Below are 57671 nucleotides of genomic sequence, written 5' to 3' on the forward strand. Positions count from 1 at the left end.
GCCCCACACCGCCGCGACCGCCGTGAGCCCCCACCACCACACGATGGACACCACCACCGCGGTGAGGAACTTCGCCGTGGCCTGGATGTCCAGCTCCGCGCGCCGCGCCGCCATCCGGGGCAGCGGATACGGGATGCAGAACAGCGCCAGCCCCAGCGCGAACAACGGCAGCCCGAACACCAGCCGCAACAGCGTCTTCACCGCGAACGGCACCACGTTGCCCGGGCGGTACTCCACGGACAGCTCCTCCGGCCGCGTGGCCTGCACCAGCGACATCCGGTGGCCGAACGAGGACAGGTGCTGCCGCAGGCGTTCGTAGCGCTCCGGCTCCTGCGTGCGGAACAGCCGCACCCCGCGCGCCCACAGCCGCAGCCGCTCCGCGTCCAGCGCGCCGCCTTGACGGAAGGCGTAGAGCTGTTCCGCCACCTGCACCACCGGCAGGTCCGCCCACTGGTCCAGGTTCAGCGTCACCGCGCGCAGGCCCTCCGCCACCCGCTCCGTCAGCGCGCGCACCGCGTCCTGCTCCCCTGCCGCGTCCTTCGGCAGGAAGGCCTGCACGTCGATGGGCGCTCCCTGGTCGATGAGCACCTCGCTGCGGAAGACGTTCTTCTCCGCGTAGGTGAGCCCCACCGGGACGATGCGCACCGGAGCGCCCTCGCGCGCGGCGTTGAGCGCGATGCGCGCCGCGCCCGTCTTCAGCTCCGCGAGCGCCGGCTCCGAGTGGCTCTTGCCCTCCGGAAAGATGGTGATGGCGCGCCCCTGCACGAGCGCCCCCTTCGCCGCATCCAGCGTGCCCTCGTTGCGCCCCATCTGCGTCGGGTCGTCCTGCTTGCGATACACCGGCAGCGCGTTCAGCCCCTTCAGCAGCCAGCCGATGACGGGCAGCTTGAACAGCGGCGCCTTGGCCATGAACGTCACCTGGCGCCGCGTGAGGATGAACACCAACGCCGGGTCGATGAGCCCGTTCGGATGATTGCCCACGAAGAGCACCGGCCCGGAGGGCGCTTCACCCGGGGCATTCACCTTCACCCGGTAGAAGAGCCGCAGCGCCAGCGCCACCACCGCCCGCACACACGCGTAGAACACGGGGCGGACTGTATACCGGCGCCCTACCCCCGGCCCCTCCGCGCTCCGGACACTGTCACCGCCAGGGGCCGGAAAGACCCTCTTCCCCGACAGCCCTCCGGATTCAGTCAGTACAGAACAATCCGGTGGGACGGCGATCCACGCGGAACCTCCCGAGACACAGCTTTTTTGCGCGCGGACCTTGGAAAGCCGCCGCACACCTGGGGAGAGCACCACATGAAGCGTTTGATGTCGCTGGGTTGGGCCGCCGCCACCGCCGCCGTCCTGGGATGTGGTGGAAGCCCCTCGCAGGAAGACGGCTCGAAGGCGGAGGCGCAGCCCGACGTCACGTCGTCCTCGCGGTCCATCGTCACGGCCACGGCCGCGACTCCCAGTGCCTGCAACGCGCTCTATGCGTCCAGCGCGGCGCAGGCGGCGCTCACCCAGGCGGTGGTGGATCCGGCGCTGCACACGGACGGCTCGGTCCGCACGCTCATCCTCTCCTTCAACACCGCCAACGCGACGGGCGGGGTGCTGAATCTGAACGCGGTCATGGGCGGCCTGACGCGCACGCTGGGCGGGCTGACGCAGGGCCTGGGCCTGGGCAACGTGCTGGCGCTCAAGTCGCTGCCCATGGTGGCGCTGAAGGTCCCGGTGACGCCGAAGCTCATCGCCAGCTTGCGCCAGGAGCTCCAGCCGCTGGGCCTGCTCTCCATCTACGAGGACAAGCCGCTCCAGTACTTCCTGGACACCAGCGTGCCGTACATCCACGCGGACACGGCGCGCACCGCGTATGAGACGACGGGCGCGGGCATCGGCGTGGGCGTCATCGACTCCGGCCTGGACGGCACGCACGGCGACTTCCCCAACGTGGCGCGCAACGTGAAGGTCGTGGCCTCGCCGCTGGACCTGGGCGTGGGCGGCACGCTGTACGTGGACACGCCCAACAGCGACCTGACGAGCGGCCACGGCACGCACTGCGCCAGCATCATCGCCGGCTCGGGCGCGCGCTCGGGCGGAGCGCACAAGGGCGTGGCCCCCGGGGCGAAGCTGCTGGGCGTGGGCACCGGCGACGCGCTGAGCATCCTGTTCGCGCTGGAGGGCTTCGACTTCCTGATGGACCCCGACGTGCGCGAGACGCACAACGTGCGCGTCATCTCCAACTCGTGGGGCACCAGCGGCAGCCACTTCGCGCCGTTCGACCCCATCTCCATCGCGACGAAGCGCGCCTACGACCTGGGCATGGTGGTGGTGTTCGCGGCGGGCAACGAGGGCTCCGACCCGGACACGCTCAACCCGTACAGCGCCTCGCCGTGCGCCATCTCCGTCGCGGCCGGCACGTCGCGCGACACCACGGCGGCCACCAACCCGCTGCTCAGCCAGGACAAGCCGGGTGAGCTGGCGGGCTTCTCCAGCCGCGGCATCCCGGGCGACGCGCTCCACCACCCGGACATCACGCTGCCGGGCGTGAACATCGTGGCGGCGCGTGCGCTCACCGGCACCATCGTGCAGCCGTACCTGGGCCTGGACCTGCTGCACCCGGAGCCGTTCTACACGGCCATCTCCGGCACCTCCATGGCCGCGCCGCACATGTCCGGCGTCGCCGCGCTGCTCCTGGAAGTGAACCCCGCGCTCAACATGGACGGCGTGCTCGCGGCGGTGCAGGCCACGGCGCGGCCCATGTACACGACGGACGCGGCGGGCAACACGCGCCAGTTGGAGACGTGGGAGGTGGGCGCGGGCTACGCGGACGTCTACGCGGCGACGAAGCGGGTGAATGACGCCGTGGGCACGCGCTACACCACGCAGACCACCGCCCTGCCCGGCTGGACGGGCACGGTGAAGACGGCCATCAACCTCCCCGTGGTGGACCTGTCCCTGCGGGCCGCGCAGCACGAGCACTCGCTCACCGTGCCCGCGGGCGCCAACGCCCTGCGCATCAAGACGGACTGGGGCAACCCGGCCTACGACCTGGACCTGTATGTCTTTGGCCCCAACGGGGAGCTCGTCGCGACCAGCGCCGAGGGCACCTCCACCGGTGAGGCCGTCACCATCACGAACCCTCCCGCCGGCACCTGGCGCGTTCAGCTCAAGGGCTTCCTGAACGTGTCCACGCAGTACACCGGCACCGCGGAAGTGGACCGCCGCGTCCCGCGTCCGTAGTCACTCACGGACCCCACAAGGCACGGCAGTCCCCGCCCCTCTCCTGTGTTCGCACGGGAGGGGGGTTGTTCGTTGTGGAGAGGAGCGACGGGGAACCGCTCAGCGAGGCGTGAGCGTCACCTGCGTGTCCGCGACGGTGCGGCCCTGCGCGTCCGAGAAGCGCGCGCGCACCGGCACGGGGCCCGTCAGCCACCCGCTCTGCACCGGAGTGCTGAAGGGCAGCGGGACGTCCACGCCCGCGGCGACTTCGGGGGCCGTGCCCTCGCTCGGGAAGAAGCGCAGCGCTTCACCTCCGGCCTGGGGCAGCCCCTCCAGCGACAGGCGCACACGCTCCGGCGCGGTGTAGCTGAACTGCACCGCGTTGCCCTCCGCGCACGCCAGCGTCCCACCGGGCCGGGCCTCCGCCAGCACCGTGCCCGTGGGCGCGATGCAGAAGGCGCGCACGCCCCAGGCCCCCTCGCCCGGAGCGGACGACCGCGCCTGCCACTCCGGCACGCCCTGCTCCCGGCGCTCCAGCGACGGAGCCACGACCAACAGCGCCACGGCCGCCGCGGCGGCGCCCAGCGACAGGGGCATGAGGAGCGGGAACGAAAACCACCGTTTGCGCTCCGCCACCACCACCGGACGCGCGGGGGCAGGTTGCAGCCTCGCGAACAAGGCCTGCTCCAGGAGCGCGCTCCGGGCCTGGGGCAACGCCCGCTGCTCCAGCACGGACTCCACGCGCGACAGCCGTGTGTACGTCTCCTGACACTCGGGGCACGTGGCCAGGTGCGCGCGCAGGCGCTCGAAGCCGTCCGCGTCCAGCCCGTCCCGGCCCTTCTCGAAGAGCGCGGCCATCGCCTGCTTCGCCCGGCGGTCGTCACATCCACTCATCGCGCACCCCGCCGTTTGAAGAAGCTCCAGCCCTGCGTCTCCAGGTCCTCGAGGTACCCCTTCGACTGGAGGAACCCCAGCAGCCTGGACTTCAACCCGAACTCGCGCCGCCGCACCTGGATGCGCGTGAGGCCCAGCGCCGTGGCCGCCTCTTCCTGGGCCACGCCCTCGCCGAAGCGCAGCTCGAACAGCCGGTGTTCTTCACGCGACAGGCCGCCCTTGAACGCCGCGAGCAGCGCCTCCACCTCGCGGTCCTCCAACAGCTCCGCCAGCCCGCCGTCCTCGGGGGAGGACTCGGTGAGTCCTTCGAAGGCCTCGTCCCGGCCCACCAGCTCGCGCTCGCGCGACTGTTCCAGCAGCACGTTGCGCGCGATGCCCATCAGGAAGTGGGCATAGGGACGCGTGCCGTTGTAGGCCGCGCGCGTGCGCGGCTCGAAGGCGCGGGCGAAGGTCTCCAGCAGCGTGTTCTCCAGCTCCATCGCGTTCCTCAGGCGGACAAAGGCTCCCCGCCATGCGGCCGCCTTGAGCAGGCGAGCGAGCGGTTCCGCGTGCGCGCGATACACCTCCGCCAACACCTCCGGGGTGCCTTCGCGAAAACGGCGCAACGTGTCGTCATCCCACTCCATCCCTCAAGGGCTTACCGCGACCGTCGCGGTCCCGTCATCCGCATGTTGTCGCGAGCGGCCTCCGGTGGATTGTCGGACGTGCCTCATGGCATTCTTTCGCACTGCGCACCGCGCAATCCCTGATGCGAACGCCCTCTCACAGGACCCTGGCCCTGGGTGTACTCCTCCTGGCCGGAACCGCTGCGAGCGCCGCGCCGGAGCAGGTGCACTACGCCCTCATCGTGGCCAGCAACACGGGCACCGAGTCCTCCCAGGCCCCCCTGCGCTACGCGGACGACGACGGCGCCCGGTACTACGAGCTGTTCGCGCCCCGCTCGCGCGAGGTGGTCCTGCTGAGCGTGCTGGACGCGGACACGCAGGCCCTGCACCCGGGGCTGGCCGCGAAGACGCGGGCCCCCACGCACGCCGCGCTGTGGGATGCGCTCTCACGCCTGAACGGCCGCATGGCGGCGGACCGGGCGAAGGGCGCGGTGCCGGTGCTGTCGTTCGTCTTCGTGGGCCACGGCAAGCGCGGCGCCGCGGGTGAAGGTTCGGTGAGCCTGCTGGACGGGCCCCTGACGCGGACGGAGCTGTACGCGCGGGTGCTCGCGCCGAGCAAGGCGTCCTTCCTCCAGCTCATCGTGGACGCGTGCGATTCGTACTTCTTCGTGCACTCGCGCGGCGCGCTGCCGGTGGGCCCGGCGTACGCGGACGCGGTGAAGGGGCTGTTGGGCAACCGCGAGCTGGAGCGCTTCCCGCAGGTGGGCGTGGTGCTGTCCACGTCGTCGGAGCAGGAGAGCCACGAGTGGAGCGCCATCCGCTCCGGCGTCTTCAGCCACATGGTGCGCTCGGCGCTGTCGGGCGCGGGGGACGTGAACGGGGACGGCAAGGTGGACTACGCGGAGCTGCGGGCCTTCGTGGCCGCCGCGAGCCAGGGCATGGACGACGTGCGGGGCCAGTCGCGCGTGTTCATCCAGCCGCCCGCGTTGGACCGGGCATTCGCGCTGACGAACCTGGGTGACGCCGCGTCGCTGGGCTACCTGCTGGTGCCCACGGGCCTGGAGGGCCGGCTGTGGGTGGAGGACGCGCGCGGCATCCGCGTGGTGGAGCTGCACAAGGAGCGCGAGCGTCCACTGGTGGTGTCGCTGCCCGTGGGCCGGGGCTACTACCTCCGGACCCGCGGCCGGGAGGCGTCGTTCGCCATCACCCGTGCGTCGGAGGTCGTGGACGCGGGGGGCCTGCGCTGGAATGAGGCCACCGTGGCGGCGCGGGGCGCGGTGCAGGACGCGCTGCGAGACAAGCTCTTCTCCGTGCCCTTCGGGCCGCGCTTCTACCGGGGCTACATGGCGAGCCTCGGCATCACGCCGTCGTCGGACGAAGCCGACGCGGTCCTGGTGCCATGAGCCCTTCCGCGTCCCTGCTGCTCATGCTGCTGCGAGTGTCGGCGCCCTGCGATGCGCAGACGCGCGTGGTGCTCGTGCCCTTCGAAAGGCTGGCCCTGCCCTCCGAGGACGCGCGCGAGCTGGAGGACGCCACGCGGCGCGCGGTGGCCGCGTTGCCGGATGCGTGTCTGGAGTCGCGCGAGGACACGGTGGCGCGGCTGCGGGGGTCGGGCGCGTCGCTGGCGGCGTGCGGCGACGCGGAGTGCCGGAGCGCGCAGGCCTCGGCGCTGGGCGCGCGCAGGCTGGTGCGGGGCGTGGCGCTGGGCGTGGGAGGCAAGCGCAGCGTGGCGCTCACGGTGACGGACGCGAAGGGCACGGAGACGCGAGCGCAGTTCGAGGCCTCCGCGGCCACGACGCCGGGCGAAGCGGACGCGCGAGCACGGCAAGCGCTCCAGCAGGTCTGGTCGCCCCTGGTGACGACGCAGGCGGTGCGGGAGCCCCAGGGGTCGCGCGTGCTGCCCAAGGTGTTGATTGGCGCGGGCGGCGTGGCGCTCATCGCGGGCGTGAGCTTCGGGCTGGCGGCGCGGAGCACGGAGTCGAAGGTGTCGAGGAACGGCGGCGAGTGCGCTGCGGCCGGCGAGGCCTTCGCGGACTGCTTCGCGTCGAGGCTCGATGCGGGCCGCCGTCAGGCGCGCACGTCCAACGTGCTGCTGGGCGTGGGCGCGTTGCTCGGACTCGGGGGTGCGGTGTCCTTCATCTGGGAGCTGCCGTGAGCAGGCATCCGGGGACCCGCGCCGGCCCATCGTTGAAGCGACTCACCCGGCACGGACCGGGCCACGCGGTGACCTTCGTGGGGGCGCGGTCATGAAGAAGCTGTTCGCCATGCTGCTGGGCGCCGTCGTCCTCACGGTGGGGTCGTGCACGTTCGCGCCGGACCTGTCGCGCTTCGCCGCGTGCGATGCGGCCGGGGGCTGCCCCTCTGGCACCTGGTGCCTCACGCCGGAGAATCGCTGTCTGCCGGCCTGTGGTGAAGGCGGGCCCTGCGACAGGCCTGACCCCGTGGATGACACGGACGCGGGCACGGAGGTGGATGCGGGCACGGACGTGGATGCAGGCACCGAGGATGCCGGCGTGACGGACGCGGGCAGCAACGACGCGGGCAGCAACGACGCGGGCCCTTCCGCGCTCTCGCTGGAGTCCAGCCTGCCGGAGGCCGTCGAGACCGTTGCCTATTCGGCGCAAATCCAGGCCCGGGGAGGCACTCCGCCGTACACGTTCAACGCCACCGCCCAGCTGCCCGCGGGCATCGCGCTCGACACAGACGGCCGCGTCACCGGCGCGCCCACGCGCGCGGGGGATCTGGCCCTCCCGGTGGAGGTGACCGACCAGAGCACCCAGCCGAAGCGCGCCAGCGGCAACCTGACCCTGCACGTCCGCCCGCTGCTGCGGGTCGCGGGGCCGGAGCCGCTCGCGGACGCGCCCAACAATCGCGCCTATGCCGAGCGCGTCTCCGCCACCGGAGGCAAGGCCCCATACAGCTTCGCCCTCGCGCCAGAGCAGTCGCTGCCGGCAGGGCTGACGCTCGCCTCGGACGGCCTCATCACCGGCACCACGACGCAGGCGGGCAAGAAGGAGTTCACGGTGGTCGTGACGGACAGCGACACGCCGCCCCAGTCCGTCTCCGCCAGACTCTCCATCACCCTCGTGGCCGCGCCCGGCACCGTCACGCTGATGTCGCGGGCCGTGCCTACCGGACGCGTGGGCTCCGACTACAGCTACACCGTGCGGACCGCCGGCGGCACCGTCTGGAGCGTGAAGGCCGGAGCGCTGCCGCCGGGCATCCTCCTGGACACGAAAGAAGGCACCCTCTCCGGCAAGCCCACCAGCCCGGGCGACTTCACGTTCCAGATCAACGCCGCGGACCTGCTGTTCTCCGACGAGCGGTTCTACACGTTGCACGTCGACTGACGCCGGGCCTCACGGGTAGCGGTCCACCACCTGGATGACGCCGGTGTTGTCCTGCACCACGGAGAAGCCCTTCATGGGGCTGGGGTACGCGATGAGCCCCTCGCCGTCCCGGTCCCAGCGCGTGTCCAGCAGCACGCCGCAGAAGGGCACTGACGTGGCGCCGCTCTCCGGGGTGAAGATGCGGTCATACCGGCCGAACACGCGATGCTTCGTCACGTAGAGGCGCCCGCCGATGCGCGCCCCCGGCAGCCTCGCCTCCCCTTCCGCCTGCGGCAGCGCGATGACGAAGCTGTAATTGTACCGGGCCGGCCCCGGGTGGTCCTGGATGCTGTCCACGATGACCGGGATGCGGTCCCCCACCTTCAGCCCCAGCCGCTCCATCTGCAGCTGCGCGCCGCGAGGACAGCTCCCCTCCGGAGGCATCCACGAGGGCCGCGGCGCCTTCGCGGTCTCATCCGGCCCGTGCTGACACGCGAGCGCGAACAAGCCCAGCAGGGCCTGGCCCCAAGCCACTCCACGGCGCGCACGGTCGGGTCGCATGCGAAGGCCTCCGGTCAGAACGTGCCGATGCTGAAGTGGAACTGCGTGGGCGCCTCGTTGAGCGCTTCGTCGCGGTCCAGGTTGAAGCCCACGTCGAAGGCCAGCGGGCCCACGGGCGTCACGTAGCGCAGGCCCACGCCCGCCGCGTAGCGCAGCACGCCCGGGTCGAACAGCGTTCGGTCCTGCCACAGGTTGCCCGCCTCGAAGAACAGCCCCAGGTCCACCGCTGCGATGGCGGGCACGCGCAGCTCCGCCTTGGCCAGCGTGAAGAGCTCTCCGCCCTGGCTCGCGGGCACCTGACCGGCGAGCACCGCCTTCAGGTCGTCCGGGCAGCCCGCGGGCGAGATGACCGCGCGGCACGCGGCCAGCCGCTGGTGCAGCCCCTCGCGCACGTCTTGCGGCAGCACGCCGTCCTCGCGGAAGCCCCGGAGGCTGGATGAGCCGCCCAGGTAGAACAGCTTGGACCCGATGTTCTGCGACCCCTGCGTCAGCGGCACGATGGTGCCCGCGCGCGCGCTCACCGCCACGCTCGCCCGGCGGCCCAGCGGGGCGTACGCGCTCACGCTGCCAGACAGCTTCACGCCGTCGATGGGGAACTCCGGCACGCGGTTGCCCGCGACGTCCGTGGGGTGGACGCTGATGCCGCGCATGAACTCCGCGCTGCTGCTGAGCACCATGCCGCGCCGCGGGTTCGCCGGGTCGTCGCGGAAGTCCAACGTCATGGACGGGCGCAGCGAGTGCAACGCGAAGTCGCCGTACGGGTAGCGCAGGCGCTCCTGGTCCGCGCGGTTGACCAGCTCCAGCACGCCCGCGCGCGAGCGCAGCCGGTTGTTCTCCAGTTCGTACTGGAGCGACACGTTCACCCACGACGCCAGCGCCCAGTCCGCACCCACCACCGCCGCGAACCGGGTGGACAGGTATGACGGCCGGTGCACGCGCTCGCCAATCAGGTCCAGCCGCGCGCCAATCTCCTGCGGCGCCAGGAAGGACAGCCGGGGCTGGGACAGCGCCAGGTTGCCGCGCCCGCCCAGGCCGCTGAAGCCGTCCAGGTCGGACTGGCACGCCTCGCCGGACAGCTCTCCGGTGGAGCACCCGGCCGGACGCCGCGACGACGACAGCGCCTCCGCGCTCGCGCCCGCGTAGTTCACCTTGCCGCGCGCCAGCAGGTTCAGCCCGCGGCCGTCCAGGTTGCGCCACGCCGTGTCCAGCGTGATGCGCGGACCGTCCACCAGGAAGTAGCCGCCGGACACCTCGCCGTCGATGCGCGGGCGCTCCTGCACCGTCACCAGCACGTCCTTGGAGGCTTCACGGCGGTTGGGGTCCGCCAGCGACACCTCCGCCTGGCGGAACAGCCCCAGCCGGGACAGCCGCCGCTGCGCCTCCGCCAGCGCCTCCACCGACAGCGGCGAGCCGGGCTTCAAGTCCAACTGCGCCAGCACCACGTCCGGATCCGAGCGCGTCAGCCCCTGGAGCAGCACCTGCCCCACCCGCACGCGAGGCCCCGGATCCGTGCGGTAGGTCACCTGCGCGGAGGTGCCGTTCTCCTCCACCGACACCGAGTTGCTCACGTGCGCGAAGAGGTAGCCCTCGCGGCCCAGTCCCCGCTCCAGCGCGGCCTGCGCCTGGTCCACCTTCTCGAAGCTCAGCGGCGTCCCCGTGGGCAAGAGCAGCGTCACCCAGACGGGATCCACCTCCAGCGGGATGCCCAGGAAGATGGGCGCGCGGATCAGCGCCTGGGGCCCCTCCTCCACGTCGAAGTCCGCCTCCGCCGTGTGGTGGACCGCGTCCACCGTGATGCCGCGGAAGGTCACCTGCGCGGACGCGAAGCCCTGCTCGCGGTAGGCCGTCGTCATCGCGTCCGCGGCCTCCAGCCAGGCGTCCTCCATGTAGACCGTGGACGGATCCGGCGGGGACACCCCGCCCGAGTCCTGGCGCCGCTCGCGCCCTTCCATCTCCAGCGGGTCCTCGCGCATGGCCAGGTCCAGCTCCGGCCAGGTCTCCAGCACCGCCACCTGGTTGGTGAGCATGGAGCGCAGCACGGGTGACGACAGCGCTTCGTTGCCGTGGAAGCGCACGTCCGTCACGCGCAGCGGGGCGCCCTCGTCCACCTGGAAGCCCAGCACCGCCGCGTCCCCGTCCGGCCGGAGGACCTCCAGCGACCGCACGCGCGCGTCATGGAAGCCGCGCCGCCGGTAGAACGCCTCCAGCCTCCGGGCGAGCCGCGCCGCCACGGTCTCGTCCATCGCCTCCTCGCCGTCGTAGGCCACCACGCGCGCCAGCAGCGTGCTGGGGAAGCGGCGGTTGCCCGTGAAGCGCAGGTGGAACGCGGGGCCCGCCGACACCGGCACCGCCACGGACGCCTCGCTGTCATCCACGACGACGGTGGGCGTGCCCACGAAGGCCCGCCAGTGCTGGCCCTCGCGCAGCAGCGCCCGCAGCCGCTCCAGGCCACCGTCCAGCTTCGCCCGGTCGAACACCTCTCCGGGCTTCATCCCCAGCGCCTCCACCAGGCGCGGCAGGGGCAGCGCGGGACTGCCGGAGAAGGTCACCTGCCGCACGCGGGTGGGCTTGCCCTCCTCCACCACCAGCGTCACCGCCACGCCACCCGCGGGCACCGGCCGCTCCTCCACCTGGATGCCAACGGCGTCGTAGCCCTTGCGCTGGTAGGCCTCGCGCACGGCCTCCGCCGCGCTGTCCAGCTCCTCCGGATCCAACGGCCCACCCTGGAGCAGCCCGCTCGCGTCCAGCAGTTCCCCGGACGTGAGGACGTGGTTGCCCCGCACCGCCACGTGCGACAGCAGCGGCAGCGGCATGAGCTGGAACACCAGCCGCACCCCACCCGGCACGTCCTGCGTGAGCGCCACCACGTCCGCGAAGCGCCCCGTGGCGAACAGCTGCTCCACGGACTTGCGCACCGCGCCGGGCGTCAGCGCCTGGCCCTTGCGCAGCGTGACGAGCCCCGACAGCCCGTCCGCGGCCATGCCCTCCGGCAGGTGCAGCTCCACGGCCACGACTTCGGGCGCGTCGTCGTCGTGGCCAGCGGGCGCCGCGAAGGCGGGCCACGCGCACACGAGGAGCAGCACCGCGGTCAACGCGGCTACTCGACCTCCCAGCCCAGCTTCAGCTCGAGCCCGAGGTTTCCGAACGACGCCTGGCTGTTCTCGTTGTCCCACTGGGCCTGTGCGGAAAGACGGTCGTCGAAGCGGTACTCAGCGCGTGCCCGGGTGCCTCGCCCACTCACTGGCTGGGTCATCCCGATTTTAAGCTGCTCGGACAGGAACTTCGACTCCAGTTGTGCGGTGGGCTCCGCCTGCCGGGTGGCGTCGTTGTAGGTGGTGGAGATTTGAAGGGACAAGTCCCTGAGGACGGGGTTGCTGGGCAGGAACCGGCGCACCTGCCGGTCCAGTCCTGACACGTTGAAGAGGGCCTCCGCCGCCAGACCGTAGCTCGCCGACGCGGCCGTGTCCTTGTCCGCGCTCGTCACGCCCAGTGTCAGCAGCGACAGGATGTCACCTTCCGTGAGCACCGGCTCCGACGACAGCACGACCAGCGGGTTGGCCGGCCGGCCGAACGCGTGCAGCTTCACCACGAACTCGCGCACCGACGTCTGCGCCTGCACCTCGAACACCGGGTCGATGCCGGACGCGTCGCGGAACTCCAGCTGCCCCTGCTCGATGGTGAAGAGGTTGTTGCGGAAGAACGCCTGGCTGCCCTCGGCCGCCTCCACGCGGCCCAAGAGCCCCGGCTTCACGTCCGTGCCGGTGAGCCGCACGTCGCCCAGAAGCCGCGCCTTCGCCAGGTTGTTGTCCACGCGCACGTCGCCGAAGTGCACGTTGACGTCCCAGGTGAAGAAGGGGTCCCTCGCGCGCTCGCCCCCTCCGCCCACGGTGAGCTGCGGCTTCTTCTGCATCGTCTTGAGCAGCGCTTCGATGTCGAGCGGCTTCTGGTAGCGCAGCTTGGTGATGTCCAACCCGCCCGTGACGGTGGGCCCGGTGGGCGGCCCCACCACCTGCAACAGGCCGGACACCGTGAGCGGCAGGTCCTCCGTCATCCGGTACGGCACCGCATCCAGTTGCAGCGTCAGCGCCAGCCGCTTGGGTACGAAGCGCTCCAGCCGGATGTCGCCGCGCGCGGACACCTGGCCCTCGTTTACCTGGGCCTGCAGGTGCTCCAACAGCACGCGCTGGCCCGTCATCTCCAGGCGCCCGGACATGCCTCGCACGGTGAGCGGCAGGTCGCGCATGGACAGCCGCACGTCGGACAGCTCCGCGGTGCCCACCACCGACGGCGCGTCCAGCGAACCCGTCGCCTCCGCGTCCACGCGCAGCTGGCCGCCCACGCGCTCCATGCCGGGCAAGAGCGGTTCCAGGAGCCGCACGTCCATGCGCCCTTCACGCAGGCTCATGTTCATGGCGCGCTTGCTCATCCACCCGCCCAGCGTGACGTCCACCGACGCGCCGCTGAAGCGGAACGGCTGCACGTCCAGCCGGCCGTTGATGTACGTCAGCACCAGCGGCCCCTGGTTGCGGCCGCGCAGGTCGCCCCGCGCGAGCGACAGCTCCCGCACCGTGGCCGCCACCAGGTAGTCCTCCGGCTGCAACAGCGGGCCCTGCAGTGTCACGCGGCCCGCGAGCATGCCGGTGACGCCCGCGAGCGCCGGCACCTGGGGAAGCAGCGGTTTGATTTCCGGCAACAGCAGGTCGACGGTGGAGTCGAAGAGGTAGGGCTCCTTCACCGTCATGTTCAGGTAGCCCTGCGCGTCGCGGAAGGGGCGCCCGGTGATGCGCAGCTGTTTGCCCTCCTGGTGCAGCGCGAGGTCCATGGCGCCCAGGTCGCGCGACGCGAAGGTGATGCGCGGCCCCTTCAGCGTGGCCTGGATGTCGGGCTTGTCCGCCGAGCCCGCCACCGTGCCCGCGAGCGCGAGCGTCCCCTGGATGCCCATCTCCTCCGCGGTCTCCGGCCCCACGGCCTCCGACAGCGAGAGGTTCTCGCCGCCGAAGCGGTAGTCCAGCGCGCCCGCCGCGAAGCCGAAGGACCCCTCCACCCAGGTGCGCCCCAGCCGGCCGTCCAGCACGGTGCGCTCCAGCACCATCTCCTTGCCGTCCACGAAGCGCAGCCGCGCGGAGCCCGCGCCCAACCGGCGCCCCAGGTACGTGGTGTCGCGCAGGTCGAAGGCCACCAGCCCCTCCAGCTTCTCCAGGGGGCTGTCGATTTCGACGCGTCCGGAAGCCGCGCCGGCGAACTGACCCTGAATCACGGCGATGGACGGACTCAGGCCCGCCACCAGGTCCACCAGGTCCTCGGTGCGGCCCTGCGGCACCGTCACATCCAGGCGCAGGTGCAACAGGCGCGCGAAGGTGAGCGCCGCCTTGCCGAAGTACTGCGTGCGCCCCTTCTGGCCGGTGAGTGACGGGAACGACAGCAACCCATCCGAGTACGACAGCTTCGCCTGCGTCACGCCCAGGCCGAAGCCCCAGAAGGTGAAGTCGCGCAGGGACAGGCTCGCGTCCACCTTCACGTCCGAGTACGGCCCCACGATGGAGTAGTTCGCGGAGCCCTTCCCGGACCACGGCAGCTCCGCGATGTGGCCGAAGTCCGACAGCTCCAATTCGCCGTTGCCCTGGATGTCCAGACCGCGCGCGGTGTCGAAGTAGAGCGTCACGTCGCCGTGCACGCGCGAGCGGCCGGACTCCACCGTGAGGCGGCTGAAGGACACGCGGTCGCCCGACAGCTTCACGGCCGTCTGCGCGCGGCCCCGCTCGAAGGTGAGCAGCGTCTTGCCTGCGCTCGGAGGCGCGTCGAACGCGCGCGTGGCCAGCACGAAGCGGCCGCTGCGCAAGTCCAACGGCCCGGACAGCGAGGGCCGGGGCAGCAATGTTCCGGTGAGGTGCGCGTTCGCCGTCGCGGGGAAGTCCACCCAGGACCCCGCCACGCCCGCGCGCTCCAGGATGCGCCCGAACGACGCGTCCTCCGTCTGGAGCGTCACGTCCACCGGCAGCTCCGGCGTGAGCTGCAGCGAGCCCGACAGCTTCACCTTGCCGGAGCCCAGCGGGGCCTCCAGCGACTCCACGCGCACGCGGTCCCCCGCGTACGACAGGCGCGCGTTGAGGCTCACCGGGCCGTACTGCTCATAGGCCAGGTTGCTCGCGGACAGGTCCGCGCCCACCGCGAGCGCGGAAGGCTTCCCGGTGACGGACAGGCGCGTCCACAGGTGCCCGGTGGCCGGACGCGGCAACAGCTTGGCCTGCGACAGCGTGCGCAGCGGCAGGAACACCTGCGCGTCCAGCGCGAGCACCGGATGGCACAGCGTCTCCACGCGGCCGGACACCGTGGCGGTGATGTCGTCGAGCGTCACCTCCGCGCGCTCCACGTCCAGCAGTCCCTCGTCCGGATCCAACGCGCCGGTGAAGCCCAGGTGGCCCAGCGTCAGCTCGCCGCCGCCCGCGCCCAGGCGCACCAGGCCCCGCCGCGCGCCCACCTCCAGCTCCATCACGCCCCAGTGCTCCACCCACCCCACGTCCAGGTTCTCCACCTCCACGCCCCGCCCGTCCGGCAGCGCGAGGCGCACCTCCGCGCCGGTGATGTCCAGGCGCCCCACGCCCACGCGCGTGAGCGGCGTGAGCGGACACGTGCCGTCGGAGGAAGGCGGGCTCGCGGAGGGCCGCGACAAGTCCAGCGCCACGCGCGGATGGCGCACGCGCACGTGGCCCAGCATGAGGCGGCGGGACAGGGGCGACAGGAAGCCCAGCGCCACCTCCGCCTCGTCCGCGGTGAACAGCGGGGTGTCCTGGCCGGGCGCGAATACCGACACGCCGTGCAGCACCACGCGCGAGCCCAGTGGATCCAGCTCGCACCGGCCGATGCCCACCTCCACGCCCAGCAGGTCCGGCAGGTGCCTGCGCGCCACGGTGCAGGCGGCGTCCCAGGTGAACGGCTGGCGCAACAGCAGGATGCTCCCCGACACCACGAGGAGCACCCACAAGAGCGCCTTGCGCGCTGCGCTGTTGCGGCTGGGCAGGGACAAGCCGCTAGAGCTTACCGAGTCCCTCGAGGTAGCGGTCGATCTCCGCCAGGTCGATTTTGGTGTTCGCCGTCCGGGGCAGCGACGAGGCGGGAGCGCTCGCCCGCTCGCTTGCCTGGGCAGCAGCCGAGCCGCCCTGGAGGCCCAGGTTCGTCCCGATGCGGTGCACCAGCTCCGCGCTGATGGTCTCCGACCGCGCGAGGAACGCCTCGAAGAGGGCGTTGTCGCACAGGGTGTTGATGACGCGCGGCGTGCCGCCAGAGTGCTCGTGCACGGCGAGCAACGCCTCCGGCGTGAAGGGCATGCGCGGGCAGCCGGCGAGCCGCAGCCGGTGCTTCACGTACGCCTCGGTGGACTCCGCCGTGAAGGGCTCCAGCTTGTAGCGGAGCGCCACGCGCTGGGCGAGCGGCGGGTCCAGCTTCAGGTTCTTCTCAATCTCCGGCAGGCCGAAGAAGACGAAGGAGATGAGCTTGCGCTCCGGCACTTCCAGGTTCAGCAGCCCCCGGAACTCCTCCATGAGCTCGCGCGTCTCCAGCATCTGCGCCTCGTCGATGAGGACGACGGCCTTCTTGCCGGACTCATAGATTTGCAGCAGGCGCTGGTAGAGCTGCGACAGGAGCGCCAGCTTCTCCTGCGCGGGGTTCTCCACGCCCAGTTGGAGCGCGATGCGGCGCAGCAGCCACTGGGCGGTGATGCCCGAGTGGATGATGACGAGCAGCGCGGCCTCGTACTCGGACTCCGGTAGCGAGTCGAGCATGCGCCGGGCGAGCGTCGTCTTGCCCGCGCCAATGTCGCCAATGAGGATGGACAGGCCCTTCATGTAGCCCACGGCGTGCATCAGCCGGGTGAGGGCCTGCGAGTGCTGCGCGGAGTTGTAATAGAAGCGGCTCACCGGAGCGTTGGAGAACGGCTCCTGGGTGAGTTCGAAGAAATCGAGGTAGGTCGTCATCGCTCGCCGGGCCTCGTGGGGACGCTACACGTACCCTACTTTACGAGCCTTCGGCGCGCCCGCGGCGGGAACCGGCGTCGCGGGGCCCTTTCCGGCGCGAGGCAGCGGGTCCTCCTCCGGCGCGGTCACCGCCGACAGCCGCGTCACCTGCGACCCCACGTCGCGGTACTTCGCGTCCATCGCGGCCACGCGCTGGAAGTGGAAGAGCGCCTTGCCCGACTCGTTGAGCGCGTCGTAGGCGCTCGCCAGTTCGAAGCCCAGCGCCTTGGCCACTTCACCCACCGCGAGCACGTTGGAAAGGCCTTCCTTGAACACCTGCACGGACTCTTCCGGCTTGCCGCGCAGCGTGTGCAGCATGCCAATCATCGTCAGGCAGTCCAGCTCGCGCTGGGTGCCCACGCAGCCCTGGCGGGCCACGTCGAACTCGTGGACGGCGTCGTCCAGCAGGCCCATTTCCTTGTAGGCGATGCCCAGGTCGTAGTGCGTGTCCACGTCCTCGGGCTTCACCACCTTGGCCAGGCCCTTCTTGAACTCGGCGAAGACCTCATCCACCGAGTACTGGAAGTCCTCGTCCGCCGGAGGCACCGCCGCCAGCGACTCACCGCCCAGGTCGTCCAGCTCGCCGGCCAGCTGCGCCGCCAGGTCGAACGCGTCACCGCCACCGGCGCCGTCGTCGAGCGACGCCTCGGTCACCGGCTGCACGGAAGGCACGTGCAAGGGCTCGGCGGGAGCGTCCTCCTCGGGGGCCGCGCCACCGCCGGCCTCCAGCTCCTCCAACCGCGCCATCAGCTCCCCGGCGCGCACGTGGCCCGGGAACGCGATGGCCACCGTCTCCAGGATCTCGCGAGCCTCTTCCAGCAGCCCCTGGTCGAGGAAGAACGACGCCTCGTCGCACTCCTCGGAGGCAGGCTCCTCCTCGGGCTCGGCTTCCGGTTCGGGCTCCGGCTCGGGCGCATCCGCCAGGGCCTCGGGCTCCGGTTCGGGCTCCGGCGTGTCCGCGAACGCGTCGGGCGCGGGCTCGTCGTAGGACAGCCCCTCCATCGACGGAAGCACCATGTGCGCGGCGGTGGGCTCGTCGTCGTCCTCGTCGCCCAGCGACATGCCACCGTCGTAGGCGGGCTCTTCCGCCGGCGCGGCGAAGCTTTCGTCCAGACCGGCGTCGTCCAGCGCGGACACGTCCAGGGGCGCGATCCCCACCCGCGTGGGCGCGTCGTCGTCCTCGCCCAGCGACATGCCGGGCTCGACCAGGGCCTCGTCGTCGCCGTCGTCCAGCGTCGGCAGCTGGCGCGTGTCCGGCGCGGCCTCTTCCAGCAGCGCGCGCGACGGGGACAAGATGCGCGTGGGCGGAGCCTCCTCCTCGTCGCCCAGCGACATGCCGCCCGCGTCGTCCGCGAGCACCATGGGCTCGTCGCCGCCCGCGTCCGCCGCGTACGACAGCCCGTCGTCCTGGGAGAGCAGCGGCTCGTCGTCGGAGGCGTCGGAGCCGCTCAGGCCCGGCTCGTCCGCGAGCACCAGCGAGTCCTCGTCGGACCCCATCACCAGGTCGTCCTGCGGCGGCAGGTCGTAGACGGTGTTCTCGGCGGAGCTGATGGGCTCGCCCATCACCGCTTCCTCGCCGCTCAACGTGGTCTCCGCGACCTCGTCGTCGACGATTTCATCCGAGTCCGAGCCGTGGCTCAGCGCCGCGAGCGCCAGCTCATCGCCTTCCGGCTGCGCGAGCGCGTCCTCCGGCGGATCCGCGACGAGGATCTCGTCCTCGTTGGAGTCCACCAGGATGGCGTCCTCCTCCAGCGACTCCACGCCCGGCGTCGCCACCGGCGCCACGATGCCCCCTTCCGACCGGAGCACGGACAGGAAGGCGGGCACCTCGGGATGCGCGGGGTTCTCCTGGAGGATGGTCGCCAGGTACGGCTGCGCGCGCTGCACGTCCGCGCGGCGCGTGCACAGGCGCAGCACGTTGAGCAGCTGCTCCGACGCCTGCGCGCCGTTATTGGCCGCCACGTAGATGTGGTACGCCTTTTCGTGCGCGTCCAGGTTCTCCGGATCCACGGAGAAGACCTTGCGCAGGTGCTCCAGCGCTTTGTCGTGGAGCCCGTACTTCACGTAGACGTCCGTCTCCGTCAGCAGCTTGGCCAGCTGCTCGCGGCTCATCCCCGCGGGCGCGGGCGGCACCACGGCCGCGGGCGGCGCGGCGGGCGCGGGACGGGACGGAGCCGCCGCGGGGGCGGGCGCGCTCCACGCGGGCGCGGGCGCCTCGGCGTGGTGCACGGCGGCCGGCTCGGGCTCCGGCTCGGGTTCGGCGACGGGCCCCCGGCGCGCGAGCAGATCCGGATCCTGCGGATCCAGCAGCTCAATCTGCGTCCACACGCCGTCGGACTCAGCGGTGCGGCCGCGCTCCTGGTGGATCTTCGCGAGCTCCTTGTAGACGGACACCGTCTTGGAGACCTGGCCCAGCCCCTGGAACGCCTGGGCCAGCAGCGTCAGCGTCTCCACGTCGCGGCCATCCGCCTTGAAGCAGACCTGGAGCTTGGCGAGCGCGCGCTTCTGGTCGCCGCGCTGCAGGTACGACGCGGCCAGCTCCTTCGCGAGCGGGAGGTTGTCCGGCTCCAGCGCGGAGAGGCGCTCGGCGACGCGCAGCCAGTCATCCGCGCGGCTGTTGCGCTTGAGGTACTCGGCGGCGCGCTTGAACTCCTGCGCCGCTTCCTTCGTCATGCTCTCGCGCGCGTACAGCTCCGCGAGCTTGATCTTCGACGCCACGTTCTCCGGGTCGAGATCCACCATCTTCTTGAGGGTGTCGAGGCTCGACTTGGTGTCGCCCGCCTTGTCGTAGTGGTTGGCGACGATCTGGAAGTACGCCATCGCCTCCGACATCAACCCCAGCTGCTGGTGCAGCTCCGCCAGCTTGAGGTTCACCTCCAGCAGGTTCGGGTTGAGCTTGAGGACCTGCTTGTAGAGGGCGACGGCCTTGAGGAAGAAGCCGTCCGAGGAGTAGCTCTCCGCGACCTTGGTGAAGAAGTGCGCCGCCTGCGTGTTGTCGTTCTTCTTCTGGTACAGCTCCCCCATCTTCTGGAGGACCCGGATGTCCTTCGGGTCGACCTCCAGGACCTTCTGGTACTCCTTGATGGCTTTGTCGTACGCGCCCTTCGCGACCAGCTTCGCGGCGGCTTCGATGATCTTGTTCTTGTCCATCGAGCGTGCGCTTCCGGCAGGCAGAAACCCCGAGGAACTTCGCGGGTTTCAGTCCTTCTCTGGGGGGGAGCTTCGGAGGCTAACGGAATCATCCGATGCGGGTCAAGAAACAGCCTGCCCTCCCCTGGGGCGGATCACCCGCCTGGACGCTTGTCCGCCCGGCGGGTTTTCCACGTCCTCACGGCAAGCGCTACGGCGTCTCTTCCACGGCCTTCTTGAGTCGGCGCGAACCCGTCTCGCTCGCCAGCAGCCGCTCCACGAAGCGGGTGTCGTAGTTGCCCTCCTGGAAGGACTCCTCCGACAGTGCGGCCCGGTGGAACGGGATGTTCGTGCGGATGCCCTCCACGACATACTCGGAGAGCGCGCGCTGCATGCGGCGGATGGCCGTCTCACGGTCCTCCGCGTGCACGATGAGCTTTGACAGCAGGCTGTCGTAGTGCGGCAGCACCGTGTAGTTCTCGTACGCGGCGGAGTCCACGCGCACGCCGTAGCCGCCCGGCACGCTGTAGCCGGTGATCTTCCCGGGCCACGGCGCGAACGTGACGGGGTCCTCCGCGTTCACGCGGCATTCGATGGCGTGCCCGCGGATCTGCACGTCCTCCTGCTTGAAGCGCAGGGGGTGCCCGTAGGCCATGCGGATCTGCTCACGCACCAGGTCCACGCCCATGACCAGCTCCGTCACGGGGTGCTCCACCTGGATGCGCGTGTTCATCTCCATGAAGTAGAACTCGCCGCGCTCGTCGAGCAGGTACTCGATGGTGCCCACGTTGTTGTAGCGGATCTTCCGCATCGCGGCGACGGACACCTCGCCCATGCGCTGGCGCAGCTCCGGCGTGAGCGCGGGGGACGGGCACTCCTCGATGAGCTTCTGGTGCCGCCGCTGCACGGAGCACTCACGCTCGTTGAGGTGGATGATGTTCCCGTGCTCGTCCGCGACGATTTGAATCTCGATGTGGCGCGGCTTCTCCACGTACCGCTCGATGTAGAGGTCGCCGTTGTTGAAGCTGGCCAGGGCCTCCGCCTGCGCGGTGGAGAACGCCTGCGCGAGCACACCCGGCTCGCGGACGATCTTCATGCCCTTGCCGCCACCGCCCGCCGCCGCCTTCAGGATGACCGGGAAGCCAATCTCCTTCGCGAAGGCCTCCGCCTCGCGCGGATCCTTCACCACGCCGGGGCTTCCCGGGAGCAACGGCAGGCCGGCCTCGCGGGCCGCGGCGCGCGCGCGCACCTTGTTGCCCATCAGCCGCAGCATCTCCGGACGCGGGCCAATGAAGCGGATCTTGCAGTTCTCGCAGACCTCCGCGAACTCGGCGTTCTCCGACAGGAAGCCGTAGCCCGGGTGGATGGCGTCCGCGCGGGTGATCTCCGCCGCGGAGAGCAGCTGCGGCACGTTGAGGTAGCTCTCCTTGGACGGAGGCGGCCCGATGCAGACGGCCTCGTCCGCGAAGCGCACGTGCAGCGCGTTGGCGTCGGCGGTGGAATGCACCGCCACGGTGGCGATGCCCAGCTCACGGCATGCGCGGATGACCCGCAGGGCAATCTCCCCGCGGTTGGCGACCAGAACCTTCTTGAACACGACCGTGCTCCTTCGCGAGGGCCTGGGGCGCGTCCTGCCCGGGAATGGGTAGGACGCGCCTGACGAGACAGACTCAGGCCGGCTCGATGCGGAACAGCGCCTGGCCGAACTCCACCGGGCGACCGTTCTCCACGAGGACCTCGGCGATGCGGCCGGAGACCTCGGACTCGATTTCGTTCATCAACTTCATCGCTTCCACGATGCAGAGCACCTGGCCCTTGCGCACCACCGTGCCCACGTCCACGAACGGAGGCTGATCCGGGGCGGGGGTCCGGTAGAACGTCCCCACGAAGGGGCTGGTCACCAGGTGACCCGGCTTCTCCGCGGGCTTCTCCGGCGCCGCGGCGGCAGGGGCCGCGGGCGCGGCGGCGGGGGCCGCACGGGGGGCGGCGGAAGCGGCGTACTCCACCGGCGGCGACACCGTCACACCGGGGCCGGAAGGCGCCGTGTGGTGGACGATGGTCGTCTCCGGCGCGTGACCGCGGCGGATGTAGAGCTTCTCCGGACCCCGCGTCCACACCAGCCGGGTGACGTCGGAGGCCTCCAGGATTTCGACGATCTGCCGGAGGGCTTCCACGTCCAGGGACGTGCTGCCGGAATCCCGCCCGGAAGCCGCGCCCGAGGACGCGGCCGGCCGGGTTGCCTTGCGCTTCGTTGCCATTCAGACCCCTCCCGGGGCGCCAGGTGAAGGGATGATGCCCTAGCCCGCGGTCGCCACGCGGGTGAGGTACTTGCCACCTTCACGCGTGTCGATCTTCAGCACGTCGCCCTCGTTGATGAACAGGGGCACGTTGACGGTGAAGCCGGTCTCCATCGTCGCGGGCTTCATCGCGCCGGACACGGTGTCGCCGCGCACGCCGGGGTCGCACTTGGTGACCTTGAGGTCCACGGAGTTCGGCAGCCCGACGGAGATGGCCTTGCCGTTCCAGTAGAGGACCTCCACCGGGGTGTTTTCCTTGAGGAAGTTCTTCGCCTCGCCGAGCACCTTCTCCGTGATGAAGGTCTGCTCGAAGGTCTTCTTCTCCATGAAGTAGTACTCGTCACCGGACGAGTAGAGGTACTCCATGTCCTTCTGCTCGATGTCGGGGATGCCCACCTTGTCACCGGACTTCATGGTGGGCTCCAGCATGCGACCGCTGAGCAGGCTGCGAATCTTGGTCCGCACGAACGCAGAGCCCTTGCCCGGCTTGACGTGCTGGAAGTACTCGATCACGAACGGCTCGCCGTCGATCTCGATCTTCAAACCATTGCGGAACTCGGACGTGTCGACAAAACCGGCCATGGGGACCGACTCCTTCAGCCTGACCAGACTGACGTAAAGACGAAAGCCGGGGGTGTCTAGCCCATGCCCTGTTTCCTGCAAAGGGGAAAGCGGCGGCACGCTGCGTCGCCGGGCGGGCTCGACAAGCCCCCGCCCGAGCGGACGTGCGTGGCTACAGCTCCGCCTTCACCTGCGGCGCGGTGACGCGCAGGACATAGCGCCCCTTGCCGAAATTCCCGTCCGCGCGCAGGGCCAGCACCAGGAAGTACTCCGGCGTCAGCAGGCGCATCACGGTGAGGACCTTCTCGCTGTTGACGGACACCTCGGTGACGGTGCCCGTCTTCAGCGACTCGGCCGCGTTCTTCAACTGCGTGAGCAGGTTGGCGTACTCCACCCAGGTGCCGGACACGTCCAGCTCCGTGGCCTCGTCCTTCTGGAAGGTGTCCACGGAGATGCCGTCGAAGCCCATCACGCTGCACGCGAGGGCCCCGTCCACCTGGTTCACCACCGATTCAAGGTGCGTGCGGAAGGACATCTAGCGCTCGCTGTCGGGAGGCGTGAGGCTCAGTTGACACGAGGGGTAGACGCCGTCCTGGCCCCCACCCGAACCGCAAGGACCGTCCGCCGTGGGCTGCTCCTCCGCGGCGCAGGGGCGAAGCGTGACGCCCCCATTGGCGACATCGAGGCCGAAGACGAGCTCGTTCGACTCGAACTTCTTGCCACCCGACGCGAACTTGCCGGTGAGCTGCATGGTGACCCGCACCTGGGCGGTCGCGGTCCCCGACAGTGCCGCCCGCAGGGCCGTCGCGGCTTCGGCGGTCATCAGGTTGACCACCAGCCTGTTCGCATCCGACGCGGGGTTGATCGCCGCCGTGTAGGGAACCTCCCCGTCCGGAATGGAGATGTTCGGCGTGGAGGCGTACGACAGCTTCAGCGTGTCCACGAAGGCGGTGGCGGAGCCGCCGATCTCGGACTCCGGATCCAGCGGAACGCCATTCACGTCAATCGGCGTGGTCGCGTAGCTCGACTTGACGACGAGCCCCAACAGATAGGAGTTCCGGTAGTTCAGGTTGAGCGAACCATTCGCCAGGCCGGGATCCGTGGCGGTGAAGGCGCAGGACTCGTCCGGCTGGATGGTCTGGAGGATCTGAACGACAGGGGTGCTTTCGGAGCACGAGCACAGACCCAACGCCAGGGTCGCGGCGACGAAGAAGGGCTTCATTGGAATGAGATCTCCCAATCAGGGCGCGGATGCCTAAAGGCTCTGCGCGATGGTCTGCCGGTTGAGGATGCGGGGCGTGATGAAGATGAGCAGTTCCTGCCGCTCATCCGTCTCCGTGGTGCTCTTGAAGAAGAAGCCGAGCACGGGGATCCTGGCCAGGAAGGGCACCGAGTCGCGCGAGGTGCTGCCCCGGCGCACGTAGATGCCGCCAATGACCGTGGTGTCGCCGTCCTTCACGAGGACCTGGGTCTGGGCCTCCTTGCGCTGGATGGACGGCTGGCCGTTGGCGCCCGTGTTGGACGGGTCCGGCTGGTTGTTCTGCGCCGCGATGGACATGAGGATGCTGCCGTCCTGGGTGATGTGCGGCGTGACTTCCAGCGACAGGCGCGCTTCCACGAAGGTCGTGTTCACGCCGCCCGCCGACGTCTGGCTGAACGGGATGGACAGACCCTGGCTGATGCGGGCGGTGTTGTTGTCCAGCGTGGTGACCTTGGGCGACGAGATGGTCTTCACCGTGCCCTCCGTCTCCGCCGCGGACAGGCGCAGGTTGAGCTGCACGGCGCCGCCCGCGGAACCGAAGGCGAAGCCCATGGCGCCACCGAGGCCTTCACCCACCGCCGCCGGCAGGTTCACCGCGAAGTTGGGCTGGGCCGGAACACCCGGCGCCGTTCCACCCGCGCCGCCCGTGACGCCGACGGTGCTGGGGAAGATGAGGCCCGTCGGGTTGCCGGACGCGGTGGACAGACGCGTCTGCCCGCCCCACTGCACGCCCAGGGCGCGGCTGAAGGTGGTGCTCGCCTCCACGATGCGGCTCTCGATGAGGACCTGCGGCGTCTGCGTGTCCAGGCTGCGCACCAGGGCGCGCGCCTTCTCCGTGTTGGAGCGGATGTCCTTGATGATGAGCACGTTGGTGCGCGTGTCCACCGTCACCGAGCCGCGGTCGCTGAGCACGTCCTTCACCCGCGACGACATCTCCGAGGCCACCGCGTAGTTCACCGGCACCAGGCTGACCAGCAGGTCCTCCTGCTGCTGCAGCGACTTCTTGCGCTCCTGGCGCAGCCGCGCCTCCTCTTCCAGGGTCTTCAGCGGCGCGATGCGGATGATGTTGCCCACCTGCTCCTGGCCCAGCTGCTTGGTGCGCAGGATGAGGTCCAGCGCCTGGTCCCAGGGCACGTTGCGCAGGCGGATGGTCACGCGGCCCGCCACGTCGTCGGCCACGACGATGTTGCGCTTGGAGATCTCCGCGATGACGCGCAGCAGGTTCTGGATGTCGATGTCCTTGAACTCGAAGGACACGCGCTTGCCGCGGTAGCGCGCCTGCTGGGGCGCGCCCTCCGCCGCGTACGCCGGGGCCTCCGCCGTGAACCCGGCGGTGCGCTGGGTGACGGCCACCTCCTCCGTCTTCACGCCCTGCACGTCCAGCCGCCAGCTCAGGCTGTTGGCGCCCTGGGTGACGTTCTCCTCGATGGCGCCGTCCGCGGCGACCACCAGGCGCACCTTGCGGCCCTCACCCGGCACGCTGAAGGCGCTGATCATCTTCACCGGCGTGTCCAGCGCGCTGGTGTCCAGGCTGCGCTCCAGCTTCTTGGGCAGACGCGCGTTCTCCAGCGTCAGCACCGCGCTGCGGGGATCCGGCCGGTCCACCTTCCACGCCGTCGCGCCGGACAGCTTCAGCTGCACGCGGCCGCCCGTGGGGCTTTCGTCGAAGGACAGGTCCTTGACCTCCACCACCGCCAGCTGCGGCGCGGCGGGCTGCGGCTTCGCCGACTCCTGCACGGGAAGGGGCTGCGGGCGCAGGGGCTCCGTCTCCGCCACCGCGTCGCGAGGCTGGGAGGGCTTGGGCTTGCGCGCCACCGCGCCACCCAGCACCACCTCCAGGCCGCGCTCGGCGCGGTCCACACGGTACGCGGGCATGTCACCCTTGGCCACGAGGACCAGGCGCACCTTGTCCTCGTGCGCTCCCACGCGCACGTCCTTGAGCAGGTCGCCCTTCACCTTGGGCGCCTTCGCGCTCAGGCCCACGCCGTACACGTCCACGGCGAGGCGGGGCGGATCCACCAGCTCCAGGACCTCGTAGCGGGCGATGTCGCCGTCGGCGGCGACGCGCAGCGCGTCTCCGTCCATGGACAGCCGGGTGATGCGCTGGGCCGGGTGGGCCACCTCGCGCTCATCCGCCTCCGTGGCGACCACGTTCTCACGGCCCGGCGCCTGGGACGGAGCGGACTTGGAAGACGTCCCCTCCTCCGGCACCACCGCCACCATGGCCTCCACCACCGGCGCGGGCGCGGCCACCGGGGCCGGCGCGGCCTTCACCGGCGCGGCGGCGACCGCCTGCACGGGGGCGGGCTTCGCCGCGGGGAGGGCCTCCGGCTTCGCTTCGACCGGAGCCTGCGGAGCCTGGGCGGTCGCGGCGGCGGGGGCCACCGGCGAACCATCCACGGAGATGACCACGCGGTTGCCTTCCGCGCGGACGTCGTACTGGGAGGCCTGGTCGAGCGCCACCAGCACGCGGCCCACACTGGCGCGCGCGTCGGAGAACTGGGCGGCGACCACGCCGGACACCGGTCCGGTGCCGTCGTGATGCCCCTTGATGCCGGTGGCGTCCGCGGACGACAGGTCCACCACCAGCCGCTCCGGCCCGCTGAGCCGGAAGACGGTGAAGGTGGGCGGCCGGGTCCCGGTCACCACGACCTGGGCACCGGCTCCCGTCCGGGACACCTGCAGGTCCCTCAGCGTATTGAGATCCGCGCCGTACACCTTGGCGCTTGCCAGGACGACCGCCCATGCGGCCGCCATGATCCACTTGCCCCTCGTCACAGCGCTCTGCTCGAGCATGCGTCCCCTCAACAAGTTGGAAGCGGGCGACGACTGCCCGCGGGCGCGCCGTGGGGCGCTACTCCCAGTTCTTGCCCGTCATCAGGTTGTATGCGGGGTCCTTCACGCCATCCGCCTTGAGCTGGAGACTCACCGGGTTGCTGATGAGCTCGCCCTTGGCACCCGTGAAGACCTCGGTGACGGTGACCGAGTCCCTTAGAATCTGTGTGACCTTGCCGCCCTGGCGCCCCACGCGGGTGTTGCGCCGGACGATGTGGCCGCGACCCAGGGGGTCCTCGACCATCGCCAGCGGGCTGGCATCCCCCGTGACGACCGCCACCAGCTTGAGCTGGTCGAGGTCGAACACGCACAGGGGTTCGTTGCAGGCCCGCTCCGGTGCGTCACGCGCCACCGGCCCGAGCTCCTCCAGCGGACTGCGGAACGGATCCCGCTTTCCCACCGGACTGTAGGTATAGACGAACGTTGGCGCCGCCGACGCCTCGGTCTTCTCCTCCACCGGGGCCGGCGCGGGGGCGGCGGCCTGGGGAGGAGCAGGTGGCGGGGCTGGGGGCTTGTCCTCACAAGCGGACAGGGTCAGCGCCATCACCGCAGCGGTCATCGTGGACTTGAACGTCTTCATCCGCGTCATCCCTTGTCGCCCCAGTCGCCGGGCGGATCAAGTTTCTAGTTGCTCTTCGTCTCGATGAACCGGAACGTCGTCGCCAGGAAGCTGCTCTGGAGGACCACCTTCTCGTTCTTCAGGGTCGCCCCATCGAGCTTGATGTTGTTGACGTTCACGATGCGGCGCATGTTCGCCATCTCCTGAAGGAACATGGCGATCTCGTGGTAGTTGCCGCTCACCGTCATCCGGATGGGGATGCGCGCGAAGAACTCGCTGCCCTCGACGTACTCCCTGTCGGGCTCCACGCGGGCGATCTCCAGGCCGGACTTCTTGCCGATGTCGTTGATCTGCGCGAGCAGCTCTTCCATGTCGCGCCGCTCGGGCAGCTCCGTGAGGGCCTCGGCCAGCTTCTGCTCGAGCACGTCCATCTCACGGCGGCGCTCGTTGAGGTTCTGGGCGATCTCGCTCTTCTCCGCGAGCTCCAGGTCCAGCGTCCGGCGCTCGGACTGGCGGCGCGCGATGTCCTCTTCCGTGGGCTGGATGAAGGAGAAGAAGTTGCCCACGGTCAAGAGGACGACGAGGGCCGCGAGCCCGCCGAACTTCGCGGCGGGAGGGGCCTTCGCGAGTTGATCCAGGTATTTTTCCATGACAGGGGTCCTTCGCCGCCAATCAGATGGCGTAGTTGGCGGTGAGGGTGAGCTTGAAGTCGACGAAGGACGGGGCGCCGGCCTGGCTGGCCTTGGTCTGCACGGCGTTGGTCAGTTCGATGTTGCCGAAGAAGGGCGTGATTTCGCCCGAGGAGAACTCCTCCACGCTCGCGGTCTCCGCGTTGAAGAGCTCCACGCGCGCCGTCTTGGCGTTGCGGCCCTGATCCACCAGGCGCCCCATGCCCTTGGGCGTCCACACCATGCCGCCCAGGCCGCGCATCAGTTCCGCGACCTCGTCGTGGCTGACGGCGGAGCCGTTGATGGTGACGTTGTTGGAGGCCTCCACGAAGTCCTTGAGCCAGACCTTCTTGGGCATGGCCGAGGACAGCGCGTCCAGCATGCGCACCGGGCCGTTGCGGCCCTTGCGCAGCGTGTCCAGCACCGCGAGCTTCTTCTCCACTTCCTTCTTGCGGGCGTTGATGTTGGTCACCTCGCCGATGACCTTCTCCAGCTCCGCGATCTTCGCGCGCGTCTGGGCGATGCCCTGGTTGGCCTTCTGCAGCTCGCCGTCGCGGTCCGCGTACCAGAAGTAGTTGCCCGCCAACGCGGCGATCAGGACCGCGGCGTAGAGGGCCAGCACCTGCCGGCCCATCTCGCGCTTCTTCACCGCCCGGACGGGCAGCAGGTTGATTCGAATCATCATGTGCGTCATCTCCTCGCGGCCAGAGCGGTTCAGCCCAGCTTGTCGCCCGGGCGCCGGAGCGCCAGTCCCACTGCCACCGCGGCCATGGGCGCCACGTCCATGATGAACGCGGGGTCGAACTTGCGGTTGTCCACTTCAATCTTGCGGAACGGGTTGAGGATCTCCACCGGCACGCCGGTCCGAGCCTCGATGGTCTTGAACAGGGCGGGAATCTTCGCGGTGCCGCCGGACAGGTACACCTTGGTGAAGTTCGAGTCCGCGGCGGTGCCCGCGTAGAAGTCCAGCGAGCGCTGGATTTCACCGGCCACCTGCTCCGCGACGCTGGAGAGCACGCGCTCCACGTCCTGGGGAACGACGGCGTCCGCGTCCGCGCGGTTGCCGCCGATCTTCAGCGCCTCCGCCTCCTCGTAGGAGACGTTGAGCTGCTTCTGGATCTCTTCGGTGAACTGGTTGCCGCCGATGGTCACGTCACGGGTGAAGACGGTGACGCCGTTGGCGATGATGTTGATGTTCACCACGGAGGCGCCGGCGTTGATGAGGACGACGGTCTCCTTGTCCGGCAGCTCGTAGTTCGTGGAGAACATGTTCTGGACGGCGAACGCGTCCACGTCCACCACCACCGGCGCGAGGCCCGCCTCGGAGACCACGGTGGTGTAGTCGTTGATCATGTCCTTCTTGGCGGCCACCAGCAGCACGTCCATCTGACCGGTGGCGTCGTTGCCGCCGCCGTCGAGGATCTGCGTGTCGATGTTCACGTCCTTCACGTCGAAGGGGATGTACTGCTCCGCCTCCCACTGGATGCTCTCCTCGAGCTCTTCCTGGCTCATGCGAGGCATCTGGATCTTCTTGATGATGACCGAGTGGCCGGACACGCCGATGGCGACGTCCTTCCCCTTGACCTTCAGTTCGGACATCAGCTCCTGGACGGCCTGGACGATGGCCGTGGAGTTCATCAGCGCGCCGTCCACGATGGCTTCCGGGGGCAGTGGCTTCATTCCGAAGCTCTGGAGCGCGTAGCCGACTTCGCCGCGCTTGCGCTGCTCCTTGAGCATGATCATCTTGATCGACGTCGACCCGATATCCAGCCCGAGTGCCAGTTTGCCCTTCGCCATGCGTAACTCCATCGGAGAGGCGGCCAGCGTAGCACCGGCTTTATGCCCCTCCTAAAAAGTGCGTGGCGCCCGGTCGCCCTGCGGACGGGAGGGCGCCGTGAAAGCAAGCCACGACCGCGCCCCCGACCCACCTTCGCGGAGGCCCGATTTTCCGGCCCCGGGCGCGTTCCGTCAAATGGCGCTGGAGGATTCCTGAAGGGTCGCCCGCCAGGCGTCTCCCCTGCCCTCAGGTCCGGGTGCCTTCGGCGTCCGGATCGATGCCGTACTCCTTGATCTTGTAGAGGAGCGCCCGGTGGCTGATGTCCAGCACCTCCGCCGCCCGGGTGCGGTTGCCCTTCGTGCGCCGCAGCGCCGCCCGGATGTATGACTCCTCCAGCTCCCGGATGGCGCGCTTGAGCGACAGGTCGCCACCGGCCTGTAGCGGCGGGGCCGTTCCGGCCGGAGCGGGTGCGGAAGCCGCCCACAGCTTCTCCGGCAGGCTGCCGGGCGCGATGTGGGTGCCTTCCGCGAGCAGCACGGCGCGCTCCATGGCGTTCTCCAATTCGCGCACGTTGCCCGGCCAGGCGTAGGCCGTCATCAGGGCCTCCGCCTCCGGGGCGAAGCCCTCCACCGGTGGATCACGGTTGAGCTCGCGGTTGAAGCGGTGGAGGAAGGCGCGGGCGAGCAGCGGGATGTCCTCGCGGCGCTCACGCAGGGGCGGCAGGGTGAGGTTCACCACGTTGAGGCGGTAGTAGAGGTCCTCGCGGAACTCGCCCTTCTCCACCAGCTTGCCCAGGTCGCGCAGCGTGGCGGCCACCACGCGCACGTCCACGCGCTCCACGCGGCTTTCGCCCACCGGGCGGATTTCGCCCTCCTGCAGCACGCGCAAGAGCTTCACCTGCGCGCCCAGGGGCAGCTCGCCCACTTCGTCGAGGAAGAGCGTGCCGCCGTCGGCCTCCGCGAACAGGCCCCGGCGGGCGGTGCGCGCGTCGGTGAAGGCGCCCTTCGCGTGGCCGAACAGCTCGCTCTCCAGCAGGCCGTGGGGGATGGCGCCGCAGTTGACGGCGACGAAGGGCATGGCGGCGCGGCGGCTCTGGCCGTGCAGCTCGCGCGCGATGAGCTCCTTGCCGGTGCCGCTCTCCCCGGAGATGAGCACCGTGGTGTCCACGGGCGCCACGCGCGACACCTGCTTGAGCACCGCATGGAGCGCCGCGCTCCGCCCCAGGATGTGCCCGCCGGACGCGCCGGGCAGCTGGGCCTCGTGCAGCCGGCGGTTCTCACGGACCAGCCGCTCGCGCTCCTCCGCCTTGCGCAGGACGAGGACGAGCTCCTCTGGCTTGAAGGGCTTCTGGACGTAGTCGTAGGCGCCCGCCTGCACCGCCTCCAGCGCCTGCTCCTGGGAGCCATACGCGCTCATCACCACCACGGTGAGGCCCGGCTGCTCCGCGAGCGCCGCCTTGAGCACGGACAGCCCGTCGCGCCGGGGCATGCGCACGTCCGTCACCAGGACGTCATAGGCGCGCGTGGACAGTTCGCGCAGCGCCTCGTCGCCGTCGGAGACGGCGCGCACGTCGTAGCCCTTGTCGGTGAGCACCAGGGTGAGGATGTGCCGGATGGACGGCTCGTCGTCGGCAACGAGGACGGTGCGGAAGAGGGGCATGGGGGAGGCCCATCATATGCCTTCCGGCCGCGCCGTCAGGCCGCTGGCAGGGACAACCGGAAGCACGCGCCTCCGCCCGCGCCGTCGCGCGCGTCCAGCCGCCCGCCCATGCCCTGGGCCAGGTTCAGCGACACCGCGAGTCCCAGGCCCGTGCCCTGCCGCCCCTTGGTGGTGAAGAACGGCTCGAAGAGGCGCGCACGCACCTCCGGAGACAGACCCGGGCCGCGGTCCTCCACCTCCACCAGGACGAGCGCGTCCTCGCGCCGGGTGGACACGCGCACGCGGCCCTCGCCTCCCATGGCCTGGGCGGCGTTGAGCAGCAGGTTGATGAGGATCTGCGACAGGGGGCCCGAGTCCGCGCGGGCCAGCAGGCCTGGCGCCGCCTCCAGGGTCACGTCCACCCGGTCCAGCTCCGGCCCCGCGCGCACCAGCCGCACGCACGTCTCCACCACCTGCCCCACGTCCACCGGGCCTGGCTGGGAGCTGGCCGGGCGGCCCAGGTCCAGCAGCCCCCGCACGATGCGGTCGATGCGGAGCACCTCATGGTCGATGCGCTCCAGGAAGTCCTTCAGCTCCGGCCCCTGCGCCCTGGAGCGCGCCAGGGAGAGGTAGCCCAGGATGCCCGCCAGCGGGTTGCCCACCTCGTGCGCCACGCCCGCGGCCAGCTTGCCCACCGTGGCCAGCCGCTCGGAGGCGACCAGCTCCGTCTGCGCCCGCGCGAGCCGGGCGTTCGCCTCCCGCAGCGCCTCCAGCTGCGCGCGCGTGAGGCCCTGCTCCTGGCGCAGCGCCTCCGCCATGCGTTTGAGTTCGCGCTGGATGCTCGACAGGAGCGGCCCCCCCTGCCCGGAGAGCGGCACGTCCAGCTGCAACCGGCCCAGCTGCTCCACGGACTTCTCCATGGCGCTCAGCGGCCGGCCCACCGCCAGGTACAGCACCCCGTAGGCCAGGACCGTCAGCATCAGCAGGTCCAACCCCAGCGCCAGCGGCAGGAAGGCGCGGATCCTCACGAGGCCCTCCATGTCCAGCGACCCCGGCAGCGCCAGCCGGCGCGCCATGTCCAGCAGGCGGATCAACACCGGCTGCAGCGTCAGCCACGACAAGCCCGTGGACAGCGAGCCCAGCAGGAACGCCACGCTGACGAGGCGCCACTTCATCCCCGCACCGGCCCGGGGCCCCTCACCGCGTCCCCCCGAGCATCAGCGCCACCTCCAGGGGCAGCACGCGCGCAAGCAACGGCCCCAGGAGCATCACCTCCAACCCCGCCAGCGCCAGCCAGGGCCCGAAGGGGATGTTGGTGGGACCGGGGACCCACTCCTCCTCCTCCCCCGACGCGTCCAGCGGCGCGTCCGGGATGGGCTGGAACAACAGGCACCAGGGGACGAGCACCGCCCGCTTCCACATGGGCAGGCCGGGCTTCGTGAAGTCCCAGGTCATCGTGGGCTCGGGCTCCTCTTCCTCCGCCACACCCTCAGAAGCCGGGGTGAGGGCCGCGTCGGCCTCCGGGCCCTGGGGCGGATGCGGAGGCGCCGCGTCGCCGGCCACGGCCTCCTCCTTCGGGGTGGCGGCGGCCCCAGGTTCCCCGGCGGACGCCGGTGCGCCGCGCGGGCCCGCCCTTCCCGTGAGGGCCAGGAGCGCCACGCCCACGATGGAGCCCTGCAACGACGAGAAGAAGAGGATGCCCAAGAGCGAGTGCCAGCCCAGGAACGCGCCCAGGAGCGCGACGAGGAACTTGTCCCCGCCGCCCAGCGCCTCGCGCTTGAACGCGCGCCAGCCCACGTACTCCATGAGACGGAAGCCGAGGAAACCCACCGCCGCGCCCAGCACCGCCTGCGCCACCGCGCCCGAGCCCTGGGGAATGGCCAGCAGCACGCCCGCGGCGATGCCCGGCAGCGTCAGCGAGAACGGGAGGATCCAATGTTCCAGGTCGATGAACGTGAGCGGCACCAGCAGGAACACGAGCACCAGCGCGGGCACCAGTTCGTACGTCCAGTCAAAGCGCTTGAGGCACGCGAGGAACAACAGGCCCGTGAGCAGCTCCACCAGGACGTAGCGCGGGGAGATGGGCATGCCGCAGCCCCGGCACTTCCCGCGCAGCCCCAGCCACGACAGGACGGGGATGTTCTCGTACCAGGCCAGCACGTGCCCGCACTTCGGGCAGCGGGAGCCGGGCCGCACGATGCTCAGTCCTTCGGGCACCCGCGCGATGACGACATTGAGGAAGGAGCCGATGCACAGGCCGAGGACGAACAGGAAGAGGATGAAGAGGGGCTCGGCCCAGCCCGGCGCGTAGGTGAACGTCACGGAGCCCGGAATCCTACCCGCCACTTCCGGAGCTGGCGACAGCGCGATGGAGGACGAAAACCGTCAGCGTCAGTGACAAAAATTGGCAGGCCCCCGGCTGATCCACCCCCCGCCGCGCCCGCCTGCCCTGGGAATCCCGGGGGTTGGGTGAATTGTTCGGCGTGGCACTCTTCATGCTAAGAGTATCCACGTCGTCCAACCCCCCTCTGCCTGCCGCGGAGTTCCCAAACATGATGAACCGTCTCTTCCGGAAGAAGGGTGGCTTCACCCTCATCGAGCTGATGATCGTGGTCGCCATCATCGGCATCCTGGCCGCCATCGCCATCCCGAACTTCATCCGCTTCCAGGCGAAGTCGAAGCAGTCCGAGGCCAAGACGAACCTGAAGGCCATCTTCACGGCCCAGAAGTCGTACTTCGGTGAGAAGGACAAGTACTCCACCGACTTCACGGTCATCGGCTTCGATCCGGAGCCCGCGAACCGCTACAGCTACGGCCTCCAGGCCAGCTGTGCGACCAAGGAAGCCGCCAACGCGCGCGGCAAGAGCTGCATCGGCCAGGACCAGGCCAAGTTCGACACGGCCCCCACGGCCCTGGACGCGATCAACACCCCCGCGGTGGGCGTGTCCGCTGGCTGCCCGAACTGCACGTTCTCCGCGAACGCGGTGGGCAACGTCGACAACGACACCGCGATGGACGCGTGGGGCATCACCTCCGCTCCGTCGGGCGCCACGCTGGGCACCACCTGCGGCGTGGACACCAACAAGATCTCCGCGGGCGAGCCGGGCAACAGCAACAACGACGTGTCCTGCTAGTCGTCGCAGCCACATCGCTTTCCGGCAGAAGCCTCTTGCAGGCTGAGCAGGAAAGGTAGAATCCATGGGGCGCCCGGGCATTTCGGGCGCCCCATCTTCGTTGGGCCGAGCCATGTCCAAGGTGTTGCTGCTCCGATTCGTCCCGGGCCTGTTGCTGGTGGCACTCCTGTCCGCCCCGCCCAGACCGGTGAGCAGACAAGGTGGCGGACCCCTCCTGCCCCGCCCGGGTCTGCTCCAGGCCCTCTTCAAGTCCCAGCAAGGCCTGGTCACGGACTATTTCTGGATCCTGATGCTCAACCGCATCGGAACCGCCGTGCGCCCGGACGAATACCGGGACGTGTACGACTACGGCGAGCTGGTCACGGACCTGGATCCCCGCTTCCGGCAGCCGTACCTCTACGGCGGCATCACCATCCCCGTGCACCTGGGCAAGGGCCAGTACGCCAACGTGGCGGAGTCCTCGGCCCTGCTGCGCAAGGGGCTCAAGGCGCTGCCGGACAACGAGCGGTTGGCCTTCCAGCTGGCCTACAACCTGATGTTCTTCGAGCAGCGCTACAAGGAAGCGGCGGACATCATCCAGGAACTTGCCCGGCGCCCCGACGCGCCGCCCTGGTATCTGGCGCTCGCGACGCGCCTGTACGCGCAATCCGGAGACTTCGACAGCAGCCTGTCCATCAGCATGGCGCTGCGTGACGGCTCCGAGGATCCGGAGACGCGCCAGTTCTACGAGCAGCGCGTGCGGGAGATCCTCCAGGAGCGCACGCTGCGCGCCGTGGACGCGGCCATCGCGAAGTACCGCACCCGCGAAGGGCGGCTGCCGGATTCGCTCGCGCAGCTGGTCTCCAAGGGAGACCTGCCCCAGCTCCCCCAGGACCCCATGGGAGGCAAGCTCTTCCTGGGAGAGGACGGCCGCGCCTACTCCGACGCCGTCCGCTTCCGCATGGAACTCATCCACGATGAGAAGTCCGAGGAAGGTGAACGCCTGGTGCCCAAGCCCCGAGAGCCCCAACATGACGACGCCCAACCCTGACGCTCCCCCCATCCTGGCCCGGGGGCTGGAGAAGACCTACAAGGTCGGCTTCTGGTTCAACCGGACCGTGCGTGCCCTGCAGTCCCTGGACCTCCAGGTGGACTCCGGGCAGATCTACGGACTGCTCGGGCCCAATGGCGCGGGCAAGTCCACCACCATCAAGATCCTGATGAACCTGGTGCGCCAGAGCGGCGGCACCGCGCAGCTCTTTGGCAAGCCGGTGGATGACTCCGAGACCCGGCGGCTCGTGGGCTTCCTGCCGGAGAACCCGGCGCCCTACGAGTACCTCACGGGCCGGGAGTTCGTGACGCTCGCCGGGCAGCTGTCGGGGCTGTCCGGCCACGAGCTGGACGGGCGGGTCACGGAGGTCATGGGCGCGGTGGAGATGGCGGGCGCGGAGAAGCTGCAGATCCGCCGCTACTCCAAGGGCATGGTGCAGCGCGTGGCCCTGGCGCAGGCGCTGGTGGGCCGGCCGAAGCTGCTCATCCTGGACGAGCCCACGAGCGGTCTGGATCCCCTGGGCCGCCGGCAGATGCGCGACCTCATCCTCGCGGAGCGCGACAAGGGCACCACGGTGCTGTTCTGCAGCCACATCATCCCGGACGTGGAGTCGCTGTGCGACCGGCTGGCGGTGCTGGTGGGCGGACGGCGGGTGCGCGAGGGCAGCGTGCAGGAGCTGGTGTCCGCGCAGGTGCCCACGGTGGAGGTCGTCGTGGAGGGCATGAAGCCGGAGGACGTGCGTGGGCTGGGGGTCCCCCTGGAGTCGGTGCAGGTCCTGGATGGCCGCGTGATGTTGCAGGTGGCGGACGTGGACAGCCAGCGGCTGCTGGGCAGCGTGCTGGGCGCCGGGGGCCGGGTGAACCGGATGCAGCCGGCGCGCTTCTCCCTGGAGCAGCTGTTCATGAACGCCCTGAAGGAATCAGGCCGCGCGAGCAGCGTGGGCGGGGAGATCAACACGTGAGCGCCTTCAACGCGATGATGTGGAACGGCTTTCGCGAGGCGCGCCGCAACCGGGTGACGGTGGTGGTGGGCGTGTTCGCCGCCGTGGTGCTGCTGTCCTCCACGCTGGTGACGGAGGTGACGGTCGCGACCTTCGACCGCGTGCTGACGGACTTCGGCCTGGGGATGATGAGCATCATCCTGGTCTTCCTCACCATCTTCCTGTCGAGCAGCCTGCTCAGCCGGGAGATTGAGCGGCGCACCATCTTCCTGGTGGTGAGCAAGCCCGTGTCGCGCCGTCAGTTCCTGCTGGCGCGGCTGGCGGGCACGATGCTGACGCTGGGCGTGCTGCTGGTGGCCATGACGCTCGTGTTCCTGGGCCAGCTGCTGCTCTTCGGCGCGGACATCACCTCCACGCAGCTGCTGGCGGCGGCGGGCCTGTGGTTCGAGCTGCTGGTCATCAGCAGCGTGGGCATCCTGTTCTCCAGCTTCGCGGGGCCGGCGGTGTCCGCCATCGCCACGACGGGCATGTACTTCACCGGGCACCTGACGGGGGAGCTGTACACCCTCACCAGCCGCTCGGAGAGCGACGTGGTGCGCGGGGTGGGCAAGACCGTCTACTACCTGCTGCCCAACCTGGAGCGCGTGAACTTCCGGCCGCAGGCGACGTACGCGCTGCCGGTGGACGCGGCCACGTTCCTCTCCGGCGTGGGCTACAGCCTGGCGTGGACGGCGGTGCTCACCGCGCTGGCCATCACCATCTTCGAGCGGCGCGACTTCCGCTAGGCGGCCCGGGGGCGCCGGGCCGCGAGTCGCCTGGCGAGGCACGCGGCCAGGAGCCCCAGCCACGCCAGCGCGCCCACGACGAGGCCCGCGGTCAGCCCGGGCGTGTGGTAGTGCAACGCCACCACGTGCCGGCCCGCCGGCACCGCGACGGCCCGGACGGCGACGTTGGCGTGGAGGATGGGCGCCTCCACCCCGTCCACCGTCGCGCGCCAGCCGGGCTGGAAGGCGTCATTGACGACGAGGACCCCGGGCGCGAGCGCCTCCACGTCCACCGTGACGTGCTCGGGTGGCCCGGGCGCCACGTGGACCTGTCCCAGCGGTCCTGGTGGCGGCCGTGGCAGGGCCTCCGCGCACTCCACGATGGCGACGTCGGGTGGAGGAAGGGTGGGCGCGAGCATCCGCCGCGCGGCTTCCGCCCGGTCCGCCACGCACTCGGGGCGGGCCAGGTGGATGCGCGGCGCGGCGTCCGCGTACTCCACCAGCGTGAGCCCGAGCAGCGGATCCTCGACGGCGCTTCGCGCGGCCAGGCGCTCGCCGAAGGCCTGCCGCTCCAATGCAGTGAGGACGAGGAAGCGGGTGCCCAGCCGGGGCGCGAGCGCCGTGAACCACCGCGTCCGGTCCGTGTGGAGCAGCTGGCGGACCCGGGGGCTCACGCCCGGCAGGTACTCGTTCGCGCTCTCCAGGCCCCACAAGGCCAGCGCGTCCGGGGCCAGGGAGGAGAGCAGGTACAGGCGCTGGCTGTCGTTGAAGGACAGCCCGGGCACGCGCGGCGGGCGGGCTTCCCGCAGCGACGAGGCCACCCGGACGGACTCGCCCGGCGACACCCGTTCGCGGATCCGCTGGACGAACGACGGCGGCGTCTGGAGCAGCTCCACCGGCGACAGCTGGTAGAGCGGCTCGTTGGCCCAGGCGAGCGCCCCCCACTGCAAGGCCACGAACAGCGCGCCCTGGAGCGAAGGCCGCTCGCGCAGCAGCACCAGCGCCGCGCACGCGAGCGCGAGCGCCGCCGCGACCGTGGCCGCGGTGACGACGTTGCCGGACAGCCCCTGGAGCGCCGGCCCGGGGATGTCCGGCCAGCGGGCGCGCAGCCAGTGCTGACTCCAGGCGCCCCCCAGCCCTTCGGCCAGCGCGAGCGCCGCGCACGGCAGCGCCACGAGCACCCCGGTCCAGATGACGGCCCTGGGCGAGCCTCCGGGGCCCAGGCACCGCTTCCAGCCCAGGCCCGCGGCGGCCGCGAGCCCCAGCGACACCAGTGGCACCAGCTTCTCCGGGTAGCGGAAGGGCCGCCAGAACGGGACGAGCTGGTAGACCCAGCCGTACACCGGCAGCGCCTCCCCCAGGCTCAGCGCCAGCAACAACATCCAGGCCCCCGCCAGCACCCACGCGCGCCAGCCGCGCACCGAGGCCGCGAAGCCCGCCAGCGCCAGCACGCACGCGGGCGCCCCCAGGTACACCGAGTCCACCCACACGCGGCCGAAGCCGCCGGAGGGCACCAGGCGCGTCACCACGATGTTGGGAATGCCCTGCGTGCCCACCGGGTCCGCCAGGAACGGCCCCAGCAGCAGCTCCCAGAGCCGCAGCGGGTGGAGCGAGAAGCGCTGCGCCTCACCGAGCGAGCGCGCCCCGGGCTCCGACGCCGCCGTGAACGCCGCGGCGGGCAGCAGCTGCGGCGCGGCCAGGAGCCCTCCGGCGAGGATGAGCAGGGCGCACGCCCCCACGCGCCGGCGCCACGGCCCCGCCAGCGGCTCCAGCGCCGCCAGGCCCACGACGCAGGCATTGGCCATGACGAACGCCTGGGCGTCGCCCGCGAACGCCACCAGGGCCAGCAGCATGCCCGCGAGCGTCAGCCGGCCGAGGCCCGGCTCGCGCAGGTAGCGCAGCGCGAGCCAGAGCGCCACCGGGAGCGTGCTCGCCGCCTGGAGGTACTTGGGGTTGTTGGTGATGCAGACCAGGTAGCCGCAGAACGCGAAGGTGACGCCCGCGAACAGCGCGCCGGCGCGGGGCACCTGGAAGGCTCGCATGAGGGCGTAGGTGCCCCCGAGCGCCAGGGGGAAGCACGTGAGCAGCGTCACCTTCGCCGCGGTCCCCAACGGCAGCACCAGGTGCAGCCACATCATCGGGTGGAACATGCCGGTGATGAAGATGCCCGGGAAGGACTGGCCCAGCCCGTCGTAGGGGAGCCAGTCGGGGAACTCGAACGCAGACACGCGCGAGGCCCAGTAGTGCCGCATGGGATAGAAATCCCGCAGCGTGTCCCCGGCCATGAAGACGTCGGACGAGGTGAGCGCCCGGAAGAAGAAGGCCGCGCAGAGCAGTCCCGCCAGTGCCACCCCACCCCACCGCCCGACCGCTGTCCCGTGCTCCTGGTCGCTCATCGCGCTCCCTGGCCCGTGCCGCCCGCCGCGCCCGACCATAGCGGACGGCCCTTCAGCGCGGGGGAGCGGAGGCCGCGGCCCGCGCCTCCGCCAGGGTCTTGCGCGCCGCCTCCTGGCCGGGCTCCAGCCGGAGCGCCGCCTCCAGCGGGGCGACGGCCTCCGCCGCGCGGCCCGCGCGCAGCAGCGTGCGCCCCAGCTCCAGCAGCGAGTCCACCCGCTCCGGAGCGAGCCGGAGCGCGTCGTGGAAGCGCGCGATGGCCGTCTCCAGGTCCCCTTCCCTGCGCGACACGAGCCCCAGGTTGTGCCACGCGACGGGGTTGTCCGGCATGAGCCGGGCCGTGCGCTCCAGCTCCCGCCGCGCCTCCTTCATCCGCCCCGTCTTCGCGTACGCCACCGCGAGGTTGTTGTGGACGCGGAACTCGCCGGGAAGCGCCTGTGCGGCGACCTCCAGGTGGGGAATAGCCTCCTCCAGGCGCCCGGCGTTGAGGTGCAGGTTGCCCAGGTTGTAGTGGATGAGCGGCCGCTCCCCCACCGTCTCCTGGGTATAGGTCCAGAGCGTCAGGTCGTCGTGCCACGCCGGCACGTACGCCAGCGTCAGCAGCGTGAAGGCCGCCAGACCCCCGCCTCCCGCCAGCGCCAGGGCCAGGGCCCGGTCGGGCCAGCGCACGCGCACCGCGCGCAGCGCCAGCGCCACCAGCAGGACGAAGCCCACGGAGGGCAGGTAGAGGTAGCGCTCGGCGTAGGCATCCACGCCACGCACCTGGAGGGCGAGCGCGGGCAGCAGCGGCACCCCCAGCCACATCCCCGCCGCCTGGGCCACCGTGTGGCCCCGGCGCCATGCCCAGAGCGCCCCCGCCAGCAGCGCCACGCCGCAGAGCGCGCCCCCCCAGACCCGCGCATCCGCGAACGACGTCACTGGCCCTCCGGGCGATAGCACCGCCAGGGGCGAGGGCCAGACGAGCTTGCCGCCCAGGTCCGCCGGGAGGGCCAGCACGCCCCCCACGTGCGCCGCGTCCGTGGGCGCGGGACTCGAGGGCAACGCGCTCCCCAGGGCCATGAGCCGCAAGCCCAGGTAGGCGACGAAACCCACGCCCAGGAGGGCGTAGCGGCGGGCCTGCGCGAGCAGGGGCCCCCGCGCCTCCGAGGACGCGGTGGCGCGCTCCAGGGCCCACAGCAGCACGGGCAGCACGAACGGGGTCTCCTTGAAGAGGAGGCCCATGAACCACACCGCCCCCGCGCCCAGGGCCCGGAGGGGCGAGGTGGGGACCGGCAGCCACAGCCGCGCCGCCAGGAGCACCGCCAGCGTCATGCCCACGTCCATGGCGCCGCTCACCCACGCCACCGCCTCCGTGTGGACGGGGTGGACCGCGAACAGGAGCGCGCCGCCCAGCGCGGCCCAGCCGCTGGCGCGCCCCCGGGGACCGGAGGGGTCCGCGGCCAGGCAGACACGCAGCAGCCAGAGCACCAGGGCGGACACCGCCGCGTGCATCAGCATGAGGGCCAGGTGGTACGCCCAGGCCTGGAGCCCGAAGCCCTGCCGCAGCGCGAAGAGCAACACGTGCATCAGCGGCCGGTAGTAGTGGTGCCGCGGGTCCTGCGAGGTGGAGGACTCCAGGAAGCCGAACAGCGGCTGGCTGAACACCTCGCGCATGGCCTCCGCCGAGCCCACCCAGGGATTCTCCAGCACGAGTTGCACGTCGTCGTAGACGAAGCCATTCGCCAGCGTGCCCGCGAACACGAGCAGCGCGGCCAGGGCCACCAGTGCGTACTGGACGGCGGGGCGAGGAGGGCCGGCTTCGAGGACATCCGGGCGGGATGGCACCTGTTCCATGTCAGCGCCCCTCCACATGGGCGGCCACCAACAGGCTGGTTCCCAGGGGAAGCCTTCGCCCCCCTCGCAGCCAGGCCTGCTCCATGGACAGCATCGCGCGAAGAGCGGCCGCGGCCAGTCCTCCGCGCGCACCATGCTCCAGGTCCTGCCGCTCCCGCACCGCATCCGGGGACCGCCATCCCAGCCTGCTCGGGAGGGCACGCAGCAGCCACAGGGGCAGCGGCAGCGGTGCGAAGAGGTAGGAAGCGAAGTCCACCGCGAAGCCCGTGCGTTGGAGCAGTTCGCAGAGGGTTGCCTGGGTGTAGCGGCGGAAGTGTCCCGCGACCACGTCGTCCTCGGCCCACAGCCAGCCGAAGGCCGGCACCGTGAGGTACAGCCGCCCACCGTCTTCCAGGAGCTCCCAAGCGCGGGTCAGCAGCCGTGCGTCATCCTCGACGTGCTCGATGACGTCGAAGAAGCCCAGAGCGGGAAGCGACCGGGGACGGAAGCCCACCTCCTCCAGCGTGGCGCAGACCACCGGGGCCAGTCCCCGCGCCCGCGCCTGCCGCGCCCCGCCCAGTCCGGGTTCGACCACCACCGAAGGAAAGCCCGCGGCCCGCAGCCCCGCGGCGACGTAACCGTTGCCTCCCCCCATGTCGACAAGCGGTCCCTTGGGCGGCCACGCGCTGACCACCTGAGTGATGCAGCGATTCCGGTGCTGGAACCAGAACGAGTCGTCCTCGACCTGACGGCAGCGCACGTGCCCGTCTTCCGGATACGAGACAGCGGCGCTCCGCTCCGCCACCGTCCAGATGCCCTCTTCCAGGGGCACCAGACCGGGAGCCCATCGGCGCAGCGCCTCGGCCTCCACGCCGGCGCTGCTCATGGAGCGGCCTGCTTCGCGGAAGGCACGGGCGCCGGATACCCGGGAGGAACGGGCGCGGCGTCCGCCGCGGAGGTCTCCGCCGGGACGATGCGCCAGGGCTCTGGCGCCCGGCCTGGCTTCAGGCGGAAGAAGCGCCGGTCCGGGAACCGCTCGCGCAGCTTCTCGAAGTGGCCGGGGCCGTCATGCAGGACGAGCACGTCGTCCGAGGCGTCCGGCGGCGGCGGCGGCCATTCAAGCACCCAGCTGCCCACGCGGCGGAACTCCGGCACGCGCTTCCAGACCACCTGGTACTGGGGCGCGAGCACCACCGCGCGGCCCAGCCCCGCGTCGCGGAGATAGGTGGCCACCGCCTCATGGATGGCGGACTGCTCGCGCAGCGCGAGCGCGTGGTGCGTGTCGAAGATGCCCAGCCCCACGGCCAGCGCGCCCCCCGTGGCCAGCAACAGCGGCCGGGCCGACACGGAGGCACGCCGCACGAAGTCCACCGCCCGCTTCAAGCCGTGCACCGCCACCAGCGCCAGCGCGGGCGCGCACTCCGAATAATGGATGGGCCCCACCGCGTGGATGCCGTGGTTGTCGTGGAAGAGCCCCAGCCCCAGCAGCGACAGCACGGCCAGCGACAGCAGCACGGTGAGCCGGTCCCACGCGGCGCCCAGCGCCACCAGGGCCACGCCGAGCGGCCCCAGGAACCACACCGCCAGCATCAAGGCGTTGTAGCTGGTGTTCGCCCCGAAGCGCTGCAGCAGCGTTCCGTCCTGCTCCGTGAGCTGGGCGGGGAACGTGTACATCGACACGCGTGCGGGCAGCAGCGCGTCTCCGGTGACGGCGTGGTTGAAGGCAAGGAAGGCCACCACGGGCAGCAGCCACCCCAGCGCCAGTCCCCCCACGCACGGGCCCGCAGCCAGCTGGCGGCGGGCCATGCGCCACAGCAGGTCCAGGTAGAAGGGCGCGAGGAAGAAGAGCGATTCGAAGGGCCGGCACAGGAAGGCCACCCCGCTCACCAGGCCCAGCACCGCCCACCCGCGCACGCCCCGCTCCTCGGCGCGAAGGAAGGCCACCACCGCCACGGCCAGCGCCGCGCGGGACAACAGGTGCCCATGCGTGGTCATGGAGAGCATGGCGGCCATGGGGGACACCAGGACCAGGGCCGCGGCCACCCCACCCCACGCGGGCCCCAGCCGGCGGGTCGCCACCCAGGCCACGGTCATCACCGGCACCGCGGCCACCAGCGAGAAGACCAGCGAACCCGTCCCGGTCCACTCACTCAAGGCCCACGTCGCCTGAAGGCCCAGCCATTCGAAGCTGGAGACGAGCCCGTCCCGCGCGTACAGGAAGAGGCCCGGCTGGGCCAGGGGCGGGTTGAGCAAGGGCGTCAGCACGTGCCCGGAGGCGAGGACCTGGCCGCCAAAGCGCGCCGAGACCTCATCGTCGGTGACGGGAAAGTCCCGCAGGAAGAAGAAGCGGCCCAGGCGCGCGACGACGAACGCCGCGCCTCCCAGGAGCAGCAGGGCGGCCCGGCGCTCGCGCGCATCCATGGCCTCCACGCGCCGCCACAACCCCGCCAACGGAGCGGACACCGCTGGCATCAACGCGAGCCCCAGCAGGGCCCCCGCCGGCACGAGCAGCAACGTATGGCCCAGCCACAGGTACAGCTCTCCTGGAGAGCTGTACGTGAAGGGCGTCTGGAAGGTGACGCGGAGGCCGGGGGACGTCTGGGACAGGCCGAAGAAGGCCGCCACCAGCAACACGCCCAGGCCCCCCCTCACCGCGGACGTGCGCCACGCACTGCCTTGAGCCGGGGTCATCGTCCGTGGGGGTAGCACAGTCCCCGCGTGCCCCGCAAAACCACGCGCGGGCCGTCAGCCCCCTCGCCAGCCCCAGATGGCGCGTGGCGCGTCGGAGCCCAGTTGGACGAGCACGTCCAGCACCGTCACCGCATGCTCGAAGGGCGGATGTGCCTGCGGGTACTCCGGGTAGCCCGCGTAGTCCTTGTAGGTGAGGACGATGCCAGCCGCGTCGAAGGACTCCTGGCGCAGGTAGTCGCGCGCGGAGGGACCGGAGACGTAGTGCGTGGCGCCTGCCTGGCGCAGCAGGTCCAGGATGCGCCCCTCCTTCGCGCCCTGGACCGTCCACTCACGCGAGTCGCGAAAGCGCGTGGTGAGTCCCAGGAAGTCGCGGGCGAGGCGCTGGACGAGGAACTGGTTGAGCTCCGACAGGTGCGTCCAGCGCCGCTCCAGATAGGCCTCCTGGAGCAGCGGCGCGAGGCGCGCGAAGTGCGGCGCCTGGCCGTACACGTGGCGCAGGGTCTCCCAGTGGCGCCGGGCCCAGGCCGCGTCCTCGATGCGCACATCACAGATGCGCCGGTCCGTGCGCGCCCCCACGGGCACCGTCAGCCACAGCGGCCCCTGCGCCGTCTTCACGCGGTTGCGGTTGCGCCAGTCGCGGTGCGTGTACTGCACATCGTCGTAGAAGATGAACGTGTCGACGTCGTGGATGATGTCGAAGTAGCCCTTCCACGGCAGGTAGTTGGACTGGAGGATGGCCACCGTGTGCCGCGGCGGCTTCAGCACCGGAAGTCCCTGACCGCGTTGAGGACCCGGGCCTGCTCCTCCTCCGTCATGGTGGTGAAGAAGGGCAGCCGCACCAGCCGGTCGCTCACCTCCTCCGTCACCGGACAGTCCCCGGGCTTGCCCCCGTAGTGCTGGCCCATCGCGGAGATGTGCAGCGGCAGGTAGTGGAAGACGGCGTTGATGTCCTGGGTGCGCAGCCGCTGGATGAAGCGCGTGCGTGCCTCCAGCGAGGGCATCAGCAGGTAGTACATGTGGAAGGACTGCTCGCAGTGGGAGGGCACGTGCGGCACCGTGACGCCTTGCGCGGCGGCCCAGGATGCCAGCTCCCGATGGTACGTCTCCCAGAGGGCCCGGCGGCGGGCCTGGATGCGCTCGCGCGCTTCGAGCTGCCCGTAGAGGAACGCCGCCAGCAGGTCCGACATGACGTAGCTGGAGCCGATGTCCACCCACGTGTACTTGTCCACCTGCCCCCGGAAGAAGCGCCCGCGGTTGGTGCCCTTCTCCCGGATGATCTCCGCGCGCTCGGCGTAACGGGAGTCGTTGATCATCAGGGCCCCGCCCTCGCCGCAGCTGATGTTCTTCGTCTCGTGGAAGCTGAGGGTGGAGAAGCTTCCCAGCGTGCCCAGCGGACGCCCCCGGTAGGTGCCGAAGAGACCGTGCGCGTTGTCCTCCACCACCGGCACGCCGTGGCGCCGGGCGATGTCCAGGATGGCGTCCATCTCACAGCCGACCCCCGCGTAGTGCACCGGCACGATGAGCCGCGTGCGGGGGGTGATGAGCGCCTCCAGCTTCGTCTCATCCAGGTTGAGCGTGTCCGGCCGCACGTCCGCGAAGACGATGCGCGCGCCCCGGAGCGCGAAGGCGTTCGCGGTGGAGACGAAGGTGAAGGACGGGACGATGACCTCGTCCCCGGGCTTCAGGTCCAGCAGCAGGCCCGCCATCTCCAGGGCATGCGTGCAGGACGTGGTGAGCAGGGCCTTGCCCCCCGGAAGCGCCTCCTCCAGGAGGGCGTGGCACTTCTTCGTGAAGCCTCCATCCCCCATGAGGTGGCTCTTCGCGAGCGCCTCGTCGATGAACCGCGACTCGTTGCCAAGCATCGCCAGACGGTTGAAGGGAATGGTCATGGAGTCCACGGGCCCCCTCTCGCATCCGGGGCGCGCGCCGGGAGGCTAGCGCACCTCGTGGCCCGGGGGTGGCACCCGGCGGCCACCACGCCCCTCGCCCGCTGAACCCGCCCGCTGGAGGGCCGCCCCTGCGCCGGAGACCGCCTCGTTCGCGGGCCCCCATCCCGGGTGGGGAGGCGCTAGAGTCGCCCCCATCCGTCCCCGCATGCGCCCCCCTTCCGTCGACGTCTCGGTAGTCGTTCCCTGCTTCCGGGGGGAGTCCTCGCTGCCGACGCTGTGCGACCGGCTGGTGCGCGTCCTGGAAGCGCGAGGCGATACGTTCGAGATCATCCTGGTGGACGACAGCGCACGGCCGGCGCTCTGGGCGTGCATCCAGGGGCTGTGCTCGCGCGACGGGCGCATCCGGGGCGTGCAGCTGATGCGCAATTACGGCCAGCACAACGCCACCGTGCGGGGCTTCCGCCATGCACGGGGCCGCTGGGTGGTGACGCTGGACGAGGACCTCCAGAATCCCCCGGAGGAGATCGCCGCGCTGCGGGCCCGAGCGGAGGAGACGGGCGCGGACGTCGTCTACGGCATCCCCCAGGCCCGCCAGGGGCCGGGGTGGCGCACGTGGGCCTCGCGGCTCATCATGGTGATTCCCCGCCGGGTGATGCAGGTGGACTTCGACATCTCCGCGTTCCGGCTCATCTCCGGCCCCGTGGCGGCGGAGGTCGCGCGCAGCGAGCGCCACGACATCATCCTGGACATCTACCTGTCGTGGGTGACGGACCGCATCACCGCGACGCCCGTGCGCCACGAGCACCCGGAAGGCCTGCGCAGCTCCTACACGCTGCGCAAGCTGGTGCAGGTCTTCTTCAACCTGCTCTTCAACTACGCCACCTTCCCGCTGCGCCTTGCGTCGGTGGGAGGCGTGGTGCTGTCCGTCCTGTCAGGCCTCGCGGGCGTGGGGGTGCTCGTCTCCAAGTTCACGGGCATCATCACCGTGCCTGGCTGGGCGTCGCTCGCCATCGCGGTGCTCTTCTCGTCGGGCGTGACGCTGCTGGGCGTGGGCATCCTGTCCGAGTACGTCACGCGCATCTTCCTGCAGATCAACCAGAAGCCCCAGTCCGTGGTGCGAGCCGTCACGGACGAGCGGGAGGCGCAAGGGCCGCGCCTGTCCGAGGCCGTGGCGAGCGAGTCGACGCATGGGCATCGCTGAAGAGCAGCGCGCCTTCTATGGGGCGCTGCTGGAGCGGTACGGAGACGACCCCCGGGCCCTGTCGCACCGGGACCAGGCCACGCAGTACGAGCGCTTCCACCGGCTCTCCCGGCTGTTCGCGCATGAGCCGGAGGCCTTCACCGTGCACGAGGTGGGCTGCGGCATGGGCCACTTCGGCGAATACCTCCAGCACCACCACCCGCGCGCGGCCTACTCCGGCAGCGACGTCCAGCCAGGCTTCGTGGACGCGTGCCAGGCCAAGTTCCCAGCCGGGCACTTCCACACGCGCGACATCGTCGCGGCACTGCCGGCGGAGCGGTACGACTACCTCACGCTGTCGGGCACCTTCAACGTGCGGCTGTCGGCGTCACCCGAAGCCTGGGAGGGCTTCGTGCACGGCATGCTGGGTGCCATGTACGCGCTGTGCACCCGGGGCTTCGCGGTGAACTTCCTCACCAGCTACCACGACCCCGCGTTCACGCAGGAGAACCTGCACTACCAGCCGCCTGGCGCGCTGCTGGACTTCGTGGTGGGGCACCTGAGCCGCTTCTGGGAACTGGACGCGGGCGGCCCCCTCTACGAGTACACCCTGCGCGTCCACCGGCCCGAAGCCGTCCAGGCGCGGTACACGGACCCGGCGTTCGCGCGCTACTTCCGCGCGAAACCCCAGGCCACGGGCTCGCCATGAGCACGCCTCCGCGCATCGCGGTGGTAGGGGCCGGGCCCGCGGGGCTCACCGCCGCCTACGAACTGGCACGGACGGGCGCGCACGTGGAGGTCCACGAAGCGGGCCCGGCGGTGGGCGGCCTGTCGCGAACGCTCGAGCTGTGGAACCAGCGCGTGGACCTGGGCCCGCACCGCTTCCACTCCCAGGACGCGCGCATCCAGGCCCTGTGGAGCGAAGTGCTGGGCGATGATTGGGGACAGGTCCGGGCACATCCGGGAATCTTCCGAGAGGAACACATCCTGGACTACCCGCTGCGCCTGACGGACGTCGTGCGCAAGGAGGGGCTCCTCGAGTCGGGCCGCTGCGTCCTCAGCTTCGTGCGAGAGCAGGCACGGCCCCGGCCGGAGGTCCGCACCTTCGAGGATTGGTTGGTCAGGCACTTCGGTCCGCGCGTGTACGCGCGCTTCTTCCGCGACTACAACGAGAAGTTCTTCGGCGTCCCGCTGAGGGAGCTGGATGCGGCCCTGGCGGGACCGGCCAGCAAGGACGCCTCGCTGGTGACGACCGTACTCAACGCGGTGCGCACGCAGTGGGACAACGCCCGCGCGGGCGCGGTGAAAGAGGTGACACAGGACTTCGCCTACCCCGCGCACGGCACGGGCATGGTGTACGAGCGGATGGCGGAGGGCGTGCGCGCACGCGGCGGCAGGGTGCACCTGGACAGCCGCGTGGAGGCCCTGGAGGTCCAGGGCCAGCGCGTGACGGGACTGCGCACCCCGCTGGGCACCCTGCCCTATGACTACGTCGTGTCCAGCGCCCCGCTGGCACCCTTGGTGGCGCAGTTGCCGGAGCTCCCCGGGAACGTGCGTGAGCACCTGCGCCGAGCCAGGGACGTGCTCACCTTCCGCAGCAACGTGCTGGTGTACCTGGAGGTCCAGTCCACGGAGCTGTTTCCGTATTCATGGCTGGAGATGCACACCCGGTCCGTGCGCGTGGGGCGCATCACCAACTTCCGCAACTGGGTCCCCCAGCTCCACGGAGAGGAAGCCTCCTCCATCCTCTGCCTGGAGTACTGGTGCTCACACGAGGAACCCCTCTGGTCCTGGCCCGACGCGGAGCTGGTGGCCCTGGCGAAGCGGGAGCTGGCGGCCACCGGCCTGGACCGGGGCGCGCCCGTGGGACGCGGCCACGTGATGCGGCTGCCGCGCTGCTTCCCCGTCTACCGCCCTGGCTACCAGGACGTGCTGCGGCCGCTGCGCGAGTACCTGGGGGGCTTCGAGCGGCTGGGCAACATCGGCCGGGGCGGGCAGTTCGCCTACAACAGCCAGGACGCCAACTGGCGCATGGGCCTGGAGGCCGCGGACCAGGCACGCGCGGCGCTGGGGTGGTGAGGGCCGAGGCCCCAGCGTTCCTCAGCCGACACGCGTCCCGCCGGGCTCGTCCAGTTCGTCCGTGAGGCCGTGCTTCGCCAGCCGGTAGCGGAAGGAGCGGAAGGACAGGCCCAACAGCTCCGCCGCGCGCGTCTTCACGCCCTGCGCCTGCTTGAGCGCGGCCAGCAGGTGCCGGCGCTCGTTGTCGTCCAGGTGCCGCTCCAGGTTGAAGCCCTGCCCCAGCACCGGCTCGCCGGCGTCGCCCGGCCGGGACTGCGGCTCCGACTCGCCGCGCACGGAGGGCGGCAGCGTCGTGGGCCCCAGCACGTCCGAGTCCGACAACGTGGCCGCGCGCTCCACCATGTTCTGCAGCTGGCGCACGTTGCCCGGAAAGGCGTAGCGCTCCATCAACACCAGCGTCTCCGGCGCGAAGCGCAGCCCCGGCCGCCCCAGCTCCTCCGACAGCCGCGACAGGAAGTGCGACGCCAGGTGCGGGATGTCCTCCGGCCGCTCGCGCAAGGGAGGCAGCTCCAGCGTGATGACGTTGAGCCGGTAGAAGAGGTCCTCGCGGAAGCGGCCCGCCTTCACCTCCGCCTCCAGGCGGCGGTTGGTGGCCGCGATGACGCGCGCATGGAAGGGAATCTCCGCCGCGCTGCCCACCGGCTTCACCTTGCGCTCCTGCAGCACGCGCAAGAGCTTCACCTGCGTGGAGAGGGGCATCTCCCCCACCTCGTCCAGCATCACCGTGCCCTCGCCCGCGGACACGAGCAGGCCCGGCCGCTCGTGCGTGGCGCCGGTGAAGGCCCCGCGCATGTGGCCGAAGAGCTCGCTCTCCAGCACGCCCTCGTTGAGGGCCGCGCAGTTGAAGGGCATGAAGGGCTGCGCGGCGCGGTGGCCCCGCAGGTGGACGGCGCGCGCCACCAGCTCCTTGCCGGTGCCGCTCTCCCCCGTCACCAGCACCGTGCTCCTGCCCGGCGCCACCTTCTCCACCAGCTGCCACAGCGCCCGCATTCGGGGACTGGTGCCCACGAGCAGCCCGCCCAGCCCGGGGAGCAGCCGCGCCTTCAGCGTGCTGTTCTCCTGGCGCAGCGCGCGCTTCTCCAGCGCCTTGTGCACCAGCAGCCGCAGCTCCTCGTTGTCGAAGGGCTTGCAGATGTAGTCGTACGCGCCCTCGCGCATGGCCTCCACCGCGGAGGACGGCGTGCCGAAGGCGGTGATGAGCACCACCTCCGGCGGCTCCTTGCGCGAGCGCGCCGCGCGGAGCACGTCCAGGCCGCTGCCCGCCGTGCCCAGCTTCATGTCGGAGATGACCAGGTCCACCTGGTCCTTCTCCAGCACGGAGCGGGCGGGCTCCACGCCGGGCACGCTCGTCACCGCGTAGCCTTCACGCACGAGCAATATCTCCAGGTACTCGCGCATGGACAGCTCGTCGTCCACCACCAGCACGTGGCCGCGCGGGCCTCCCTCATGGGGGAGCGCCGTCACAGCGGCAGCCCTACGAGGAACTCGGTGCCTTCCGCCGGACTGGACGTCACGCGGATGCTGCCGCCGTGCGCGCGGATGATGGAGTGAGCGGTGGACAGTCCCAGCCCGGTGCCTCCGCTGCGCGTGGTGAAGAAAGGCTCGAACAGGTGTCCCATCATCTCCTCCGTGATGCTGCCAGCCGAGTCCCACACGCGAATCTGCGCTTCCTGCTCCGCCCGCGCCAGGGCCACCCGCACGGTTCCCTGCGGGCCCGCCGCCTGGAAGCCGTTGCGCAACAGGTTGATGAGCACCTGGCGCAGCTGGTCCGGATCCACCGGCGCCGTCAGCGCCTCCGGTACGCGCACCTCCATCTGGACCTCGCGCGCCAGCGGGTCCACGCGCAGCATGTCCACCGTCTCCGACAGGAGCGCGTCCAGCGCCACCGGCCGGCGCTGGGGCTCCGGCGGACGGGCGAAGCGCAGGAAGTCCTCCACCAGCCGCGCCAGCCGGTCCGCTTCCCGCGTGAGGATGCCGGTGAGCTTCGTCACCACCACGTCGCCGGACTGATCCTGGGCCAGCAGCTGCGCGGAGCCGCGCATGGCGGCGAGCGGGTTGCGGATTTCATGCGCCAGCTGCGCGGACAGCGCGCCCAGGCTGGCCAGCCGGTCCGTGCGCTTCAGGTCCTCCTCCATGCGGCGCAGCTCCGTGAGGTCCTGGAAGACGATGAGCAGCGCGCCCGCCTCGCCCTCCAGGGACGACACCGACAGGCCCAGCACCCGGTTGCCTCCGGGCGTGCGCACCCGCAGTTCACCCCGGATGGCGCGCGGCGCCAGCGTGGACACGCCCGGCAGCAGCGCCTCCAGGGGCAGTCCCACCACGGACGCGTTGTCCTCCACCTGGAGGATGCCGCTGGCCGCCGTGTTGAGGAAGGTGACGCGCCGCTCGACGTCGCAGGTGACGAGCCCCGACGGCATGGAGGACAGGATGAGCTGCTGCAGCCGCCCCAGCCGGCGCAGGTCCGCCTCGCTCTGGGACAGCGCGCCGCCCGCGGCGGACAGCTGGCGTGACAGGTAGCCGGACAGCACCGCGATGAGCGCCAGCGCCAGCGCGTTGCTGCCCAGGACGAAGAGCACGCGCCCGGCCGGCACCACCGCCGCGTCCACGGGCGTGGTGAGGCGGATGATGAGCAGCAGCGCGGTGAACGCGAACGTGGACACGGCCGCGGCCACCAGAGCGCCGCGCCAGTCCAGCACCACCGCCGCGCCAATCACGGCCAGGCTGTAGAGGAACGTCAGCGGCGAGTCCGCGCCGCCGCTCAGGTAGACGAGCCCGGTGGCGATGAGCACGTCGCCCACCACCGTCACCATGGCGTCCAGCCGCCCCGCGGTGCCACGGCGCAGCCGCAGGCCCATCACCACCGTGAGGACGTAGGCGCCCGCGATGACCGCGAACGACAGCGAGTCCGCCCGGGTGGGCTCCTGCGCGGGCTGCGTCAGGAGCCGCGCCACCGTCACCACGAGCGACAGGCTGGCCGCGACGGTGCGGAACAACACCAGCCACACCAGGCGGGGCCCCAGTCCCGGGGCCGCGCCTGACGCGGAACCGCTCAGGCGCGCGCTACTTGATCGCGCCGGCAAGGCTGAAGATGGGCAGGTACATGGCGATGAGGAAGCCGCCCACCACGCCGCCGAGGAACACCATCAGCAGCGGTTCGATCATCGACGTCAGCGCGCCGATGGCCGTGTCCACTTCGTCGTCGTAGAAGTCGGCGATCTTGTTGAGCATGGTGTCCATGGCGCCCGTCGCCTCACCGACGCCAATCATCTGCACCACCATGGACGGGAACACCTTGGTCTCCAGGAGCGGACCCGCGATGTTCTTGCCCTCGGCGATCTTCCCGCGCACGTAGTAGATGGCCTCTTCCACCGTGCGGTTGCCGGCCGTCTTCGCCGTCACGTCCAGCGCGTCCAGGATGGGCACGCCGGAGGAGATCATCGTGCCCAGCGTGCGCGTGAAGCGCGCCACCGCGACCTTGCGCAAGACGTCGCCGAACAGGGGCAGCTTGAGGAACGTCTTGTCCCAGAACTTGCGGCCCTTGGGCTGGCGGTAGGTCCAGGTGAAGGAGAAGACCAGCGCGGCGATGCCGACGATGGCATGGATGAAGTACTCCTGCGCGAGCTTCGACATGTCCACCACCACCTGGGTGGGGCCTGGCAGCTTCGAGCCGAAGTCCGAGAACATCTTCTCGAAGACGGGCGTCACCTTGAGCAGCAGGAGCGCCGTCACGCCGATGGCCACCAGGATGACGATGGTGGGGTAGGTCATGGCGCCCTTGACCTTCGCCTTGAGCTTCTCGTTCTTCTCGCGGTAGGCGGCGAGCCGGTTGAGGATGGTGTCGAGGATACCGCCCACCTCGCCCGCGGCGCACAGCTGCACGTAGAGCTCGTCGAAGACCTTGGGGTGCTCCTTCAGCGCGTCCGCGAAGGTGCTGCCCTGCTCCACCTTGCCCTTGATGGCGAACACCACCTTCTTGAAGGCGGGGTTGTCCATCTGGCTGGCGAGGATGTCCAGACACTGCACCAGCGGCAGGCCCGCGTCGATCATCGTCGCGAACTGACGGGTGAAGATGAGGATGTCCTTGCCCGTCACGCCCCCCACGCCGGGCAGGGAGAGCTCCAGGTCCAGGCTGCTCTTCTTGCGGACCTTCGTGGGGTTGAGGCCCAGGGACTTGAGGCGCGCGTTGACGGCCTCGATGTCCATCGCCTCCATCTCGCCCTTTTTGTTCTCCCCGCTCTTGGTCTTCGCCTCCCAGAGGAACTGGGCCGTGTTCTTCTTGGACGCTGTCGCTTTTTGCTGCACTGCCGGTGCTGCCATAACTGGACCTCCGGGGAGGGCGAGGAGTCTAACCTGTGATTTTCATGCCCCAAAACTAACGGGCACCCGCTCCCCCGGCCGGCCGCTGGGCTCCACCCGGCGCACCGCCCGTGGCGAGGATGTTGCGCAGCTCTTCCGGGTCGGACGAACGGCCGAAGGCCTCGTCCTGGGAGATGAGCCGGCGCGCCAGAAGCGCGGCCAGCGCCTGGTTGAACGTCTGCATGCCGTACTTCGCCTGGCCCACCTGCATGGAGGAGTAGATCTGGTGGACCTTGTCCTCGCGGATGAGGTTCCGGATTGCGGGGTTGGGCACCATGACCTCCAGGGCCAGCACGCGGCCCGGAGCGCCCTGCTTGGCGACGAGCGCCTGGCTCATCACGCCCTCCAGCACGAAGGACAGCTGGGCGCGCACCTGGGGCTGCTGGTACGGCGGGAACACGTCCAGCACGCGGTTGATGGTCTGCACCGCGCTGTTCGTGTGCAGCGTCGCGTAGCAGATGTGGCCCGTCTCCGCGATGGTGAGCGCCGCTTCGATGGTCTCCAGGTCGCGGAGCTCACCGACCAGCACGATGTCCGGGTCCTGGCGGAGGATGTACTTGAGGGCCGTCTTGAAGTTGCGCGTGTCCGCACCCACCTCGCGCTGGTTCACCAGGCAGTTCTTGTGCGGGTGCAGGTACTCGATGGGGTCCTCGATGGTCATGATGTGCTCATGACGCTCGGTGTTGATCTTGTCGATCATCGAGGCCAGCGTGGTGGACTTGCCGGAGCCCGTGGGGCCCGTCACCAGGATGAGGCCGCGCGGCTTCTTCACCAGCTCCGCCACCACCGGCGGCAGGCCCAGCTCCTGGAACGTCAGGATCTTGAAGGGAATCGTGCGGAACGCACCGGCGACGGCGCCGCGCTGCATGAAGATGTTCGCGCGGAAGCGCGACAGGCCCTTCACGCCGAACGACAGGTCCAGCTCGTTCTCCTCCTCGAACTTGTGCTTCTGGGCGTCCGTGAGGATGGAGTAGCAGAGCTGCTTGGTCTCCACGGGCGTGAGCGGCGCCGTCTTGAGCGGGACGAGTTCGCCGTCCACGCGGAGCTGCGGCGGCGAGCCGGTGGTGATGTGGAGGTCGGAAGAGCCCTTCTCGACCATCGCCTTGAGGAGCTGGTGCAGGTTGGCCACGGATGCGTGTCCTGTCGGAGGAAGAAGTGTGGGGAGGAGGTGGGGTGACTAGAAGCGGTCCGGCGCGGTGTTGCCCACGACCTCTTCGAGCGTCGTCATGCCGTCCATGAGCTTCTTGAGCGCGCTCATGCGAAGGCTGCTCATGCCCAGGCGGATGGCCTCCTGCTTGAGCTCCGCGGCGGAGGCGCCGTTGATGACCAGCTCCTTGAGGCCGTCCCAGAAGGGCATGACCTCGTAGATGGCCACGCGGCCGCGGTAGCCGCGGTCGTTGCACTCGCGGCAGCCGACCTTCTCGTACATGGTGAAGGTGCCCATCTTGTCCGGCGGGATGCCCGCGTCGATGAGGGCCTGCTCGTCCACCTTCTCCGCGGGGCGCTTGCACGCGGGGCACAGCCGGCGCGCCAGACGCTGGGCGAGGATGAGGTTGAGCGACGCCGTCACCAGGAACGGCTCGATGCCCATGTTGAGCAGACGGCTGACCGTGCCCGGGGCGTCGTTGGTGTGCAGCGTGGAGAGCACCAGGTGGCCCGTGAGCGCCGCCTTCACGCCGATTTCCGCCGTCTCGAAGTCGCGGATCTCACCGATCATGATGATGTCGGGGTCCTGGCGGAGGAAGGAGCGCAGGCCGGCCGCGAAGTTCAGGCCGATGTCTTCATGCATCTGCACCTGGTTGATGCCGGCGAAGTTGAATTCGACCGGGTCCTCCGCGGTGCAGATGTTGGTGCCCACGTCGTTGAGGCTGGAGAGCGCCGAGTACAGCGTCGTCGTCTTGCCGGAGCCCGTGGGGCCCGTCACCAGCACCATGCCGTAGGGCCGGTCGATGGCCTCCTTGAACCAGGCCAGGGGCGTCGCGTCGAAGCCCAGCTTGGTCATGTCCAGCTGCAGGTTGCTCTTGTCGAGCAAGCGCATCACGACCTTCTCGCCGAAGAGCGTGGGGCACACGCTCACGCGGAAGTCCATCTCCTTGCCGCCGCCGATCTTGATCTTGATGCGGCCGTCCTGCGGCAGGCGCCGTTCGGAGATGTCCAGCGACGCCATGATCTTCAGACGGCTGGTGATGGCGTTGCGCAGCTTCATGGGCGGGCGCATCACCTCGTACATCACGCCGTCGATGCGGAAGCGGACCCGGAAGTCCTTCTCGTACGGTTCGATGTGGATGTCGGACGCGCGCTTCTTGATGGCGTCCATGAGGATGAGGTTCACCAGCTTGACCACGGGCGCGTCATCCGCGGCCTTGGCCATCTCATCCACGTTCTCCTGCTCCTCCTTGGCGACCTCGATGTCGTCGCCCACGTCGCCGACGATGTCCTCCAGCGAGGGGCCCTTCTCCGCGTAGTAGCGCTCGATGGATTCGCGGATGGAGATTTCGGACGCGACGACGGCTTCGATGTTGTAGCCGGTGAGGAACTTCAGGTCGTCCACCGCGAAGATGTTGGACGGGTCGCACATGGCCACGATGAGGGACGGGCCCGCGCGGTTGACCGGGATCACCAGGTGCTTCTCGGCCACTTCCTTGGGCACGAGCTTGATGATGTCCGGATCAATGTCGAAGTCCTTCAGGTTGATGGCCGGCACGCCGTACTGCTTCGACAGGAAGTCGGTGAGCTTCGACTCCTCGATGGCGCCCGTCTTGATGAGCGCCGTGCCGATGCGCGCGCCACTCTTCTGCTGCTCCTCCTGCGCCTTGCGGAGTTGCTGGACGGAGATGAGGTTCTCGCGCACCAGCAATTCACCGAGTCGACCGGACATTTCTGGGATGCCTCTTTGAGCGTGAGGAGGGAACAGCCAGAGTCCCGGCTGTCAGCGGGACCCGCGGGGGGAGTGAGGGGGTGCGACAGGGGCCTGAAGCCCTGGCACGGATCCTCCTGGATTAGAGGAAACCGATGCGCGGCCTGTCAAGGCGCCCTGGCGTGCTCCCTCGCTGTCCGGCGCCCCTCTTGCGCAAAGGCTCCTCCGGTGCCCTGGGGCCTACCCGTCGCCGCGGGCCACCACGGTGCGGGCGGCCTCCACGTCGCGTTTGATTTGACCCACCAGCTCCGCGGCGGAGCCAAAGCGCTGCTCGGGACGCAGCCGCTCCAGGAACTGGACCCGCAGTTCCTTCCCGTAGAGGTCGCCGGTGAAGTCCAGGAGGTGCGCCTCGATGGTGACCTCCGTGCCGCCAAAGGTGGGCTTCACGCCGATGTTCGCCGCCCCCGGCCGCCAGGGGCCTCCGGCCTCCGAGGGCAGGCGCACGCGGATGGCGTACACGCCGGGCGCGGGCCTCAGTTCGTTCTGCGTGTCCACGTTGGCGGTGGGAAAGCCGATGGTGCGCCCCCGGCCCGCGCCGGACACCACCGTGCCGTCCAGGTCGAACGGGCGGCCGAGCAGGCGCCTGGCCGCGCCCACCCTGCCCTCCAGGATGTACTCGCGGATCCGCGACGAGGACGCGACGACGCCATCCACGTGCACCGGCTGCACGACGTGCACCTGGGCGCCCCGCCTGCTTGCGGCCTCGCGCAGCGTGGTGACGGTGCCGGCGCGCTGGGCGCCGTAGGTGAAGTCGCTGCCCACGACGACATGGCCCACGCCCAGGCTGTCGAAGAGGGCGGCCTCGAAGTCCTGGGGCGTATTGCGCGCGTAGTCGCGGGTGAAGGGCTGCACCACCACGTGGGCCAGGCCGCAGGTGGCGAGCAGTTCCAGCTTGCGCGGCAGCAGGGTGATGAGCTTGGGCGCCAGGTCCGGCTGGAGCACCTTGCCCGGGTGGGGCTGGAAGGTGAGCGCGTTCGCGGGGGCGTGGCGCAGCGCTTCGGCGAAGAGGGCCTGGTGGCCCACGTGCACGCCGTCGAAGTTGCCCAGCGCGAGGGCCTGCCCCTGAAGCTGGCGGCCCGCCTCGGACACGGACTGGAAGACCTTCATGGCCCTTCCCTATACCACCCCGCGCGCTTTTGCCCTGGCCAACCCACG

44 protein-coding genes are annotated in these 57671 nt (G+C 70.4%); 11 read left to right on the forward strand and 33 right to left on the reverse strand.

Annotated elements, in window-relative coordinates:
• On the reverse strand, positions 1-1086 hold a 1086-nt coding region (locus D7X32_RS13545; RefSeq protein WP_120602959.1), incomplete at its 3' end, for a lysophospholipid acyltransferase family protein.
• A 216-nt stretch (positions 1087-1302) separates the two neighbouring features.
• Between D7X32_RS13545 and D7X32_RS13550 the strand changes: the two genes are divergently transcribed.
• Positions 1303-3228: a S8 family serine peptidase gene (locus D7X32_RS13550; RefSeq protein WP_120602960.1), complete on the forward strand. Its 1926-nt coding sequence runs from the start codon at positions 1303-1305 to the stop codon at positions 3226-3228.
• Positions 3229-3327: 99 nt separating this feature from the next.
• Here the strand turns inward: D7X32_RS13550 and D7X32_RS13555 are convergent, their stop codons facing one another.
• Together D7X32_RS13555 and D7X32_RS13560 are read right to left on the reverse strand one after the other, a co-directional pair.
• A complete protein-coding gene (locus D7X32_RS13555) occupies positions 3328-4101 on the reverse strand; it encodes an anti-sigma factor family protein (protein WP_120602961.1) in 774 nt (257 codons plus the stop codon).
• Positions 4098-4706, reverse strand: a complete 609-nt coding sequence (locus D7X32_RS13560; RefSeq protein ID WP_244238995.1) for an RNA polymerase sigma factor — start codon at positions 4704-4706, stop codon at positions 4098-4100. The genes D7X32_RS13555 and D7X32_RS13560 overlap by 4 nt, the downstream gene beginning before the upstream one ends.
• 143 nt (positions 4707-4849) lie before the next feature.
• Here D7X32_RS13560 and D7X32_RS13565 point away from each other — a divergent pair, with 143 nt between their 5' ends.
• The 3 genes from D7X32_RS13565 to D7X32_RS13575 all read left to right on the forward strand — a co-directional run bounded on the left by D7X32_RS13565 (position 4850) and on the right by D7X32_RS13575 (position 8056).
• Entirely contained in the window at positions 4850-6109 is a 1260-nt protein-coding gene (locus D7X32_RS13565; protein WP_120602963.1) for a hypothetical protein, read from the forward strand.
• The gene (locus D7X32_RS13570; RefSeq protein ID WP_120602964.1) at positions 6106-6861 is read left to right on the forward strand and encodes a hypothetical protein; all 756 of its coding nucleotides are present in this window, start codon (positions 6106-6108) and stop codon (positions 6859-6861) included. Before D7X32_RS13565 ends, D7X32_RS13570 begins: the two co-directional genes overlap by 4 nt.
• A 91-nt stretch (positions 6862-6952) precedes the next feature.
• A complete protein-coding gene (locus D7X32_RS13575) occupies positions 6953-8056 on the forward strand; it encodes an Ig domain-containing protein (protein WP_158625672.1) in 1104 nt (367 codons plus the stop codon).
• A gap of 9 nt (positions 8057-8065) precedes the next feature.
• Here the strand turns inward: D7X32_RS13575 and D7X32_RS13580 are convergent, their stop codons facing one another.
• The 18 genes from D7X32_RS13580 to D7X32_RS13665 form a co-directional block, all read right to left on the reverse strand.
• Positions 8066-8596 (reverse strand): hypothetical protein, encoded by a 531-nt coding sequence (locus D7X32_RS13580; RefSeq protein WP_120602966.1) that lies wholly within the window; start codon positions 8594-8596, stop codon positions 8066-8068.
• Positions 8597-8610: 14 nt separating this feature from the next.
• Positions 8611-11679, reverse strand: coding sequence for a BamA/OMP85 family outer membrane protein (locus D7X32_RS13585; RefSeq protein WP_120603001.1), 3069 nt, complete (start codon positions 11677-11679; stop codon positions 8611-8613).
• A 14-nt stretch (positions 11680-11693) separates the two neighbouring features.
• Entirely contained in the window at positions 11694-15620 is a 3927-nt protein-coding gene (locus D7X32_RS13590; RefSeq protein ID WP_120602967.1) for a translocation/assembly module TamB domain-containing protein, read from the reverse strand.
• A gap of 4 nt (positions 15621-15624) precedes the next feature.
• On the reverse strand, positions 15625-16566 hold the full coding sequence (locus tag D7X32_RS13595) for an ExeA family protein (RefSeq protein ID WP_120602968.1): 942 nt from the start codon (positions 16564-16566) through the stop codon (positions 15625-15627).
• A gap of 24 nt (positions 16567-16590) precedes the next feature.
• On the reverse strand, positions 16591-19755 hold the full coding sequence (gene sgmX, locus D7X32_RS13600; RefSeq protein ID WP_120602969.1) for a type IV pili formation protein SgmX: 3165 nt from the start codon (positions 19753-19755) through the stop codon (positions 16591-16593).
• A 190-nt stretch (positions 19756-19945) separates the two neighbouring features.
• A complete protein-coding gene (gene accC, locus D7X32_RS13605; RefSeq protein ID WP_120602970.1) occupies positions 19946-21331 on the reverse strand; it encodes an acetyl-CoA carboxylase biotin carboxylase subunit in 1386 nt (461 codons plus the stop codon).
• Positions 21332-21404: 73 nt separating this feature from the next.
• Positions 21405-21992 carry an acetyl-CoA carboxylase biotin carboxyl carrier protein gene (accB, locus tag D7X32_RS13610; protein ID WP_120602971.1) on the reverse strand — a complete coding sequence of 196 codons (588 nt, stop codon included), beginning with the start codon at positions 21990-21992 and terminating at the stop codon, positions 21405-21407.
• Between the two features lie 39 nt (positions 21993-22031).
• Positions 22032-22613, reverse strand: coding sequence for an elongation factor P (gene efp / locus D7X32_RS13615; RefSeq protein ID WP_120602972.1), 582 nt, complete (start codon positions 22611-22613; stop codon positions 22032-22034).
• Positions 22614-22764: 151 nt separating this feature from the next.
• Positions 22765-23127, reverse strand: a complete 363-nt coding sequence (locus D7X32_RS13620) for a roadblock/LC7 domain-containing protein (RefSeq protein WP_120602973.1) — start codon at positions 23125-23127, stop codon at positions 22765-22767.
• The gene (locus D7X32_RS13625) at positions 23128-23814 is read right to left on the reverse strand and encodes a hypothetical protein (protein ID WP_120602974.1); all 687 of its coding nucleotides are present in this window, start codon (positions 23812-23814) and stop codon (positions 23128-23130) included. It lies immediately after the preceding gene.
• A 33-nt stretch (positions 23815-23847) separates the two neighbouring features.
• Positions 23848-26649, reverse strand: a complete 2802-nt coding sequence (locus D7X32_RS13630; RefSeq protein ID WP_120602975.1) for a type IV pilus secretin PilQ — start codon at positions 26647-26649, stop codon at positions 23848-23850.
• A gap of 58 nt (positions 26650-26707) precedes the next feature.
• On the reverse strand, positions 26708-27268 hold the full coding sequence (locus tag D7X32_RS13635; RefSeq protein WP_167506472.1) for a pilus assembly protein PilP: 561 nt from the start codon (positions 27266-27268) through the stop codon (positions 26708-26710).
• Positions 27269-27312: 44 nt separating this feature from the next.
• On the reverse strand, positions 27313-27897 hold the full coding sequence (locus D7X32_RS13640; RefSeq protein ID WP_120602977.1) for a type IV pilus inner membrane component PilO: 585 nt from the start codon (positions 27895-27897) through the stop codon (positions 27313-27315).
• A gap of 22 nt (positions 27898-27919) precedes the next feature.
• The gene (locus tag D7X32_RS13645; protein WP_120602978.1) at positions 27920-28600 is read right to left on the reverse strand and encodes a PilN domain-containing protein; all 681 of its coding nucleotides are present in this window, start codon (positions 28598-28600) and stop codon (positions 27920-27922) included.
• Between the two features lie 29 nt (positions 28601-28629).
• Complete coding sequence (gene pilM, locus D7X32_RS13650) at positions 28630-29712, reverse strand: type IV pilus assembly protein PilM (protein ID WP_014399064.1); 1083 nt, start codon at positions 29710-29712, stop codon at positions 28630-28632.
• Positions 29713-29938: 226 nt separating this feature from the next.
• Complete coding sequence (locus tag D7X32_RS13655; protein ID WP_120602979.1) at positions 29939-31351, reverse strand: sigma-54-dependent transcriptional regulator; 1413 nt, start codon at positions 31349-31351, stop codon at positions 29939-29941.
• A gap of 35 nt (positions 31352-31386) precedes the next feature.
• The gene (locus D7X32_RS13660; protein WP_120602980.1) at positions 31387-32505 is read right to left on the reverse strand and encodes a sensor histidine kinase; all 1119 of its coding nucleotides are present in this window, start codon (positions 32503-32505) and stop codon (positions 31387-31389) included.
• A gap of 22 nt (positions 32506-32527) precedes the next feature.
• On the reverse strand, positions 32528-33652 hold the full coding sequence (locus D7X32_RS13665) for a prepilin peptidase (RefSeq protein ID WP_120602981.1): 1125 nt from the start codon (positions 33650-33652) through the stop codon (positions 32528-32530).
• A gap of 230 nt (positions 33653-33882) precedes the next feature.
• Between D7X32_RS13665 and D7X32_RS13670 the strand changes: the two genes are divergently transcribed.
• From D7X32_RS13670 to D7X32_RS13685, 4 genes are all read left to right on the forward strand, one after another.
• Positions 33883-34464 carry a type IV pilin protein gene (locus D7X32_RS13670; RefSeq protein WP_120602982.1) on the forward strand — a complete coding sequence of 194 codons (582 nt, stop codon included), beginning with the start codon at positions 33883-33885 and terminating at the stop codon, positions 34462-34464.
• A 112-nt stretch (positions 34465-34576) separates the two neighbouring features.
• Positions 34577-35494, forward strand: a complete 918-nt coding sequence (locus D7X32_RS13675; protein ID WP_120602983.1) for a tetratricopeptide repeat protein — start codon at positions 34577-34579, stop codon at positions 35492-35494.
• Positions 35475-36455: an ABC transporter ATP-binding protein gene (locus tag D7X32_RS13680; protein ID WP_120602984.1), complete on the forward strand. Its 981-nt coding sequence runs from the start codon at positions 35475-35477 to the stop codon at positions 36453-36455. Before D7X32_RS13675 ends, D7X32_RS13680 begins: the two co-directional genes overlap by 20 nt.
• Positions 36452-37219 carry an ABC transporter permease gene (locus D7X32_RS13685; RefSeq protein ID WP_120602985.1) on the forward strand — a complete coding sequence of 256 codons (768 nt, stop codon included), beginning with the start codon at positions 36452-36454 and terminating at the stop codon, positions 37217-37219. The genes D7X32_RS13680 and D7X32_RS13685 overlap by 4 nt, the downstream gene beginning before the upstream one ends.
• On the opposite strand, the gene D7X32_RS13690 is transcribed toward D7X32_RS13685, so the two are convergent.
• The 6 genes from D7X32_RS13690 to rffA all read right to left on the reverse strand — a co-directional run bounded on the left by D7X32_RS13690 (position 37216) and on the right by rffA (position 45984).
• A complete protein-coding gene (locus D7X32_RS13690) occupies positions 37216-39549 on the reverse strand; it encodes a YfhO family protein (protein WP_120602986.1) in 2334 nt (777 codons plus the stop codon). The two genes, D7X32_RS13685 and D7X32_RS13690, sit on opposite strands and share 4 nt — an antisense overlap.
• Positions 39550-39646: 97 nt before the next feature.
• Positions 39647-41425: a tetratricopeptide repeat protein gene (locus D7X32_RS13695; RefSeq protein WP_120602987.1), complete on the reverse strand. Its 1779-nt coding sequence runs from the start codon at positions 41423-41425 to the stop codon at positions 39647-39649.
• Between the two features lies 1 nt (position 41426).
• Positions 41427-42290, reverse strand: coding sequence for a class I SAM-dependent methyltransferase (locus D7X32_RS13700; protein ID WP_120602988.1), 864 nt, complete (start codon positions 42288-42290; stop codon positions 41427-41429).
• The gene (locus D7X32_RS47510) at positions 42287-44038 is read right to left on the reverse strand and encodes a glycosyltransferase family 39 protein (RefSeq protein WP_158625673.1); all 1752 of its coding nucleotides are present in this window, start codon (positions 44036-44038) and stop codon (positions 42287-42289) included. Before D7X32_RS47510 ends, D7X32_RS13700 begins: the two co-directional genes overlap by 4 nt.
• 111 nt (positions 44039-44149) lie before the next feature.
• Positions 44150-44860, reverse strand: coding sequence for a WbqC family protein (locus D7X32_RS13710; RefSeq protein WP_120602990.1), 711 nt, complete (start codon positions 44858-44860; stop codon positions 44150-44152).
• Entirely contained in the window at positions 44854-45984 is a 1131-nt protein-coding gene (gene rffA / locus D7X32_RS13715) for a dTDP-4-amino-4,6-dideoxygalactose transaminase (RefSeq protein ID WP_120603002.1), read from the reverse strand. Before rffA ends, D7X32_RS13710 begins: the two co-directional genes overlap by 7 nt.
• 205 nt (positions 45985-46189) lie before the next feature.
• On the opposite strand from rffA, the gene D7X32_RS13720 reads away from it, so the two are divergent.
• The 3 genes from D7X32_RS13720 to D7X32_RS13730 are packed head-to-tail and all read left to right on the forward strand — an operon-like array spanning position 46190 to position 49243.
• Positions 46190-47185 carry a glycosyltransferase gene (locus tag D7X32_RS13720; protein ID WP_120602991.1) on the forward strand — a complete coding sequence of 332 codons (996 nt, stop codon included), beginning with the start codon at positions 46190-46192 and terminating at the stop codon, positions 47183-47185.
• Positions 47172-47873, forward strand: coding sequence for a class I SAM-dependent methyltransferase (locus tag D7X32_RS13725; protein ID WP_120602992.1), 702 nt, complete (start codon positions 47172-47174; stop codon positions 47871-47873). The genes D7X32_RS13720 and D7X32_RS13725 overlap by 14 nt, the downstream gene beginning before the upstream one ends.
• Positions 47870-49243, forward strand: coding sequence for an FAD-dependent oxidoreductase (locus tag D7X32_RS13730; protein ID WP_120602993.1), 1374 nt, complete (start codon positions 47870-47872; stop codon positions 49241-49243). Before D7X32_RS13725 ends, D7X32_RS13730 begins: the two co-directional genes overlap by 4 nt.
• Before the next feature lie 21 nt (positions 49244-49264).
• On the opposite strand, the gene D7X32_RS13735 is transcribed toward D7X32_RS13730, so the two are convergent.
• The 6 genes from D7X32_RS13735 to D7X32_RS13760 form a co-directional block, all read right to left on the reverse strand.
• The gene (locus tag D7X32_RS13735) at positions 49265-50707 is read right to left on the reverse strand and encodes a sigma-54-dependent transcriptional regulator (RefSeq protein WP_120602994.1); all 1443 of its coding nucleotides are present in this window, start codon (positions 50705-50707) and stop codon (positions 49265-49267) included.
• Positions 50704-52242, reverse strand: a complete 1539-nt coding sequence (locus D7X32_RS13740; protein ID WP_120603003.1) for a two-component system sensor histidine kinase NtrB — start codon at positions 52240-52242, stop codon at positions 50704-50706. Before D7X32_RS13740 ends, D7X32_RS13735 begins: the two co-directional genes overlap by 4 nt.
• Positions 52243-52303: 61 nt before the next feature.
• Positions 52304-53560, reverse strand: a complete 1257-nt coding sequence (gene pilC / locus D7X32_RS13745; protein WP_120602995.1) for a type IV pilus assembly protein PilC — start codon at positions 53558-53560, stop codon at positions 52304-52306.
• A gap of 55 nt (positions 53561-53615) precedes the next feature.
• Positions 53616-54728 carry a type IV pilus twitching motility protein PilT gene (locus D7X32_RS13750; protein WP_120602996.1) on the reverse strand — a complete coding sequence of 371 codons (1113 nt, stop codon included), beginning with the start codon at positions 54726-54728 and terminating at the stop codon, positions 53616-53618.
• A gap of 48 nt (positions 54729-54776) precedes the next feature.
• Positions 54777-56477, reverse strand: a complete 1701-nt coding sequence (gene pilB, locus D7X32_RS13755) for a type IV-A pilus assembly ATPase PilB (protein ID WP_120580213.1) — start codon at positions 56475-56477, stop codon at positions 54777-54779.
• A 219-nt stretch (positions 56478-56696) separates the two neighbouring features.
• A complete protein-coding gene (locus D7X32_RS13760) occupies positions 56697-57623 on the reverse strand; it encodes a bifunctional riboflavin kinase/FAD synthetase (RefSeq protein ID WP_120602997.1) in 927 nt (308 codons plus the stop codon).
• Positions 57624-57671 lie beyond the last annotated feature (48 nt).

Source organism: Corallococcus carmarthensis (assembly GCF_003611695.1).
Classification (GTDB): Bacteria; Myxococcota; Myxococcia; order Myxococcales; family Myxococcaceae; genus Corallococcus; species Corallococcus carmarthensis.

Excerpts from the sequence above, each read along its gene's own strand:
- D7X32_RS13630 (WP_120602975.1), bottom strand. The coding sequence starts at position 26,649 with ATGCTCGAGCAGAGCGCTGTGACGAGGGGCAAGTGGATCATGGCGGCC.
- D7X32_RS13625 (WP_120602974.1), bottom strand. The coding sequence starts at position 23,814 with ATGAAGCCCTTCTTCGTCGCCGCGACCCTGGCGTTGGGTCTGTGCTCG.
- pilB (WP_120580213.1), bottom strand. The coding sequence starts at position 56,477 with ATGTCCGGTCGACTCGGTGAATTGCTGGTGCGCGAGAACCTCATCTCC.
- pilM (WP_014399064.1), bottom strand. The coding sequence starts at position 29,712 with ATGGCGAAGGGCAAACTGGCACTCGGGCTGGATATCGGGTCGACGTCG.
- D7X32_RS13620 (WP_120602973.1), bottom strand. The coding sequence starts at position 23,127 with ATGTCCTTCCGCACGCACCTTGAATCGGTGGTGAACCAGGTGGACGGG.
- rffA (WP_120603002.1), bottom strand. The coding sequence starts at position 45,984 with ATGACCATTCCCTTCAACCGTCTGGCGATGCTTGGCAACGAGTCGCGG.
- accB (WP_120602971.1), bottom strand. The coding sequence starts at position 21,992 with ATGGCAACGAAGCGCAAGGCAACCCGGCCGGCCGCGTCCTCGGGCGCG.
- D7X32_RS13680 (WP_120602984.1), top strand. The coding sequence starts at position 35,475 with ATGACGACGCCCAACCCTGACGCTCCCCCCATCCTGGCCCGGGGGCTG.
- D7X32_RS13635 (WP_167506472.1), bottom strand. The coding sequence starts at position 27,268 with ATGAAGACGTTCAAGTCCACGATGACCGCTGCGGTGATGGCGCTGACC.
- D7X32_RS13695 (WP_120602987.1), bottom strand. The coding sequence starts at position 41,425 with ATGGAACAGGTGCCATCCCGCCCGGATGTCCTCGAAGCCGGCCCTCCT.
- D7X32_RS13720 (WP_120602991.1), top strand. The coding sequence starts at position 46,190 with ATGCGCCCCCCTTCCGTCGACGTCTCGGTAGTCGTTCCCTGCTTCCGG.
- D7X32_RS13555 (WP_120602961.1), bottom strand. The coding sequence starts at position 4,101 with ATGAGTGGATGTGACGACCGCCGGGCGAAGCAGGCGATGGCCGCGCTC.
- D7X32_RS13730 (WP_120602993.1), top strand. The coding sequence starts at position 47,870 with ATGAGCACGCCTCCGCGCATCGCGGTGGTAGGGGCCGGGCCCGCGGGG.
- D7X32_RS13725 (WP_120602992.1), top strand. The coding sequence starts at position 47,172 with ATGGGCATCGCTGAAGAGCAGCGCGCCTTCTATGGGGCGCTGCTGGAG.
- D7X32_RS13580 (WP_120602966.1), bottom strand. The coding sequence starts at position 8,596 with ATGCGACCCGACCGTGCGCGCCGTGGAGTGGCTTGGGGCCAGGCCCTG.
- pilC (WP_120602995.1), bottom strand. The coding sequence starts at position 53,560 with ATGGCAGCACCGGCAGTGCAGCAAAAAGCGACAGCGTCCAAGAAGAAC.
- D7X32_RS13550 (WP_120602960.1), top strand. The coding sequence starts at position 1,303 with ATGAAGCGTTTGATGTCGCTGGGTTGGGCCGCCGCCACCGCCGCCGTC.
- sgmX (WP_120602969.1), bottom strand. The coding sequence starts at position 19,755 with ATGGACAAGAACAAGATCATCGAAGCCGCCGCGAAGCTGGTCGCGAAG.
- D7X32_RS13760 (WP_120602997.1), bottom strand. The coding sequence starts at position 57,623 with ATGAAGGTCTTCCAGTCCGTGTCCGAGGCGGGCCGCCAGCTTCAGGGG.
- D7X32_RS13670 (WP_120602982.1), top strand. The coding sequence starts at position 33,883 with ATGATGAACCGTCTCTTCCGGAAGAAGGGTGGCTTCACCCTCATCGAG.
- efp (WP_120602972.1), bottom strand. The coding sequence starts at position 22,613 with ATGGCCGGTTTTGTCGACACGTCCGAGTTCCGCAATGGTTTGAAGATC.
- D7X32_RS13575 (WP_158625672.1), top strand. The coding sequence starts at position 6,953 with ATGAAGAAGCTGTTCGCCATGCTGCTGGGCGCCGTCGTCCTCACGGTG.
- D7X32_RS13595 (WP_120602968.1), bottom strand. The coding sequence starts at position 16,566 with ATGACGACCTACCTCGATTTCTTCGAACTCACCCAGGAGCCGTTCTCC.
- D7X32_RS13655 (WP_120602979.1), bottom strand. The coding sequence starts at position 31,351 with ATGCCCCTCTTCCGCACCGTCCTCGTTGCCGACGACGAGCCGTCCATC.
- D7X32_RS13570 (WP_120602964.1), top strand. The coding sequence starts at position 6,106 with ATGAGCCCTTCCGCGTCCCTGCTGCTCATGCTGCTGCGAGTGTCGGCG.
- D7X32_RS13660 (WP_120602980.1), bottom strand. The coding sequence starts at position 32,505 with ATGAAGTGGCGCCTCGTCAGCGTGGCGTTCCTGCTGGGCTCGCTGTCC.
- D7X32_RS13700 (WP_120602988.1), bottom strand. The coding sequence starts at position 42,290 with ATGAGCAGCGCCGGCGTGGAGGCCGAGGCGCTGCGCCGATGGGCTCCC.
- D7X32_RS13645 (WP_120602978.1), bottom strand. The coding sequence starts at position 28,600 with ATGATGATTCGAATCAACCTGCTGCCCGTCCGGGCGGTGAAGAAGCGC.
- D7X32_RS13565 (WP_120602963.1), top strand. The coding sequence starts at position 4,850 with ATGCGAACGCCCTCTCACAGGACCCTGGCCCTGGGTGTACTCCTCCTG.
- D7X32_RS13640 (WP_120602977.1), bottom strand. The coding sequence starts at position 27,897 with ATGGAAAAATACCTGGATCAACTCGCGAAGGCCCCTCCCGCCGCGAAG.
- D7X32_RS13675 (WP_120602983.1), top strand. The coding sequence starts at position 34,577 with ATGTCCAAGGTGTTGCTGCTCCGATTCGTCCCGGGCCTGTTGCTGGTG.